The organism is Lentibacillus juripiscarius (assembly GCF_042685205.1).
In the GTDB taxonomy this organism is placed as follows: Bacteria; Bacillota; Bacilli; order Bacillales; family Amphibacillaceae; genus Lentibacillus; species Lentibacillus juripiscarius.
This window is the reverse complement of the sequence record NZ_JBHUNA010000033.1, coordinates 1-56,342: the sequence shown is the minus strand read 5'-3', so window position 1 is coordinate 56,342 and position 56,342 is coordinate 1. Positions and strand designations below refer to the sequence as shown.

Genomic DNA, 56,342 nt, shown 5'->3' with positions numbered 1-56,342 from the left:
TCTAATCCTTTAAAAGTTAGTTCAGTGTAGTAATCTACACTAGGTGCGACTGCCCGTCGCACAAAAAAGCTTCGGTCATGCCATTGGGCAATAGACCGAAGCTTTTCTTATTTCCCTATTGATTTGTATTTAACCGGTCATTGACCATCTGACAGACTTCTTGGGCATTCTGACCATCAGCATTAATGACGGGACCGGCGATGCTTGCCGTTGACATACCCATGACATCTTTATCCTGTCCTGAAATAACACAGCAGTCACAATAGCCGGTATCCTCTTCCGAATGCAGATCAATGACCTGGTGCCCCATTTCTGCCAAGGCTTCCTTGACATCTGTCAGCGTTTCTTCCACACCAATTCGTGCCATTGTATATACCTCCTCCAGTCAGCAAAATGTTCGACCCTAGTTTTGTCCATTCTGGAGAAAGTATACGACGCATTATTGGGCAGAAATGGCGTTTATCTTAGCCAAAGCAGCGCGGACACCTGTTTCAAGTGACGGTTCATCGGGCTTTAGCTGCGAACTGTGCAGGCCAGACGGCGAATCCACTCCAAGCAAAAACATGATGCCTGGAATTTCTTTTCTTTTTTATGTATTAACAGCCTAACTAATCAAACGAATCCGGCACTCGCAACAGGCAGCCCTCACTGAAGATAGCTTATGGCAAACACCTTATAGCAATTGCCGGCAGCTTGTTTAGTCATGCCAATCAAGCATCACTTTGTATAGTAATCCCTTTTGAACTGTTTCAGAATGACACGCCTTGTCAGAATCCCGTCAAAATGATTTTCTTCATCCGCGACACATACAAATGGATAGTTAGTTACTGCCTTTAACCCGTCCATAAAAGAGTCCGACCTCGATAAACACGGGATATCAGTATTCATTGCTTCGTGTACGCGCATATCCGATAATTTTTCCGTTTCAAACCGTTCCAGACCCAATACTGCATTTAAAATTCGCGTTTTGCCTATCGTTCCGGCAAGTTTATAAGATGAGTCCAAAACCGGAACAGCTGAATACCCTGACTTCACTAAGATCAATAAAGCATGCTCCAGCGGATTATTCAGCTGTACATGTGCCACCTTCTCTGAGGAAATCATCAAATCATCAACAACAATATCCGTTAACTTTTTGTCTTGTGTTGCACTCATATGAAAACGCTCCTTCTCCATTACTTAAAGTGCTCTATACTATTTTACGCTAATAAAAGGAGTTGGTTCATTTTATCCATATGTACAGTTTACCATATGAAAGCGAAGGAAACATCTTTTCATGTTGAATAGCTTTGTACCTTTTCCATATCCTATTTCCAAGAAGTTCGGTTGTCACCGGACAAATTGACTTTGTATACACTGAAGATATATCAAATAAAAAAGAGGCAAGAGGGAAATGCAACTGTACACATATACAAAGAAAGAAGAGGTTATTCATGCAACCACTCATGGGGCAGGTGCATTGTTAAGCATCGCTGGGCTTGTTTTACTCGCTGGTGATGCATCATGGAGCGGGGACTGGCGCCGGTTCATTTCCGTTTTTGTTTTTGGCGGTACCATGTTCCTAATGTATTTGACTTCTACCATTGTACACAGTCTGCCAAAAGGAAAGTGGAAAGAATTCTTCAAAATTGCTGATCACGCTTCTATATATCTGTTTATCGCCGGAACCTATACACCGTTCCTGCTGCTGCAAATGCCGGGCAATCTAGGATGGAAAATGCTAGCAATTGTATGGGGAATTGCTGTGACAGGCGTCCTGTTTAAAATTTTTTTCATCAGCCGGTTCCTTATTTTGTCAACGTTCTTCTATATTTTGATGGGCTGGCTCATAGTGTTTATATGGAATCCGCTGACAGCAGCCATGCATGAAAATGGCGTTGTTCTGTTAATTGCCGGTGGCCTGTTTTATACATTTGGAACTGTCTTTTATTTGTGGCGGGGATTTTACTTTCACCATGCAATCTGGCACATTTTCGTAATGGCGGGGTCAGCATTTCATTTCTTCTGCATCTTTTATTATGTTATCTGAACATATCCACTTCCCTTGTGCCTGTGAATAAACAGACACAGGCACCCTGGCCCGCGGCTGTTCAGAAAGGGTACTGGTTGAGCCATTGCCCTCCATCCATGGTGACAACTTCCCCGTTGATATAGGCAGCTTTATCAGACAGCAGAAAATGAGCAAGTTCCGCAATTTCTTCCGGGGTTCCAAGTCGTTTTAATGGCACAGAATTGACCGTGCGTTCTGCCGCTTTTTTCGACTGGAACAATTTTTCTGACCCGCCTGTCCGTTCAATCGGACCTGGTGCTATCGCATTCACCCGGATTCCGTATTTCGATCCCCATTCGACGGCCAATGTACGTGTCAGGTTGAGCACTCCGGCCTTAGCAGCGGATGAGTGGGCAACACCAGCCCCCGCATTCCATGCATAAGTAGCAGTCATATTCAGTATTGCGCCCGGTATCCCGTTATCCATCCAGTATTTCCCTGCTGCACGGCTGCAGTAGAACGTTCCATTCAGTACAATATCAATGACAGCATTCCAGCCATTGACGGATAATTCCTCTGCCGGGGCAACAAAATTTCCAGCTGCATTGTTAACAAGATAATCCAAACCTCCGAATGTTTCTACCGTCTCCTCGATCATTCGCTCAACATCTGCAGGCTTACGGACGTCCATCACGACAGTAGAAAGGTCACCTTTTGCGATTGTTGTCAACTCTTCCTTGGCCTCGTTAAGCCGTTCTTCATTTCGGCCAGTCAGGACGACATTCGCCCCTTCAGCACTAAATTTTTTTGCCATCTGCTTCCCCATGCCACTGGATGCACCAGTAACTATGACTGTTTTATTTTCCACGATATCCCCCACTTTTCAGTATCTCTAGCTTCAGCATAACCCCAAGTATCTAAAAAGTCAAAATAATAGTCACTTGTAAAAAGCCCGTATTTTTTGCTCCGGCATATTTCCTGTCCACGAAAAATAGGTTATGATTATACCAGGCTAAATGCTAATACCTGAAAGGCAGATAACAATGAACAGACGCACATTTCTAAAACGAGCAATTGGAAGCCTGGCAGCAATATTTGGTGTAGGTGGTGGGACATATTATTATGCGCGCGATGTGGAACCCCGGATGCTCTCCATTCATGAAGAAGAACTTGCATCAGCCAAAATCCCCGTTGCTTTCGACGGTTTTAAAATCATCCAATTTTCGGATACACATATTGGATTTCACTATTCCCTTGATCAGTTTTCGAAGCTGGTTGATAAAATAAATGATGAACATCCTGACTTGATTGTTTTTACTGGTGACCTGGTTGATGAACCACACACCTATCACTGGAATAATGAACTAATCCAGATTTTGGAAAAGCTTCAAGCAAACTACGGTAAGTACTGGATTTACGGGAATCATGATCATGGAGGCTATGGTACCGATATTGTTAAAAATGTCATGGATAAGGCTGGGTTCCAATTATTGAAAAACTCGCATACATCCATCGAGCACAACAGCGGACAAGTTGTGCTGGCAGGAATTGATGATGTTATGCTGGGCAGGCCAGATCTTGAGTCAGCCTTAAAAGATGCAGACGCCGAGGCTTTCACGATACTGCTTGCACATGAACCGGATTATGCAGATAACACGATTCAATTCCCAGTTGATGTACAGCTTTCGGGACATAGCCATGGTGGGCAAGTGCGTTTTCCATTCATTGGCCACCTGTATACCCCGCTTTATGCACAAAAATATGTGCAGGGGAAACACACCTTTCAAGAGAACAACCTGACATTGTATGTAAACCGTGGCATTGGCACTACCCGTCTGCCGTATCGATTCCTGTGCAAACCGGAGATCCATGTGTTCCAGCTAAAATCCTAAGGGAGCACTCTCACAACCGGGCGATTCTTAATATACTTGCGAAATTTCCCCAAAACAATGCATGCATATTGAAATAAGACAGGCTATGCGGTAGGCTATTAGTAAGTGCAAACCATTTCATATAAATAAGAAAGGAGGAATTATAAATGAGTCAGAAAACTTTCATTCCACTCAATGAACTGGCAAAGGCATTGTTTACCATCAACCGCCATGCCAAAACAGCTCCAGAACCCCGGCATCTCTATTATATCAAGAAGGAATCCATTAACCGGCTTCTGAAAGAGAACCGCGCCGAAAAAATAGGACTGCACTTTTCGAACCACCCTAAATTAAGCAATCAGCATTCGACCCTTTTAGTTAAGGTGGGAGACTATTTCTTCCATATTCCCCCAGCGAAAGAAGACTTCAAACAGCTGAGTCATTTAGGTGAGCTGGACAAGCACTACCGGAATCCCCCGGCAAAGATGTCCCTGTCACAAGCCAAAAAAATCATCTACCGTTATATTGACTGGAAGCCGCCGAAACAGCGTCATTCTACCGGAAGAAACTATAAATCTGCCTGTTTCACCCCATCATCCCTCGGTAAGATAGACTGGCCAGCAAAGAAGACACGGAGAAACTCCAGGTCACGTTATTAAAATAGAGCGCGTTCTACGATCAGACGCGCTTCTTTTTATTCCGTAAGATTTGTTGAAGGACATGTGCGATAGCCAAGATCACACCGAAAAAAGCTAGACAGTGCATTACGGCCGACAGCAGTACTTTGTCGAAAACGGTCGTCAGCACAATCCCGGACAATATCAGCACGAGCATCACCAGGCTGCTCACCATGTAATTCAGGAATTTCGTTGTTTTTGTTGTAACAGCCCATCTGGTAACTGGGCGGATAATGAGATAAACAGCAATAATAGCGATAAAAATATAAACGTAGGCAGCATTAATTTCTGCCAGGAACCCCCCCAGTTTCTCCATCATTGTAACCATCTCCTTTTTCAATCCTTAATACCCAACATAGACGAACTGATTCCGTATTATACTTGAACATGTCTGCTATAATAGCAAAAACAATAATTTTGGCTGGGGGGGTTTTACATTGAATAAAGCATTCACCTATATTCTGCTGGGAGCATCCCTGTGGGGAACGATTGGCTGGTATGTAAAAAATTTATATTCGTATGGCTTCACACCGATGGAAGTAGTAACATTGCGTGTGACATCCGCGGCATTGCTGCTAGTAATCTACCAGGCTGTGAGGGCACCGAATAAATTAAAACTGACTTCCTTCCGTGATATTGGCTATTTTATCGGTACAGGTATTTTTAGCATTGTTTTCTTTAACTTCTGTATGTTCACGGCCATTAATCTGTCTACCATACCGACAGCGACGGCATTGCTTTATACAGGACCTGCCTTTGTCACTGTATTATCATTTTTACTGTTTAAGGAACCGCTGACAAAACCAAAAATCGTATCACTGATTGTCACGCTTGCTGGCGTTGCACTGGTCGTCGGCCTGATTCCGCTCAACCTGGAGACTTTCCAGCTCGCTAGTGTTCTATTCGGACTCGGTTCAGGCTTTGGGTATGCGCTTTACAGCATCTTCAGTAAATTTGCGCTCAAGAAATATTCAAGTCTTTCAATTACTCAATTCACCTTTATCGTTGCCGCTGTTTTTCTGTTGCCGTTTTTTCCCTATGAGGAAAAAATGCACCTGCTAACGGACCCGACTATCCTGTTTTATGCGGCCGGGTTAGGCTTTTTACCAACAGCATTCGCATATATTATTTATACATATGGCCTCAACCAGACCGAAGCATCCAAGGCTTCCATCCTGACAACCGTTGAGCCAGTGGTTGCGGCATTGATCGGCATATTCCTGTTTCAGGAGCCATTTACTGTCAACCAGATGGCCGGAATGGCCTGCATTATTGGCGCCGTCATCTTCATACAAGTTTTCCCGGAAATGCCCCGAAAAAGATTGCCATAAGTGATATCCATCACGACATACATGAAAGAAACCCGATATAGTGAATGTAAGCTTAATCATTAGGAGGGATTGACAATGATTGAATTTACCATTGATCATAAACCGGCCGAAATCGTGAAAGTGTTTCCAAAAGCGAGTGATCTGTTCAAACGCAACCGGATCGACTTTTGCTGCGGTGGTGACCGGCCTTTGGGCGACGTGTGTAAAGAGCGAAATTTGGATGAAGCGGCTGTTATGAATGCGTTGAACGATGCCTACAAAGACTGGCAGAAAGAAGATCATAAAACCGTTGACTGGGATGCTGTATCGGCAAGTGACATTATGGACCATATCGTCCATACACACCATGCCTATTTACAGGAGGAGCTTCCGGCATTAGGAAAATTTGTTTCAAAAATTTTCCGTGTACACGGCCAAAACCATCCGCATTTAAAAGAGCTGCACCGTCTCTACAACGATTTTAAAGTGGACATGGAAGAGCATACAATGAAAGAAGAGGAAGAAGTTTTTCCACTGATTAAGCAATATGAAGAAAATCCAAACGATGAATTGCTGCAAAAGATTCACGAAGCTAATGGCGGACTGGAAGATGAGCATGATGCATCAGGAAACATTCTGAAGCGGATGCGCGAAATCACGAACGGATTTGAACCACCGGCAGATGCATGCAACTCCTACCGCATCACTTATGCACGCCTGGCAGATCTCGAGGCAGACACATTCCAGCACATCCACCTCGAAAACCACGTACTGTTTAAAAATTTGGGGTGATTACAATCCGAATTTCCGGATATGCGGCGGGTGCACCGCCGGTTTCATCACAGAAAAAAGCAGGGAGCAATCCTAGTGCATCCCTGCTTTTTTATTATTCCGAAAATGGTTCATCCAGTGGACTTTATGTTATGATGAATGAAAGATTTAACGTTCCATTGTATCGGCGTTTTGTTTAACGACTCTTTCATCAAGACGATACTCAATTTGTCTTATTTTTTTATCGTCTTCCAAGAGCTCCTGCTTATTTTGTTTTACTAAGTCTTCAAAATTCTGATATTTCGGACGCATGATTATGCACTCCTTTATTTGTGTTCCATTATAGTATACCCTAAATCTTACCTTGCAAATCAAAATTGTTTGAACATTTTATAACATTTTATCAACGGAGGTACCTGTATGCGGCCGACTGCGAATAGCAATTATACAGTGAGCTAGTATATGATCAGGAAGGGCCGGGCGGTCCCGGCTGTCATGCGTGATACTTACAGGCAAAAGCATCCCGTTTAAAAACATGGGGCTTGCGGTCAATAAACCGGACGGAGCATTTTCACCTTTCCGGCATTTCCCGCTGGCAATTAATCATCTTTTCAGCTAGGGATAGATTTAGTACGGAAAGAAAAAGTTGCATTGGTTTCAGGGAGTTCGTTTTCTTCCATTGGGGGAAGGATATATGAGGCTCTCCTATGCTTACAGCATGAATAGAATTAAGGAAGGGCTTCATCGTCTTGAATCCTATTTGAAGAAAGAAGCCATAATTTAACAAGCATCCGGCTGTGCTACTTTACTTTTTCAGCTGCGTTCTGACTTTTCATTGACTCGTAAAAGTTCAATAGCTTGTCCAATTCCTGGCTTAGCATAATAGACTCGTCGCTTGTAAAACCTTTTTCCATAGCAACTGCAGTCATTTCATTACGCAAACATTCGATACGTTTTAAAAGCTTTTCTGCACACATGGTGAATGCTCTTGCACCTCCTTCTACAACCTATTTTACTGTAGCATATCACAACAAAAAATGACAAGTTTCAACTGGCAGAGGGGGGATCCAAATGTACTTTAAACGAAATGAGTCCTATCGTTTTGTATTCAGGCAGCCGATTGACGGAAAGTTGTCCAAAACAGAAATAGGCAATACCGTGACCGCAAATGTACAAATACATGATGTGAGCAGCTACGGTGCCAAGGTATCCTGCCCAGATGCTATGAGCCTGCAGGAACATACCAGAATCTCGCTTTTATTTCATCTGAATTCATCCTACTTCCACTCACCTGGCACCATTGCATGGGTCAAAAGGTTCCACCAGTCATTGGAGCTTGGGCTGCATCTGGATACAGGTGACGAATACAGAGAGAGAATGACTTCAGAGCTGAAGCGCATTGCCAAACAGGAGAGGTACAACAAATAGGCTTATTCATCACAGCAGCAGGAAAGGATGTTTTCAAGTGGAAAAAGAAAAAAAGAAAAACGAGTGGCTGGAATGGGGTAAAGCCATCCTGATTGCGGTCATACTGGCGTTATTTCTCCGGACATTCGTATTTGCAACATCGGTTGTTGACGGTGAAAGTATGGAACCCACCCTTGAAGACGGAGAAACAGTTCTCTTTAACAAATTCACCTACCTGTTCAATGAACCTGAACGTGGGGACATCGTGATCATAAAAAAACCATTAAAAAATTATGTCAAACGGGTTATAGGCATGCCGGAAGAAACCATAGCAGTGAAAAACGGCGCGTTATATATTGACGGTAAAGCATATGAACAGGCATTCACCAGCAATGAGCGGCTTCAAAGCACTGGCCGTTTTGGTCCTATCAAGATCCCAGAAAACAGTTATTTCGTGATGGGTGACAACCGGGCAATAAGCAAGGACAGCAGAAATGGACTGGGCTTCATACGAGAGAGTGAGATTATTGGAAAATCGGAGTTTGTCATTTTCCCTTTTAACGAATGGTCTTTGACGAAGTAAGTGATAATGTGAAACTTCAATTGATGGGAATTTTTTATCTCCCACTGATTGTTAGTTGAACGAATCAGGAATTTACGGGCTGTTTATCCCCCACCTCACGTTTCCGGCTTCCCCACGTTTAGAGGTGGGTTTTACAGCCTATTAATGCGTGAAAAAGTGTAAGGGGCAGACATCCAGAAGCAAAAATCAGCATCAGTTGACTTTTCCCGATTGCGGATAATTGGCCACGTCTGCTTGTCTGGCCCTTATCATGCTGTCTGCAGTAATATACTGCATTATTCATTATCAAAGATGCAATAGCCAATATTAAGCACAAGCAATCCAAAGCAAACGACGCCAAAAACGGTTTCCCACACTTCCATGTACGTATACCTCCTTTACGCAATACCTATATAAGCTTACACAACATATTCTCTTCATTTCTATCATACCAATTCCCCCATCCAAAATAAAGCGAAAATGTGGTAAAATAAAAAAACAAATAACTTGCTGGCAACAGACAGCGCCATCAATAAGAAGACAGACGAAAGCAGGTATAACCATGCATCATTGCCCATATTGCGGTACAAAAGTTCTGGATGATGAAGAATATTGTCTGAATTGCGGCAAAAAGCTGCCTGCAGACAGACAAGAACGTCTTAAAACGAAAAAGTCATTCAACAATTACTGGTATATCCCGATAGCCATTTTCGCTCTCTTCCTTTTGGTTTCGGGCCTCTATTATATCTTTTTACAGAATCAATCAGCAAAGGCTGCCGAAATGTACCAAAAAGCAGAGGCTCATGCCATGGAAGGTAACTATACGGAGGCAGTCGACTCATTGGAGCAGTCAATTAGCCATGATCAGAGCTTCCAGCAGGCAAAAGATGCACTTGAATTCGCACAAAAAGCTGCAAGCATTAAAAACGACATGGAGAAAGCAACAGGCCTGCTGGAAAAAAAGGAATTTCAGAACGCATTGTCGCTCATTAACGAAGCGGAAAGCAGCATCACGAATTACAACGGTGAGGCCGTTACACAACTGATTGACAAACTTACAGCCAAGCGTGGCAGCATTAAACTTGCCCAATTAGAACAAAAACTGAGCCAGGACCCTGGCATCGATGATTTAAAAGTTCTGTTATGGGAGGCTGATGCAATCCAATCTGATGAGGCTGATGAGATGATGACTTCCATCCGCGAACAGATTGTAGACTATATTTTTTCAAAAGCAAGCGAACAGTTAAATAATAACCAATTTTCGGATGCCCTGCTGCTTGTAGAAGATGGCTTGAAGTATGCACCCGATTCCGAGAAACTCCTTAGTCTCAAAACGACGATTGATAAGGAAAAAACAGCCTTTGAAACAGCACAGCGGCAGCGGATTGAACAAGCCATCAATTCTGCAGAAAAGGAAAAGAAGTTAAACAAGAATGAGGCCATCGAACTTGTTTCCGTTAGTACTGAACGTGGTGACAAAGCAAAATTGGCCGTGACAGGCAAAGTGAAAAGTGGTGCAACAATACCGGTAAATTCGATACTGGTTGAATACTCCCTGGAAGCAAACGGTGAAGCTCTTTTAACGAACGAGGTTTACGTCTATCCTGACACCCTTTATCCGGATGAAACTGGTGAATTTGAATTTACACATTATGATATTGACCGTAAGAAAAAAGACATTAGCATTAATGTGGACCGGATTAAATGGTACACGGATCCAGACCAATCACAATAGGGATAAGTTGAGGTGAACATATGAACAAAAAACAGCTTGGTCCGATCATCGTCTCGATTTTTCTTGTTGCAGCCGGCTCCTTTGTCCTGGTGCTTATACATGATAAATGGCAATTTAATAATATCAAAGTCAGTAACCCGGCTATCAGCAAAGTGGAAACAGCCACCCAGGAACTTGACTTAAAATCCATCATTCATACGGCTGAAAAAAGTGTTGTACAAATTGAGGGGCAGAGCGAGCAGACGACCGTGACTGGATCTGGATTTCTATTCAACGAAAAAGGGGACATTATTACAAACGCGCACGTTGTCAATGATGCCGACGTCATTTATGTCCGGACTGCCAATGGTCGTATTTACCCAGCGGCGGTAGTTGGGACGGGTGAAAGCACAGATATAGCTGTTATCCGAGTGCCACAGCTGGCCGGACAGAAATCACTGAATATCGAAACAAAGAAAAAAGCGGAGACAGGTGATGAAGTCATTTCCCTAGGAAGTCCGCATGGCTTTCAGAACACCGTCACACTTGGAATAATATCAGGAACAGAACGTAATTTTACCGTTGACGGCTTTGAATACCAGAACGCCTATCAGATTTCGGCCCAAATAACGGAGGGCAACAGCGGCGGACCACTGATCAGCCGAGAGAGCGGCAATGTAATTGGGATAAATGCTGTAGGCACAAATGATGGCACCCTTGGATTCAGTATACCTATCGATGACGTTCACAAGCAGCTATCGACCTGGTCCAATGAAGCAAAAAACGAAAACCTGGAATTCGGAAAAACAGAGGATATCGACAGCACAGAAAACACCGAGCAGCTCGTGGAGGATGCGGAATATGTTGCTGACTACTTTCTGGAAAGCATCAGCATGCGGGATTATGTCGGGGCTTATACCCTGCTCGGAAGCAAGATGCAGGCAGGCGTATCCTACTCTGACTTCCGGGAGCGATTTATCCATTATGTTAACCTGGAGTACTCGGACTTAGAAAGTAAAGCCACAGATGACGGCAGAGTGGAAACGTCCTTGTCTGTAACAGCTGAAAAAAACATGCCAAATGAAAAGGAAACGAAACAGGAAACGTTCACCTACGTGTTCACCATCGGACACGAAAACGATCAGCTCAAAATACTGAAGATCAGCAAGTCATCAGACGATGGCGAATGAATTAGCACGATAACAGACAAACCAGCTTGTACATAGATTCGTGCAAGCTGGTTTTAGCATTGATAGGCCTCTTATCCGCCATCATCAATAGGCACGAACTTCCCCCTTAAACCATCGTTTATCCAATAATGATTTTCTCTTTTGGATAATGGTATTTCCCTTCTTTTTTATTACTTTTGAAGATGAATAAAAACGTAAGGATTCCTATTCTTCCGATGAACATTAATATCATAATAATAATCTTGCTGAAGGACGACAGGTCGCCCGTTATTCCAAGTGACAGACCTACTGTACCAAAAGCAGAAGCCACCTCGAAAAGTATCTGTGCCAGGTCAAAAGGTTCTACAATGCTTAAAATGATGGTCGCTGTCAGAACAAAAATAATCGCCATTAATGTTACGGTCACAGCTTTCATCAGATCCTCTTCATGCACTTCACGGTTAAATATCCGGATATTTCCCTTTCCTCTCGCGTATGTAATAATAAAAATGACAACGAGGGCAAAGGTAGTTGTCCGAATCCCTCCTCCTGCACTGCTTGGGGAAGCACCAATAATCATCAAGATTGACATAAACAAATGATTCGGTTCACTTAGCTGGCTCACGTCCATTGTTGTCAGCCCTGCACTTCTCGTTGTAATGGACTGGAACAAAGAGTAGAACAGTGCCTCATGCCAGGATTTACCCGCAAAGAACCCGCTAATATCCAAAAGCATAATAAATAATGTGCCAACAACAATTAATGCGAGAAACGTCAGGGTAGTTATTTTGGTGAACAGCGAGAAGCGGAGCGTTTCCCGTTGTTTTTCCCCTGCAAATAAATGTTCTTTCACTTCAATCAGGACAGGATAGCCAATCGCCCCGAAAATGATCAGCAGCATATTGATGAACTGGACAAAATAATCATCTTTAAACAGCTTCAGTGATTCACCGGTTATATCAAATCCGCCGTTTGTTGTTGCACTGATCACACCAAAAAAGCCTTGAAAATAGGCTTCCTTTGCTGTCGGAAAGTACTGGAGGTAATATGTCCCCAAAATGATGAATCCGATGAACTCAATCGTTAAAATGACGAGCAGTATTTCCCTGACGAGCCGGACAATTCCAGAGAAAGAGGTCTGATTCTGGTCGGCCATGATCAGCTGCCGTTCTTTGATACGGATTTTCTTTCCGACAATCATCCAAATGAACGTTCCAATTGCCATGACACCCACACCGCCCAGCTGCAGGACAATCGCAAGCAGAACAACCCCTGTCGTACTGAAGGTGTCAGCAATGGTCAGCGTGGACAGACCCGTCACACTAAGTGCACTGACAGCGGTGAACAGAATGTCAATGAACGGCGGATTCACCCCATCCTGGTGCGCTGCCGGCAGCGCCAATAGAGCAGTGGCCACGATAACCGCTATAAAATAGAATAAAAAAATCATTTGTACCGGGGATAGTTGTTTTACCCAGCTGAAAATGGAATGCTTGAACATATTGTACTCCTTGGTGCCTATATTAATTATGTCGGCTCACCGCCGAAAAACTTAATAACATTATAGCAGGCAAAACCATAGATTGCCTCTATTTCAGGAAATTTTAACAGACTTTTTACTAACCCAGTGAATTGGTTAGAAAAACTCGGCATTCACCTATCTTTAGCGAATACCGAGTTTTTTTATAAGACCAGCCATAGTTTAATGCTTTCTGACGTAATAAAGAAAGGTTAGGCATCATGGCTAACCTTTTTCAGATCTTTTCTTTAAATTTTTGCATCAATAACTGACCCTGATATCCCTCATCAATCAACGCTTGCAGTTTCTTTTCAATAATTTCTTTATGTTGATCAACGATAGTTCCCATGAAAAGCACATTGATTTGATTGCCAATGTCATTTATCCCAATAATAGACGTGATGAATGTGGCCGGCTCATTGCTTTCTTTCGTTATTTTCACCTGCAGCAGCACTTCTTCTTCGCTGTGGCGCAGATCCTGAAAGAATCCATTATGGGATTGTTCAAGATAGGCCTCAACAACCCATCTGTTCTGTTCATCTTCACGGTTAATGATCAGACCGTCAAGCAAGGGGATATCCTTCTGCAGCATATCTGCATGATCATTATCAATAACTTTCAGCGATCGGAGCTTGAACGTTTTCATTGCGCATCCCCCCTGTCAGCCACCGATATAGGACATTTCAATTTTTTTCCGGTTTTTGCGCGTTTCTTCCGAGCGCTCTTCAGAGTAGCGGTCTTTCCGTCTCCCCCACAAGTTGGTTAGTTCCTCCTGCAGTTGATCATCGGTCAGTTCATCGCGCAGTTTTCCCCGTATATCAAAGCCATCTGAAGCAAAGAGACAGGTATAAAGTTTCCCGTCAGCAGACAATCTGATTCGTGTGCATGTTCCGCAGAAAGAATCGGTAACAGAGGAGATGACCCCTATTTCGCCTTCCCCATCTTTATAGCGGTATCTTGACGCAACTTCCCCGTAATAATTCTCTTCTGCAGGCTCCATTGGCATTTCCTGATCAATCCTGTTAATGATATCTTTTTTGGAAATGACGTGTTTGAAATCCCAGCCATTATGGTTTCCGACATCCATAAACTCTATAAAACGAAGGATAATGTCTTTTCCTTTGAAATACCGCGCCATTGGCAAAATTTGACTGTCATTCATTCCTTTTTTGACGACCATATTGATTTTTACCTGGAGTCCAGCTTCTCTGGCAGCCTCAATCCCTTTTAAAACAGGGCGGGTCACTACTCCTTTGCCGTTGATTTGCTTGAAGACCTCATCATCGATCGCATCCAGACTCAGATTCACACGCTCCAGTCCAGCAGCTTTCAGTTTTTTAGCCATCTTGGGCAGAAAAACGCCATTGGTTGTCAATGCTATATCGTTAATGCCGGGAATTCGGGCCAGTTCTGCAATCAATTTATCAAGGTCCCGGCGCATAAGTGGCTCACCGCCTGTAATACGGATTTTCTCCACACCAAGCTCGGCAAACACTTTTGCCAGCCGGATGATTTCATCAAAACTGAGCAATTCCTCTTCAGACAGAAAGACGTAATCCTCACCAAATATTTCTTTTGGCATACAGTATGTACACCGGAAATTGCACTGATCAATTACCGATATGCGGAGATCTTTGAGCACTCTTCCAAAATGATCTTTAATTGGTGCTGGTTTTTGTTCCACAGAACCACTCCTTTTAGAGGTTGCTTATCCTCTTTTTGAACCGCACTTTGAGGTTTAAAATTCACCCTGGCCTTCCTGGTCTTCCAACAAAAGCACTTCTACTTCATCACCGGCTCTAAATCCGCGTGTGCCCCCTGGCAATACCATCAGGGCATTTGCATACGCCAGCGACGTCACCACATTGGATTTATCGATTCCCGACGGCTGCACATGAATCCGCCCATTTTCATATGTGACAGAGCTGCGGACAAACCGTGTAAATGGATTTGCCTTTGGAAACTCCTCCAGTAACTCCGCCTTCACCCGCCTCAAAAAAGGGTTCTGGTTGCTGAGGCTATGCTGCAAGAGAGGCCGGACAAACAGTTCAAACCCGACGTAGCAGGCAGAAGGGTTTCCGGAAAGGCCGTATAATAATTTATCACCAAACACCGCTGCGGTAGTTACACTTCCCGGACGCATGGCCACTTTATTGAACAGCACTTCCGCACCAAGTTTGTCGTAGATAGCCGGCATAAAGTCGAAGTCACCGACCGAAACACCGCCAGTCGTAATCAGAATATCAACTTCGTCCATTGCTTTAAATACCGTTTCATAGCTCGCCTCGAATTCATCCTTAAGCTTGCCGAAATAACGATAATCAGCACCGGAACGAGTTATCTGTGATGCTATCATGTACGCATTGGAATTGCGTATTTTGCCAGGCTGCAGCTCCTCATCCACATCAAGCAGCTCCGTACCTGTAGCAATGATTCCAACTACCGGTTTCTTGCTCACTTTTACTTCACTATATCCAAATGTCGCTAGAACAGCTTTTACACCAGGGTTAATAATTGTCCCCTTTGGTATCAGCAATTCTCCTTTGGCTACTTCAGAGCCTTCCTCGATAATATTCTGTCCCGAATCCATTTTGCGTTTAATAGACATATATGGCTGTTCATCGTTTTCATATGTCTGACAAATTTCAAACATTGTAATACAGTCCGCCCCAGCAGGGATTTGCGCACCGGTCATAATCCGTGTCGCCTCCCCTTTATGAAGCTGTTTTTCCGGTACCTGACCTGCCCCGATGTGCTCAATGACCTTAAACGATACAGGCTGATTCCGTCCAGCCCCCTGTGTATCTTCCGAGCGTATAGCAAACCCGTCATAAGGCGATTTAGGGAATGACGGGACAGGATGGGATGCAACAACATCTTCAGCGAGTCTTCTATTGTCACAATCCGTAATAGCGATATATTCTGTATACCCGTCCCGCCTTTGTTCCCAAACACGGTCGATTGCCTCTTTAACTGGAATAGGCTTTCGCAATTCTGCCATAAAACATCAGACCTTCCATAACAAGTCGTTATCCTCAGTTTAACAAAAACAGGCATAAATTGATATCATCATTGCCCCCGGTATAGCTGATAATCGTTGTGAATTGAACATATTGTGAACATGGATCGGAAAATCAGGATTACATTTTTCATGAATCTTTAGTAAAATGAAAGCAATTACATAAAAGGGGGCTGCCGAATGAAAAGATTTAGCTGGCTTCTGGTGCTGGTCCTGTTGGCTGCCTGTAATGATGAACCAGCCATTGTAAAAAAGGACGACAAACCGGAGAACCCGGCAAAAGATCCAAAAATCGTCGAACAGGAAAGTGATGAGCAGGAAAGCAAAGAATTCATCGAGTTTACGCTGCCGGACGAGGAAGTGCTTATCAACCTGGAGATGGTGCCGATTCTGGATGCATATTTGCAAGGGGTGGAAAACCGGGATCAAACAATCGAGGACATGGACATGCAGCACATTAATGCCGATAACAGGAACCTTTATCTGTTGGAATTTTCCTGTACCGATGGTTTGTGCTCGTATTTACTGCTGGACCGGACAAATAAAAATCAGACCTATCTTGTTGCAGACCTTGCTAAATCTGTATCAATAAAGTTATCACCCGACAGTTCCAAAATCCTCTTCCACTTCAATCGGGAACAATCAGAGCTGCCAGCTTCCAACATTGTTGTTTTCCACTTGGACAAATGGAAATCAATGCCGCTTGCCAACGTAACCGGTGAGGAAGATGTTCTCGACTATACCTGGACGGTCTTAACAGCTAAGTGGGCGGATAATGACAGGATTAAGGCCACTATCCCGGATATGGATAGCCGGTCAGACGAGGCGATCCAGCAATGGGAGAACAACGGCCGGCTAACAAAGGAAGTCGAGTTCACATTGGACACCGATAATTAAAAAACAGCACCGCCATTTGGTCGGGTGCTGTTTTTATTCGAATACCAATTTTTCCTCATGCTGAATCGTTACTTCTTTTTTCCCTGCTTTGAATACTGATTCACAAAACAGCATATGTTCTCCTTCATTGGGTGCTTTAAATGTTTTTGGATCCTGCGGGTGGTAAGTGCTTCCTTTCTTTAGAGTTTTTGCCACTGTGCTTCCCGTATAGTCATGGTTACGGCGTTTGAAAGAGAGGGAAATTAGTGGTGTCTGGTGCTTTACGGTAACCGGGTCTTCCCCAGTATATTGGACCGACCGGTATACCCGAAAACCTTCATCCATTCTTTCCACCTGAATATGCATGACAAAGTCACCTTTATGTATTTCTCTTGTTTTCCCGCTGGCAAGCTCTGCATCTTCAAGTTCGTAATATAAGTACAGCAACAGAAGAAGAAAAACACAAATAATAATTATGGCTTTAGCTGTTCTCTTCATTGGTATCCCCCATTTCCTACTATATAGGACGAATGAACCCCTCCAAAAGTTTCCAAAAATTTTTTAATGAAAAGGGAAAAAATAGAAAGCATAAATAAAGATATTCTTTGAAAAATAAATGGTGAAGCACAACGGAAAAAAACATTTCCGTATGCTTTACGTTACCCTAAGGAAGCCTACCACTGAAGGAGGATACCGATGACCGTTTCAAGCCAGGTTAAACAAACGTTAGCAGGTTTAAAAAGCGCACAAGCAAGCTTTGAGCAATTCGCTCTGCAAACAGAAAATAAGCAAGCAAAGCAGCTTTATGAAAATGCCGCTCAGCAGACACAAGGTGTATTGCAATCGGTAGAAACACGCGTACAACAGATTGAGCAGGAAGAACCACAGTACAAAGGATTTTAAATGACGAGGCTGGCTGTCCAGCCAGCCTCGTCCAAATCTTGGAGGTAACCAATGAAAAAGGCATTTCGACTTGTACTGACACTCGGAATTATCTTCATCCTGATAAGCTGTTCAGCACAGGACGACACGTCAAAGGGAAATTCGGATAATACCGATTTCAAAAAAATTACATCGACAAACACCAGCAGTCAAACTGTTGCCAATCAGGCTAAAGAAAAGCTGCAAAAACGAGAAGGAGTTACATCGATTCATGCCGTAAATACGGACAAACAACTTATCATTGCATTTGAAATCGAACATCATAAACGTTTTCAATTAGCATCCATAAGAAAAAAAGTGCACAAACAAATGGAAAAGACATTCCCTGAACACGAGGCAGAAGTGTCGACGGACAAACGGATCATTCTTGATCTTCAGGAGCTGGAAAAGAAAGTCGACAAAGGGAAACTGTCAAAAAAGCAACTGAAAAAAGAAGTCAAACAACTGGTTAAACGAATGAAAGATAAAACTTAAAGTGAGCGTGATGGACCATGGCAAATAAGAAAAAGAAAAATTTACCGCCGGCTGCACAGCGATATCAGGAATTTCAAAAACATAGGGAAACGAAACGCCCCCTGTTAAAAAACTGTGTAAAAGCATTCTTTGTGGGTGGTTTTATTTGTTTCATCGGCCAAATCATCTCCACCATTTACGTCTATTTCTTTGATTTCACGGAACAGACGGCCGGCAACCCGACAGTAGCAACACTTATTTTCATCACGATGTTTTTAACCGGGTTTGGCGTCTATGACCATATTGGACAATTTGCCGGGGCTGGGTCCACCATACCTGTTACTGGTTTTGGGAACTCAGTTATCTCAGCAGCGATTGAACACCGCTCCGAAGGCTTCATATTAGGTGTTGGCGGGAACATGTTCAAACTGGCTGGGCCTGTTATTGTATACGGCGTTTTTTCGGCATTTGTCATCGCTCTCATCAAAACAATCATCATACAATGGGGTGGCTTATAATGTTGAAGGGACACCGGACATGGGTTTTTGAAAATCAGCCAGTCATTATTTCAACCGGAACCGTTGGCGGTCCATTTGAAGCAAACGGCAGAATTCCGGAAGCTTTTGATATTTTGCATGACGATATGTGGCTGAAACAAACATCATTTGAGAAAGCACAACGGACCATGATGGAAGAAGCATGCCAGGTCGCTGTCAAAAACAGCCTTATTCAGAAAGAGCAGGTGCAGTTTTTCATAAGTGGTGATTTGATCAACCAAATAACACCGAGCAGTTTTGCAGCCAAGACACTGGATCTTCCTTATTTCGGCTTATTCAGTGCTTGTGCTACATCAATGGAAAGTCTTGCACTCGCCGCATTCCTAATAAATGGAAATGGGGCAGATTATATTTTGAGTGGCACAGCCAGTCATAATGCCGCAACGGAAAAACAATTCCGGTATCCGACAGAATATGGCGGACAAAAACCGCCAACCGCCCAATGGACTGTAACCGGTGCCGGTTGTGCACTCGTTGCGAAAGATGGCATCGGGCCTAAAGTAACCTCCGCTACCATCGGTAAGGTGGTGGATATGGGGGTGACGGATCCATTCAACATGGGTGGTGCAATGGCTCCTGCCGCTGTGGATACGATTGAAGCACACTTACAGGAACTTGGTGTGGATGCTTCACACTATGATTTGATTATTACAGGTGATCTTGGTCAGGTTGGTCAGGAGGTTTCTTTGGACATGCTGCAGAAGAAAAATATTAATGTCACCAAGGAAAACTACAAAGACTGTGGACTGACGATTTATCGTGAAGATCAGCCAGTATTTTCCGGCGCGAGTGGTACAGCAAGTTCTGCAGTTGGGGTTTATGGCCATTATTTGCAGATGCTGAAAGAAAAGCAGCTAAACCGTATTCTTATGGTAGCAACCGGAGCACTGCATTCTCCGCTGAGTGTGCAGCAGAATGATTCTATTCCTTGTATTGCACATGCAGTATCAATTGAAGCAGGAAGTGATACATCATGATTTTTTTCTGGGCATTTGTTGTAGGCGGCATTTTTTGTGTTATCGGGCAAATTATGTTTGATGTATTCAAACTTAATCCAGGAGTCGCATTAACCATTTTTGTCATAACTGGCGCTGTTTTGGACGGGCTTGGACTATATGATCCGCTAATCGACTTCGCAGGTGCCGGTGCGACTGTCCCAATAACCAACTTCGGCAACCAGCTTGTCCACGGTGCCATGCAGGAAGCAGAGCAGCATGGCATCATCGGTGTAGTGACAGGCATATTTGAAGTCACCAGCGCCGGTATTTCGGCAGCTATCATTTTCGGCGTCATCGGTGCCTTCCTTTTCAAACCTAAAGGATAGGAGGATTAGTCATGACCGTCAGCTCGCAAGTGAAAGGATGTTACGCTTCGCTGAAGAGTGCTGATGCTACACTTGAAACACTAGCAGCTAAAACAAGCAGTCAGGAAGCGGAGGAAGCGTTCCGACAAGCAAGAAATACAGTCCGAACCGTTAAACAGGACCTGGAACAGCAAGTCATCTTTCTTACCAAAGAAGAACCGCAATATAAAAGCTAAAAAGGTTCATTTACGCGACAAGGAATGTCGGGGCTGTCCTGCCGCTACGCCTGCGTCGAAACAACATGGAAAAGGATGGATACCATGCCAGAGTGGATTGAAATTATTGTTCGTTCAACAATTTTATTACTCGTATTATTCATGCTAAGTAAAGGCTTCGGCAAGAAGAAGCTGTCTCAGCTTACAGTCTTCCAATTTATGCTCATGATTGTCATTGGCGGCATCGTTGCCATGAGTGTGATCAATCCGAATATCCCTATTGCCTACGGGTTTATCGCACTGGCCGTCTGGTTCATCATTCCATTTGCTGCAGAATTTATTGCGCTTAAAAGCAAACGGTTCCGTGACGTAACAAAAGGTAAAGGTACAGTATTGATTCAAAACGGCAAAATCATGGAAGATAACCTGAAAAAAGAGCGTGTCACAACAGACGATTTGCTCAGCAGGCTGCGCAGCAACAATGTTTTCACAGCCGCTGATGTCGAATTTGCAGTAATGGAACCAACCGGGGATGTGAATGTACTTCCTAAAAAAGAAAACCAGCCTGTCACTCCTAAGATGCTAGGAACAAAAGTGTCCCCATCAAAAGAACCCCAAACAGTCATTATGGATGGAAAAATGCTATTAGAGCCATTAGCAAATGCTTCCTTGAACCCTAATTGGCTGGAAACTGAACTCGAAAAGATGAATGTCAGCATTGAAAATGTTTTTCTCGGTCAGGTTGACAGTGATGGACAGCTAACAGTCGATTTATTCGATGATCAACTTTCTGTACCAACCCCAACGGAAAAACCACTTCTTCTGGCTACCCTGAAAAAATGCCAGGCGGATTTGGAGATGTTTGCGTTGGAAACAGAAAACAAAGAAACCAAAGTGCTGTACCAAAAAAACAGTGAACGGCTTCAGCAGGCTATTAACAAAATAACGCCGTACTTAAACTGAGAAGACCGTGTTACAATCCCGGTGGTATCCATCTGCATCCCAAAAAACAAACAGGCACCCATTATACCGGGTGCCTGTTTGTTTTACTCGTCTATATGAAGGGCAACTTTACCAAATTGTTTTGATTCTTTTACATAATTCATCGCGTCAGATGCTTCACTGAGCGAAAATGTACGATCCACTACTGGATGCATCTGGTGACTTTCCATGAAATCCAGCATGGCATGTAGCTCCTCCCTGCTGCCCATGGTCGAGCCAATCAGCTGATACTGTCCATAGAAAAACGAGCGCAAATTAAGCTCAATCGTATCTTCTGTCGTTGCACCAAACGTAACGATCCTGCCGCCTTTTTTCAGCACTTCCAAAGAACGGTTGAATGTCGCTTTTCCTACACTTTCAATAACCAAATCAATCGTTTCATCCGCCAATTCTTCCGGCCAGCTGCTGTTCGTATCAATGGCACGATCGGCACCAAGTTCTTTTGCCTGTTCCCGTTTTGCTGTACTGCGGGAGCTGACGATGACACGGGCACCTGCTTTTTTAGCGAATTGAATAAGAAACGTCGCTACACCGCTTCCTGCTCCTGGAATGAATACTGTTTCACCCTTAGCAGCTTTTCCCCTTGTAAATAATGCTCGATACCCAGTTAAGCCTGACAATGCAAGCACTCCTGCTTCATCCCATGACAAGTGTTCCGGTTTCTTTTCAAGTTGCTCTGCAGACAGCACAATGTATTCAGCGAACGTCCCATTGTCAGGCATCCCTAAAATCTCAAATTGTTCCGGTGGTGCATCACTATTTTCATACCAGCCAAGGGACGGATTAATAATTACTTCATCTCCGACAGAAAATTCGGTTACACCCTCGCCGACCGAGTCAACCACACCGGCACCGTCCGAACCAAGAATAAGTGCTCCCGGTTCTTCCCCTCTGCGGCCAGGGATAGAACAATCTCGCCGGTTCAATCCTGCCGCTTTTATTGCGACCGTAACTTGTGCATGGTCAGCAAACGGTTTGTCCATTTCTTTCTGTTTTAATTCCCCATGTTCGTGTACAAATGCTTTCATAGCCATTGGCCCTCCTCATAATATTTACTAAATGTATGGAGATGCTGTTTTTCGGTTATATCATGTGAAAAAAGTGGGATATAAATTTTCTCTTGTTCCGCAAATGTCTCTTTGATGAGGTCCAGATACTGGTGTTCATGAGTTTTTCGTTTCTGCAAAAATTCGCCATCGGCATCTTTCGGCAGTATTTTGTTGACGATCAGCGTTTTTACGTGCAAATGATAATTGGCCAGTAAGTCAATTGCTTTTTCGGTTTCCACAATGGACAAACGCTCCGGGTTAATAACAAATGCAAAACCGGTCACCCCGTCATCCAGAAGAATCTCCCGTGCCCTTGCAAAGCGTTCCTGGCGTTTTTTCAGCACATCATAGATCGGGTCCTCGACAGGCTCACCATCGTTCAGCAGCTGGCTGTAGTTTTCATTCGTTTTATTCCGTTTTTGCAGCATTCCTTCAATCCAGACTCCCATCAATTCAGGCAAGGACAAAAGACGGATGGTATGGCCTGTTGGTGCTGTATCAAATATAAGCTTATCATAATGTTGCCTTTCTTCTAAAATAATTGATATTAATTTATCGAATAACGCCGCTTCATCGGCACCAGGGGATGCTTTTGCTGTATCCAGCTGGCGGTGGACTTCTTCCATCATGCCGGAATGCACGACATTGCTGATATTCGATTTCACTTCTTTTATATAGGTGTCCGTCTCTTTCTGCGGATCGATTTCAATGGCATCAAGACTGTCGGCTACTTTGGTGACCGTGCCGCCGATCTGCCGGTTAAAAATATCACCCAGATTGTGGGCAGGGTCCGTGGAAATAAGCAATGTATGAAAGCCATTCAGCGCTGATTTCCAGGCAATTGCTGCCGCAGATGTGGATTTGCCTGTCCCGCCTTTGCCGCCTGCAAATATAATTTTCTTCTCTAATACTTTCATCATGCTAACTCCTTTTTCATCATCTTTGTCGGGTTTCTGGTCACTAGCAGCAGCGGATGCCTGTCAGTGGTGATTTATCCATTCCCATCCGCAAGTGCCAGTCATGAAACTGTTCAATCATGTATGGATACAATTCCAGTGTATAGTAATAAACCGGATTCGGGATGCCGAGCATTTCTGAATATAAGAGCAGGAGGAATAAGTCATCCTGATCCCGGAGTTCCCTGGCTATTTCCTGGCGATGCGGCATACGGAGTACTTCTTCATAAAATGCCGCGAGTCTCTTCAGCTGGTCCAGCATATGATCACCCCTTTACAAAACTGTCCCAGTAGTTAATAAAGCGAAAGAGTGCCAACATCTGTAACATTGGCACCTTCGCAACTTCACTATTTCGCATGTTTATCCAAATCATCCGGTGTTTTCAGGTTCTGCGTTAATGAGCTGAACGCTGTCAGCACAATCCAGACGGCAAACACAAAGATAATTGCGCCCAGCACGAACAGCAAAAGTTTCGGGTCACTGCCGAACCATGACCATTCAAACAGCACTTGTTGGAACATGGCCCATAATGTCATAAACATCACAAAGATCATTGGTATCAGTGTCACCAAATAGTTGCTGCCCCGTCTCTTCAGCCAAATAGAAATCAAAAGCAAACTGATGCCAGCAAGCAGCTGATTGGATGTACCAAACAGCGGCCAGAGCAAGTAACCGCCTGACCCAAACCCTTTGGATCCTTCCGGCAAGAGTACCAACACTGTGCTGGAGATAACCGCTACCGATGTGGCCACATGCATTTTGGAAAGCGCCGGCACTTTGTATTCCGCACCAAGTTCTGCGATGATATAGCGCATCATACGGACTGATGTATCCAGCGTCGTTGCTGCAAAGCTAACAATAATTATCGATACAATCGTCCCAGCAATGTCTGGCGGGATCATTAATCCTGTCGCCAAAGCACTCGCACCTTCAACAAAGACATTCAGCCCAGCTTCGTTAGCCGCTGGAAAACTGCTGTAGGTCGCCAGAAATTCATCGGTACTTCCAAAGAACGTGACAACAGCCAAAATCGATACGAGAGCAAGTGTACCTTCACCGACAGCACCAAAATATCCGACAAAACGTGCGTCTGTTTCTTTGTTAAGCTGCTTGGAAGATGTTCCGCTTGAAACGAGACCGTGGAACCCGGATATCGCACCACAAGCAATGGTGATGAATAACAGCGGGAACCAGGACGTATCTGCACCAGGATTCGTGATTGGTGCTGTAATTTCCGGATTCGTAAACAACAGACCAAGGTATAAAATGGCCAGACCGACGACAAGCTGGTGCGAATTAATAAAATCACGCGGCTGTAAGAGCTTCCAGACCGGAATGGTGGAAGCGATATAGACGTAAGCCATTAAAATAATAATCCAAATCAAAAACGCGCTATTAACTGCACCCATGCCGAATAAACCAGCACTACCCTCACCGCCAAAATACCGAACCAGATCAATTTGCAACACTTCCGCTCTGCTCGCAACAATCGCCGCCAAGTACATAACGGCGAGTGCTATCACCGAGGGACCCAGCATTTTTGCATTCCGCTTATAAACGGCATAACCAATCCAAATAGCCAGCGGGATCTGGATGAATACCGGAATAACACTTGCCGGGTATGAAACAAACAGATTAGCAATTACCCAGGCAAAAACAGCATTCACCATCAATACGAGAATCAAAATAATAAATAAGAACAGCATTTTTGCCCGCTGGCCGACCAGCTTGTCTGCAAGGGTCCCGATGGATTGTCCTTTATTGCGTACGGACAGGACGAGCGTGCCAAAGTCATGGACACCAGCTGCTAAAACAGTGCCCAGCACCACCCATATCAATGCTGGTAGCCAGCCCCAATAAACGGCAATTGCCGGTCCGAGAATTGGTGCCGCACCAGCGACAGAAGTAAAGTGATGTCCCCATAAGACAAATTTGTTTGTCGGCACAAAGTCCACATCATCCTTGTACTTGTGCGCCGGCGTCACATAGTTTGGATCAAGCCGGAAGATCTTCTCGGCTACCAGCTTGGAATAATACCGGTAGCCAAGCGCAAAGACCACCAACCCGATCACTGCTGCCAAAATACCACTCATTCGCCTCTCCTCCTTTTAATTGGCAGAAACATCAGAAAATTGTAGGTATCCCATTAGAATATATGCGGAAACGCTTTCTAGTACAACTTCATTTTACTATAAATACAGATAAATTTAAATATTTAAAACCCTAATTGAAAGATAATTCTTAGAATAGTGTTTCTAATTGCTTAGTGCGAGTGAAAGAAGGAAGATTTTGCTTATAAGGAGCTTATTCACAGATTATACTCCCGAACGTCATAAAAATCCTGACAGCGTCACGCACTGTCAGGATTGAATTTATGCCTTTCCCATCCCGCGCAAAAACTGCAGCAGCATGGTAATACTCCGGTTGATTTCCGGGTCTTTCAAAGCTTTCAAAAGATCCATGTAAGATGTTTTCCCCGACGCTTCTGATGCCGCAGCCTCTTTAACTGCATGATTCATGCGGTCCGCAAAATACTGCAGTTCATCCACATCGAGCCTCCCTGCAAGCTGAAACAGTTTTGTGAGGTTTTCCACTGGTGCTGCATACTCCGGCTTATTCAGCTCACGCATCACATTCACCAGTGCATCTTCCCGATGTTTGACAAGGGCGTTCATCATATCAAGTGTTTCACTCTGATTGAGTGCCTCCAGCAAGTCAATTCCTTTCAAAATCGCTTCCTTATTGTCACTGACCGCTGCTGCCACTTCCTCCAGATTACGCTGGCGAATGGTTTCTTTAGGTACTTCCATTCGCTTTATTTTCGAAAGTTTCTCAGCCATTCTGCTTCACCTGACTTCCTGGAAAAATATAGTCATCGCGTTCCCATTTACCCTCCACACGGACACCAATTTGTGGCTGCGGATTGCCGCGCCGGTAGTTGTTTGGCGGAAGCGGACTTTTACCTTTTTTCTTGATGACTTCCATCCTGACCGCTATTTCTTTATAGGCCGGTGTATCCGTATCCTTATCCACACGATTGTCAGTCAGATAATTGACAGCGGTTTTGCCATTGTCATTCAGAGGCAGGTACAGTTCGTTGCCGCTGACCCGATCCGTCACATGCACCGTCCCGGTCACCTCACCGGTTCTCGATACCAGTTTCACTTCGGCGCCTTCGTTAATTCCGCGTTCTTTTGCCAATTCAGGCGAAATTTCAATAAACGCTGTCGGCATTTTGCTGGTGATGGCCGGTGACTTATACGTCATATTCCCTTCATGGAAGTGCTCCAGCACCCGGCCATTGTTTACATGCAAATCATATTCGTCATCCGTGTCATAGCGCAGTTTAAATTCAAGCGGGTAAAATGTCGCCTTGTTATCATCAAACGGAAATCCGTCCGTAAACAGCAGTGGTGTATCCGTACCATCAGCCGCAACCGGCCACTGCAGACTGTCGTACCCGGTTAGTCTGTCGTAACGGACGCCGGCAAATAACGGTGCCAGTGACGCCGCTTCATCCATAATGTCCGATGGGCTGGCATAATTCCAGTCATACCCGAGCCGCCTGGCAATATCCATGATAATTTGCCAATCCGGGCGGGAATCTCCGACAGGATCAAGCGCCTGATAAAGCCGCTGAATGCGTCGCTCCGTATTGGTGAAGGTCCCTTCTTTTTCCAGGCTCGGAACCGCCGGTAAAATAACATCCGCATATTTTGCCGTCTCGGTTAAAAATAAATCCTGCACAACAAAGAATTCCAATTTTTCAAATGCCGCTGTCACGTAATTGATATTGGCATCCACAATACCGGTATCCTCGCCAAGGACGTACAAAGAGGCCAGCTCCCCTTCATGGATGGCACCAATCATTTCATGGTTATCTTTGCCGGGCTGTGCGGGTATCTCTACCCCCCACGCTTCTTCATAACGGCTCCGAACGTCATCAGCGGCAACTTCTTCATATCCCGGGAAGAAGTTCGGCATGCTGCCAAAATCACTGCAGCCCTGGACGTTGTTGTGCCCTCTTAATGGATAGGCACCTGTCCCTTCCCGCATATAGTTGCCGGTCACAAGCAGCAGATTGGAAATGGCGGTACTTGTGTCACTGCCAAGCTGGTGCTGGGTCACCCCCATCGCCCAGCATACCGCGAGTTTCCCGACGCTTGCAGCCTGTTCGGCAATAGCCATCAAATCTTGTTTTGCAATGCCGGTCATTTCTTCCGCGTAATCGAGTGTAAATGGCTCCAAGGATTGTTTGAAATCCTCAAACTTGTTCACCCATTTGTCGATAAAAGCGCTGTCTTCCAAACCATTGTCAATAATATATTTCGTCACAGCTGAGAGCCAGACGAGATCGGTTCCGCTTTTCGGCTGGAAGAACCGGTCCGCGCGCTGTCCCATCTCATGTTTCCGCAAATCAAACACGTATAGCTTCTGTCCAAACAACTTTTGCGACCGTTTAATCCGTGAAGCGAGCACAGGGTGTGACTCAGCTGTGTTGGATCCAATCGTTATCACCATATCTGCCTTGGCGATGTCATCGATGGAACCGGAGTCACCACCATGCCCCACCGTACGGAATAGCCCTTTTGTTGCCGGTGACTGGCAATAGCGGGAGCAGTTATCGATATTATTAGTGCCGATTGCCTGCCGGGCCAATTTCTGCATGGCGTACGATTCTTCATTGGTTGCTTTCGACGAAGCGATGAATCCCAGTGCATCTGCACCCTTGGCAGCTTTGATTTCCTGAAAGCGCCTGGCGGTGTAATCCAGTGCCTCCTCCCACTCCACTTCAACAAACGACTCCCCATCACGAATGAGCGGCTTTGTAAGACGTTCTTCTGAATTTACGTAATCCCAGCCAAACTTCCCTTTCACACACGTGGAGATACCATTGGCCGGTGAATCGTGCTGCGGCTCCACTTTCAGTACTTTCCGGTCTTTTGTCCATACGTCAAATGTACAGCCAACACCACAATATGTACAGACCGTTTTCGTTTTTTCGATGCGCTCCTCACGCATGGCAGCTTCCGTATCAGAAACGGCAAACAATGGTCCATATCCGGGCTCCACAGTCTTCGTTGCATCAATCATCGACCGGAGCAGACCTGGTTCGTGGTCGGTCATATAGCCTGCCTCGCCAACCATCGACGTCTCCATCAGGGCATTACACGGACAGACCGTTACACACTGCCCGCAGCTGACACATGAAGACTCATCAATTGGCGCGTCTTCATCCCAGACTACTCGCGGCTGCTTGCGATCCCAGTCAATCAGAAGTGTTTCATTCACCTGAACATCCTGGCACACTTCCACACATCGTCCGCACAAAATGCACTGATCCGGGTCATACCGGTAAAACGGACTGGAATTGTCAATTTCATAAGGTTTCGGTTCGAACGGACGAGACTGATGTTCAAGCCCAAACTCCTGAACCGTATTATGAATCTCACATGAGCCATTATTGTAATCACAGACGGTACAATACAGCTCATGATTCTCCAGAATTCTGTCCAGCGCCTCCTTCTGTGCTTCATTCACATGCCCGGGATCCGTTTTAACACTCATGCCTGCCTTCACCGTTGTCCCGCACGCACGTACAACATCACCATCCACCTCCACCATACAAGTGTCACATGTCTGGACAGGTCCTAATGCCTCGTTATAGCAGATCTGCGGAACAAACGTACCAGTCGTGTTAATCAGATCCAATAAATTCTGCTCCGGTGCTGCCAAATACTCTTCCCCATTAATGGTCACAATGACATGGTCCTGATTTGCCACCTTTTCCCCTCCCTAAAGCAAAATCACTTGCACATCCCTTTTTAAAAGTTTGTATTTTAAAAATATTATAACATAAACAGAGAAAATATTAACATATCAGCTATAGTTAAGATATATATTCCTGTCCCTCCATCATTTGAAACATACTAGTAGGCGCTATTTCCTTTTTCCTCTTTCATTTGCCGCATAACCACTCTTATCCAGATGGAAATCAATAGAGAAATAATGTGCATAGCCCCAAATATAACTAAAACCAGCTGATAGCTATTGGTCGAATCATAGATTAGCGACAGCACCATAGGCCCAACAACACCGGCTACTGCCCAGGCGGTTAAAATATAGCCATGAATCGCGCCCAGCTGTTTTGTTCCAAACAAATCCCCAATGTAAGCTGGAACGGATGAAAAACCCCCTCCGTAACAGGAAACGATAGCATACACAAGAATTTGAAATAAAATCACCGAAGTTATAACTGGTAGCAAAAAGTAGGAAACAATGCCTGTAATAAAAAATATCGTATACACATTCGGTCGGCCAATATAGTCGGAGATAGCAGCCCATCCAAGTCTGCCAGCGCCATTGAAAAGTCCCATGATCCCTACCATCGCAGCTGCCGCAACGGCTGACATACCGGTAATTTCCTGACCAATTGGAGATGCAACAGAGATGATAGCAATACCTGTGGTAACGTTAAGAAACAGCATCGTCCATAACATCCAGAACGGTTTCGTCTTAATAGCCTCATTGGCTGTCATTTGGGAAAGGTCTTCTTTTTCTTTCTTCGGTTTATCAGCTTTGTCAACCCGCATTCCTTTTGGTTTCCACCCCTCTGGAGGCGGTGCAAGATACTGCGATGCAGCCATCATGATGATCAAATAACTTGCTCCCAAAATATAAAATGCGTTGGAAATACCAACTGAACTGACCAGAGCCTCACCGGCCGGCCCGCTGATAAGCGACGCAAAGCCAAAGCCCATGATCGCAAGCCCCGTTGCCAGCCCCCGGTGATCCGGAAACCATTTTACAAGCGTTGACACTGGTGCTATATAACCGATCCCGAGTCCAATGCCACCAATAACCCCGTAAAAGAAATACATTAAAATCAATGATTCAAAAGCAGTTGCCAAGCCAGTTCCCATCACACCCACCCCAAAAAACAGAGCGGATAACATTCCGGAAATGCGCGGACCCCTTTTCTCCACAAACTTCCCCATGAAAGCCGCCGAAAATCCTAAAAGAAAGATTGCAATACTGAAAGCAAGGGAAATCTGACTTGTGCTCCAGCCATACGCATCAGCCATCGGGTTTGTAAAGACACTCCAAGCGTACGCCGATCCTATACAAATATGAATACCTACCCCGGACAAAGCAATGAACCAACGATTTTTAACTTTCTCCATGTTTCCCCTCCCGCTGAATCAATCCATTGATGACATGCGTGATCACATTTTATGTTTATTTAAAAATGCTGGAGAGTATGTAGTATTTTCATGAAAGAATAAATAATTAACTATTGATGTAACAATGAGCGACTGCTACGGGAGAAATCCTCCACTTCGGGCGTTCATCACGCCAATGAGCGACCGTAGCGGGAGAATTCCTCCACTTTCGGGCGTTCATCACGCCAATGAGCGACCTCTGCGGGAGAATTCCTCCACTTTCGGGCGTTCATCACGCCGATGAGCGACCGCAGTGAGCTTCTTACTCCACTTTCGGGCGTTCATCACGCCGATGAGCGACCACAGTGAACTTCTTACTCTGCTTTCGGGCGTTCATCACCTATATCCATTTATTAAAAGATTCAGTGCTTAAACGACCACATATTTTGATATTAAAAAACGCTTGGATAAATAAGGTCTATCCAAGCGTTTTTGTCAGTTCATTTAATTGTTAAAATCCTGCTAAGCGATAGGTGATTTGATATTTTTCACAGTAAGGGAAATGCTCAATGAATAAATGCCTTTTTTCTGATGGACGTTCAGTACAGTTTCCCTTGCCTGAACAGGATTGTGGAAATCTTCATTACAGCATGAATATAACAGTTTTGCCGCAATGGGAATGGATCCCCGTAAAATTGCGGGTATATCGTATCAAATGTTGCTTTCATCTGATCAGTCAGCCGGGTATACACTTCCTTTTCACTCAGGAACTGCGTTTCTCTTCCCTGCAGCCACTCCAGATACGACACAATGGCACCACCGGCATTGGCCAAAATATCCGGAATGATAATGACACCATTGTCACTTAAATACGTATCCGCTTCACTTGTCATGGGTGCATTGGCTGCTTCCACGATGATCTTTGCTTTTATATCCTCCATATTATTCCGTGTCACCTGTGATTCCAGCGCTGCCAGCATCAGAACATCGGTATCCATTGTCAGCAAATCATCTCTGTCCCTGATTTCTGCTTTGACTTCTGCTTCTTCCAGTTGTTCCTGGTCCACCGGCAGATCCCCGCCATTCTTTTTCACAAATTTCACCAGGCCGGGGATATCGAGGCCATCAGAATTATAAAGCGTCACGTTCCGGTCGCTGACGGCCACAATGTTATTATTTAAATAATCACACTGGTATGCCTCTAAAGCTGCGACAGACCCAACATTCCCGAAGCCTTGCACGGCAATCGATAGTTTTTTGTCAGCGTGATCGAGTGCGGTTTGGGCAAATTTATTATCGCGTTCAGCCAGCCACTTCTCCTGCTCCTTGACGAAATCGTGCAGCATGTAGCGAAGGGAGAAATACACGCCTTTCCCGGTTGCAGCACTTCGGCCAAGGGATCCACCATTCATGACACTTTTTCCGGTGAAGCTTCCCCTGTACGGTTTTCCCGGCTGGATGCTTTTATATTCGCCCATCATCCAATCCATCTCTCTACTGCCTGTTCCAACATCCGGTGCCGGTATATCTTTATCAGGTCCGATGATTTCACTGAAGTACTGGACATACTTTTTGCAAACCAAGTTCAGTTCTTTGACTGAGTATTCCCTTGGGTTGATGATTACACCGCCTTTTCCGCCGCCAAACGGGACTTCGTGCAGTGCATTTTTCAGTGTCATCAGGGCTGCCAAATTTTCCACTTCCTCCTCTTTGACAGACTCATGAAACCGGATGCCACCCTTATACGGACCCAAAATGTTATTGTGCTGGACACGGAATGCCGGGACCCGCTCCACTTTCCCGTTGTCACGGGTGATGCGCAGATACGATTTATTAATATGGTTCGGTGTTGACAGAATTGATGCCAGTGAGGAAAAGGCCTTTTCTCGTGATTTCCCTGTTAGTTCCGGCAGAAATCCATCATCATCCATGAGCGCATCCAATGATTCCTGAATAATAGTTCCTGTATTATTTCCCATAAAAAACAGCCTCCATATTAAAATAGTGGTACGTCTACTATTCCATACCCGTTTTTCCTTTAATTTCAACATGATAGCTGTGACCGGCTAGAACAAGAACAACGCTAATGCTGTCGATAACAGCAAGCCGAAAATGACCGGTACAAAGTTTTTACGGACCAGATCCATAACGGATACACCGCAAAAACCGGCAATTGCAATCAGCGATGACCAGGCAACAATCGTTCCGCCACCGGTCCAGATGGAGCCCATTTGTCCGATTGCCGCAAGCGTCCCGGTATCAATGGCTCCGTTTTGAAGAGATGCCGCAAGTGCGCCAGTTAGCGGCAAACCGGAAAATCCAGAACCATCAAGCCCGGTGATGATGCCAATAATCAGCACGCTGAATGCAGAAAGGAATGCACTTTGCGGCAGGAATTCCTGCGACGATTTGACAAGATCAAACAGCAGGCCTGGTGCGTTTTCATCCATTCCGAGTATGCTTCCGGAAAAATCAGAGCTGCCAAGGAAAAAGAAACCTGCAATGGGGATGACCGGGCCCATTGCCTTAAAGGCAAACACGAAACCTTCTGTTATGTGATTAGTGATATAGTCCAAAGCATTCTGGCGGCCAAACGCCACTGTTGACAAGAGCAGCAGAATAACCGCAACACCACCGACAAATGCCGCGCCATCGCCACCTTCAAACCCGGACATCCGCCCGGAATAAAGCTTCGTGTACATCATGTAGGCGACAACAGTGGTCAGGGCAACTGGAACAAGAACGGCGAATAGTTTGCTCCATGCCTTCAGATGCGTTGCTTTTGACTTATTTTCGGATTCTTTAGCAGTTTGCATTTGATTCATTTCAATTTCATTCATTTGGTCATCTTTGGAGCGGATCGTCTTGCGGTAGAGAAAGTAGGCCAGCCCAATCGCTGCTATCCCTGCTATTAGCGAAAGTACAAGCGCCCTATCCGCGACAAGCGCCGTATCAATCCCCGCCGATGTGGCTGACAGATTCGGAGCCACCTGCACAATGTAGTCCGAAGACAGTGCCATTCCCTGCCCAGCCAGCGCAACTGCAACCGCCGCCGTCATAGCAGGAAGGCCGGATCGGATAGCTGCAGGAACCAGCAGTGCACAAATGAGCGGAACAGCCGGCGTCGGCCAAAAAAATAGAGAAATAACGTACGTTACAGCAATCAGTACAAAGAAGGAAACATGCCCGTTGATCATCAGCTTCTGAATCGGCTTAATCATTCGCCGATCAGCGCCAAGGTCTCTGAGCGAATGCAGCAACGCCATCATAAAGGTGATAATGAGGAAAATATTGAAGAGTTCTTTGGCTGCGACAAGGTTTGCGTTAAATATGGCGGTAAATCCGTCGATAAGACTCCCTTTGTAGACCCAGGCAATGACAAACGTGCCAAGCAACGTTGGCAGAACAACACCTTTGCGAAAAATCATGGTCAAAATGATGATCAGTGTAAAAATACCATATAGCGCATGGGATATGGTCAGTTCCACATCAACCACTTCCTTCCTTTCTCGACTGTGCTATAGCCTATGCACAGGTGAAAGAAGCGGTGCAACCCTTGTCAAAAATACACACCTATTTACGAATCTTAAGAACGCTCAGGAAAGAATTCGAGGTCTCAACTCATTTCGATCCATTCTCATCGGCGCAATCATTGCACATCAGTTTTCCGTCCTCATGAACGCCGTCAAAAAACCCATTCTCGCAATAGACATTTTCACCACATATCTGGCACTGGCCAACCAGTTCGCGCATGAAATCACCCCTTTAAAAAGTATATCGAAAAAAACGACCCTTTGTATACCAAAGAGTCGCATGTTTGCAGAATATTCTTCATTACGATGGTGATGTGAGCGGTCCGAACGTTATGCTGCCTGCACTAATGTCCTCGGCTGTTTGTGGAACAGCAGGAAGACAGCAATCGAGCAGATGATAAAGGACGGGATAATATAGGATACATTATACAGGAATGAATATAACCAGACCGATTGTCCCTCCACTGCCGATTCAAAGAACACAACACCGGCCGCGAAATGGGCTGCAAACCGAAGCATGCTGCCAAGGAATGCCCCAAGTGTAATATAAGTCAGGTACGTTTTCACATGACCGGATTGAACCGCTTCCTGTATCTGCTTTGCAAAAACACCGGCAAAACCAATCACCGTAAAGGCCAGCATATAATCGATAAGACCCTGGACCGGATGCAGTACATATCCTGTACCAACGGCAACCTGCAGAATTCCCCACAAAAAGCCCGATAGCAAACCACCTTTAAGCCCCCACCGGAAAGCAACGATGAAGACAGGGATCATCGCCAGTGATACAGAACCACCCTGTGCCCAGAGCTTAATAGATAAAAACGGAATAATGTCCAGCAGTAATGCCAGTGCTGTAAAAACAGCCACTTCAATTAAAAACAGCGTGCGATTGGAACGCATCAACATTCCTCCCCTTTGCAGACGGAACCATTCCGCCTATCATTTTTTGAACACAAAAAAAGCAATGCCAAGGGGAAGCTTCCTGATGGGAAATTCCGCTCACACTGCTCTCTATTCCATCAAAAAAGCCGCCATCCCTACGCTAGCACTAACTAACAGGTTCGAAGGGTCTGAACAGCAAACTGTTCACTCTCAGCCATCCGGCTCCCCTTGAAGGCTTCTAACCTATGCTTTTTTTGCTGGTTTCAGAGGTTGTTCAAAAAGTCCGGTAAAAATGACACTTCGAATTTCTTCGTTGGCTTGCTTTTCCGTCGCTCATGTATTCATTTACATACACTCCGCTACTCAAAGCAGCACCGCCTTGAACTTCTTGGTCCTTTTTATCCTCCTTTTTGAAGCCACATTTTCAGTATAACGCATTATTTGCAAAATAACAAACACTTTCTGAGACAGGTTTCGGGCGGATCCCATCGGACGGGAACCACACGGAATCATGCTTCTGTCAGCGAAAGAAATTCCTCTACATCCTGAACACATAGCTTTATCGCATTTTCCCAAAAATCTGGCTTCGTCAAGTCAACGTTCAGATGTTTGGCCGCCAGTTCCTCCACGGTCATCCGGCCGGTGTCACGAAGTAAGGCGATGTAGTCATCCTCAAAGTCCCCGTCCGATTCCTGGGCGTGTGCATAAATCCCCAGGCTGAACAAATAGCCAAATGTATACGGGAAGTTATAGAATGGCACACCGGTAATGTGGAAGTGCAGTTTGGACGCCCAGAAATTCGGATCGTACTCAGAAAGTGTTTCACAATACGCTTCTTTCTGTGCGTCGACCATCAGTTCCTGTAGCCGATCCACAGACACCATCCCTTGCTTGCGCTCCTCATAAAAGCGCTGTTCAAAAATAAATCTGGCATGGATATTCATGAAAAATGCAACACTGCGCTTCACTTTGTCTTCCAGCAATGCGCTTTTTTCTTCTTTTGTCTCTGCACTTTTCACCGATGCGTCAGCAACAATCATTTCAGCAAACGTTGATGCCGTCTCTGCCACATTCATGGCGTATCCCTGGTTCAGCCCATGCAAATCATCCATAACGTGCTGATGGTACGCATGCCCCAACTCGTGTGCCAATGTCGCTATATTGGCGGCCGACCCGGAATACGTCATGAAAATACGTGTTTCTTTACTGTCAGGAAAACTGGTACAAAACCCTCCCGGTTGCTTACCAGGACGATCCTCCGCTTCAATCCAGCGATTTTCAAACGCCATTTCGGCAAAATCAGCCATTTTCGGGCTGAATTTCCGGAATTGATCAATAATAAAGCTAGCACCTTCTGTATACGATGATGTTTTCACCGAATGGGAAATGGGTGCATTCACATCATAGAAGCTTAATTGATCCAACCCTAATATATCCGCTTTTTTCTCCAGAAACGTTACAAAATGGGTTTTATAGCGATTAATTGCACCCCACATTGCATCAAGTGTTTCCTGTTTCATCCGGTTAATGGCTAATGGCTCCTTCAGCACATGCTTCCAGTCCCGGTGTTTATATTTTTGCAGGCGAAACCCAGCGAGGTGATTCAATGTCTGGCCAAAAAAGTCCGCATTCGCCCCCCACGCCTTATCCAGCTGTTCAAACACATGCTTGCGCACCGAACGGTCAGGATCATTTAGTTTATTTGCCGCCTGACCGACTGAATAGGAATGAATTTCGCCATCTTCTTCTATATCCACATTCATATTGCCGACAACCGTGTCATACATCTGGCTCCAGCCTTCATACCCGTCAACTTCCAAATCGCTGATCAGCGCCTCCTGCTCCGGTGATAGCAATTCTTTCGCACGATTTCTCCGTTCATCCAAAACAAAACGAATTTCCTGCAAATCCGGATCTTGCAGCACATTTTCCCACTTCCCGTCATCAATCAGGGTCCATTTTTGCTCCAGTTCTGTTTTCACCCGGTCCATTTCTGCCTTGAGGGCGCTGCGTTCTGCCACTAGCATGCCAGATTCCTTATCATGCATGTCCTGTGCGTGCAGACAGCTGATAAACGCGAAAGCCTCCCGCATTTTGCGCTGCGCGTCCTCAAGCTTGCCGGTAATATCCCGGAGGCTTTGCACAATGGACTTCTCATCCCCCGGCTCAAAGTGGCTGACGCTTTCTTCAAGCTGCCGGATAGTTTCCTGTACGTCTGTTAAATACGTACGAAATTCCTTTGATCTGCTTCCCCCGGGAAAAATACTGTCAAGATCCCATGCTGGATTGTACGTTAGCCCTTTCATCCAATCGCTCCTTTTGTCACTTAAAATCCTTCATTATATACCTGTCTAATTATAACAAATAATAAGAAAATTATCACGAGGTATTTTTGTTCGGTTCCTAGTTGAATCGTAAAGTGTCACTACTGGGGAGAAAGGGTTTACACATCGATGAACGTCACCTGTACCCGCTCAATAATGCGAACCCGATTCTTGGTTTTGAGCTTTTTCGCCTGCCAACAAACCGTTTTTTCTAAGAACCTCTTTTTGTTTCATACCTCTGCCAGTGATATAGTTATTTTTAAACCATGCCCACATAGAGCTGACGACCGTAAACAATAATGAAACTAACTGCTCCATTGTTTCACCATCAATTGGCAGTGGTGATTTGCCAAGTATGACAAGAAATTGGTTCACAAGTGCCAAAAGAAGCACAGATGACCTTACTATGGTCCCTTTATCCATTCGTTCGTCCCCCATATCATTCCTTTTACCTCCCATTATGTTCAATAGCAGGTGTTCCGGAACGGCAGCTATACTAACAACGTCCTCTATTGGGGTAAAAAAACCCCCTTGCATCAACTGATACAAGGGGGATAATTAGTTGCGCTTTCGTTCGATCGGCAAGATACCATTTGTTATGTTGCGTACAATTGCCGTAAAAAGAAGCACGCCTACCATAATAACGACAACTGCAGAAAAAAACTGAATTACAAATCGTATTATCTCATTTCCGGTAAATGAAATAAGGTATCGCACACCATAAAAAAGAATTGCCGCACCGGTTCCGGTAACACCGATGAAGCTAAGAAGAACGCCAACAAGCTGAATAGGCGCTAACTTCCTCCATGTTTCTTTATGTTTAAAAGCTACATATACGATGTAGCCCGCTAATATGATTGCTATTATAACTGCTCTATTCATATTGGAATATCTCCTAACTTACATGAATGGGGGTGCCAGTTTCTACCGACTGCTTCAGTGCCTGCAGCATATACCCGATTCCACCGCAGTCTTGGAGCGGATACACTCGCGGCAAGCTGTCATGAAAGCAGCTGTTTATGACGGGCCGATATTTTTTTCCGGTGAGAATGATCAGTCGGTCATATTGGTCAAGCCCTTTCTCCCTTACCTGCTGCTGCAGCCTGTCAGCGGTTATGATTTCGGCCTTTTTTTGGCCAAAAGTTACATCATATTGCCCGTCCACCACATCATCTGGAAAAAGGAACCCATGCTTAGCCGATAGAACAACCCACCCGTCAGTGAATGTTTCCGCGTATTGCTGACAGCGTTTATGCAAAGTGCCAACGTAGGCATCCTTGGCAGGAGCTGGACCGTGTCCTGGATAGTTATCCCAGATTTTTTTCCTGCCACACGGAATAATACTCAACTCTCTCATTCTTAACGCCTCTTTTCTATCAGTCTTTCTAGTATAGCATGCCGCGGCGTATCGCGAAACTACCACACAGGTGAAATAGTCGTAATTCAAAATAATTGGCCGTAATTACTTGACACCATTAATTTATTAATCTATACTCAGTTACATAAAGTAACTTATGGAGGGATATACATGGCAAAAACAACTTGGAATGTAGATACCGTACACAGCGAAATAGGCTTCACCGTCAAACATATGATGATTTCTAAAGCGAAGGGAACCTTCAATGATTTTGATGCTGTTGTCGAAGCAGATCCGGACAACTTGGCAGATGCAACGATTGAAGTAAACATCGATGCAGCGAGCATTGACACACGCAACAATGATCGTGATGATCATTTGCGTTCTGCCGACTTCCTTGACGTCGAAAGTCATCCAAAAATTACATTTAAAGCAACAGATATCCAAAAGAAATCAGACAGCAGCTACGATGTGACAGGTGACCTTACCATCAGTGGCACGACGAACCCCGTAACATTGGATACAACGTTTGAAGGGCAGAGCAAAGACCCGATGAGCGGGAATATGGTGGCCGGATTCAGCGGAGAAACAAAAATTAACCGCAAAGACTTCGGTCTCACCTGGAACGCAGCACTGGAAACAGGCGGCGTGCTGATTGCCGACGAGGTCAAAATCACCTTCGAAATCGAAGCGCATAAAGCAGAATAATAGACTTAGAGAAAGACCGGTTCATTTTCGGGATGCTATATTCCGAAAACGAACCGGTCTTTTAAGGTAAAATCTACTGAGCTTCCCGGGGACACAAGTGCTTGTTGCGCTTTTGTTTACTATATCAACTGTTGGAAAATTGTTCCGCTTCAGTTGAGCCCGCTAATGCTACAGTAGAGGATGTGTCTCCAGATATAACCTGTGCTACTTCATCAAAATATCCCGTACCAACTTCACGCTGGTGCCGTGTTGCACTGTACCCATCCTTTTCACTGGAAAACTCGGCCTGCTGCAATTCCGAATAGGCTGCCATGCCATCATTCTTATATTTTTTGGCAAGATCAAACATACTGTGATTCAGTGCATGAAACCCTGCAAGCGTAACAAACTGGAATTTGTACCCCATTTCACTCAGCTCGCTTTGAAATTCTGCAATTTCATGTTCTGACAATTTCCCACGCCAATTAAAGGAAGGTGAGCAATTATATGCAAGCAATTGATCGGGATATTTTTCGTGAATGGCATCAGCAAATCTTTGTGCTTCCTCCAGATTTGGCTCTGATGTTTCACACCAAACCATATCTGCATAAGGAGCATAGGCCAAACCTCGTGCGATAGCCTGATCCAAGCCAGGTCTCGTTTTGAAAAACCCTTCAGAAGTCCGTTCCCCAGTAATAAATTCTGTATCATACGGATCGACATCACTCGTTATCATATCAGCCGCATTGGCATCTGTTCTGGCAATAATAACGGTCGATGTCCCCATCACATCGGAGGCAAGCCTGGCAGCAATCAGATTCCGCACCGCCGTTTGTGTTGGCAGCAGCACTTTCCCGCCTAAGTGGCCACACTTTTTTTCCGATGAAAGCTGATCTTCGAAATGGACGGCCGATGCTCCGGCTTCAATCATCGCTTTCATCAGTTCAAAGACATTTAATTGGCCACCAAACCCTGCTTCCGCATCGGCAACAATCGGTGCGAACCAGTCGATGGAGTCATCCCCTTCCGCATGATGAATCTGGTCAGCCCGCTGGAGTGCCTGATTAATCCGCTGCACCACATTTGGGACACTGTTTACCGGATACAGACTTTGATCCGGATACATTTGGCCAGCCATGTTTGCATCCGCAGCAACCTGCCAGCCGCTTAAATATATAGCCTTCAGCCCGGCCTTCACTTGTTGCACGGCCTGGTTGCCAGTTAGTGCGCCAAGTGCATTCACATATTCCGGGCCATTGATAAGATTCCACAGTTTTTCTGAACCTTTTCTAGCCAATGTATGGTCGATATCAATGGAACCTTTCAGGCGGTCCACCTCTTCAGCTGAATAGGGCCGTTCCACGTTCATCCAACGAGGATTATTATCCCAGTCCTTTTGCATCTCCCGTACACGGTCATTAAACATATTATTGTCCCCCTTCAATCATTCGGTCATAAGCAGGCAGTGTTAAAAACTCCGCAAATTCATCCTGTTCGACAAGTGTCTGAAACAGGCTGGATGCACTCGGGTATTTCTTCTCCAGTTCTTCCTGCAAAATGTCCTTCACCAATTCTTTTGTTATATTCCGCCCATCTTCAAGAACTCCATAGGGATGGCGTATCCATTGCCAAATCTGTGCCCGTGAAATTTCCGCAGTTGCCGCATCTTCCATCAGATGATTGATCGGAACAGCTCCCTGTCCAGCAAGCCATGCGGCAATATATTGAACGCCCACGGTTATATTTGTCCGCAATCCTTGTTCCGTCATGTTGCCGGCTGGGACTTCCAGCAAATCTTCCCGGGACACGCTGACATCTTCACGTTTTCTGTCAATCTGGTTGGCCGTTTTCATATTTTCATTAAAAATATCCGTCACAAGCTGTACCATTCCTGGATGTGCCACCCATGTTCCGTCATGCCCGTCGCTCACTTCCCGTTCCTTGTCAGCACGCACTTTGGAAAATGCAGATGCATTTGCTTTTTCATCCCCTTTCACCGGAATTTGTGCCGCCATCCCGCCGATTGCCGGGGCATTCCGCTTATGACAGGTCTGAATAGCTAATTGCGTGTATGCCCGCATGAATGGAACCGTCATCGTAACTTCGGCTCTGTCGGGAAAAATAACGTTTGGATCTCGCTGATATTGCTTAATAAAACTAAAGATATAGTCCCACCGGCCACAATTAAGCCCTGCAGAGTGCTCACGTAGTTCATACAATATCTCATCCATTTCAAATGCCGCTGTTATCGTTTCGATTAGTACAGTTGCTTTAACGGTTCCTTGCGGTATTCCCAGCTCCTCCTGGGCAAAAATGAATACATCGTTCCAAAGTCTGGCTTCCAGATGGTTTTCCAGTTTCGGTAGATAGAAGTATGGTCCCGTTCCGCGCTCGATTAGATCTTTTGCATTGTGATAGAAATATAATCCAAAATCAATGAAACTTGCGGAAACCGGTTCGCCTGTGATGGATACGTGTTTCTCATCCAGATGCCACCCTCGCGGCCGAACCATTAATACAGCAGGATCGCCAGACAGTATATATTCCTTTCCGTTTTCCGCCTGAAAGTCAATTTGTCTCCGAATGGCATTTTTTAAATTAATCTGTCCGTTCATCACGTTTTCCCATGAAGGTGAAGTAGCATCTTCAAAGTCAGCCATAAAGGTTTTCGCCCCGGAGTTGAGTGCATTTATCACCATTTTGCGGTCGACAGGACCCGTAATTTCCACCCGCCGATCCTGTAAATCTTCTGGCAATGGGGAAATCATCCAATCCTTTTCACGAACATCCTTCGTTTCAGAAAGAAAATCGAGTTTTTTCCCAATGTTTAATTCTTCCTGAAACTGTTTGCGCTGTTCGAGTAACTGTTTTCTGCGCTCATCAAACTTCTGGTGAAGATGGATGATAAATTTCCTGGCTCCTTCCGTTAAAACGTCAGGAAACGGATCCGCTCCACCTTCCACTTTTAACGCTTCACTTTTTGTTAGCATGAATTTCCCTCCCCCTCATTGTTGAACAATTATTCTTCTTTTTTGGACAAGCAGTATTCGCATTCCAGCACCATGCTTCTTTCATCAATCGCATTGCCACATTCCGGGCAAGTCGGTCTGTTCATGAAACACCCTCCCTTCTTATGTATAACAGTTTTTTATTTATCTTGTTGTTGTATAACAGTTTATGTGATGATTTTAAAAAATGCAACCCCTTTTTTGAAAAATTTCAAATTAAATTATTGAATGCCTATTAGGACCAGGCACAACCGGACTTAGTCAACAATAGTGAACCTTCCATCAGTGGGGAGTTTCGACGCACAGGACAAGGAAAGCTTCGGCAGCAATACATCTTCGTGAGAAAAAAAGTGGGTTTTTTCGGGGACGTCGTGTTATTATCGGCCGGGCTGAGGACCTTTTTCAAGGGGTCTCCGACTTGTTCGGGCGCTCATCGGCTTTATGAGTGACCGTCCTCGATGCAATCGACGTTGTTCGGGCGCTCATCGGCTTTATGAGTGACCGTCCTCGATGCAGTCGACGTTGTTCGGGCGCTCATCAGCTTCATGAGTGACCGTCCCTGATTCAATTGACGTTGTTCGGGCGCTCATCGGCTTTATGAGTGACCGTCCTCGATTCAATTGACCTTGTTCGGGCGCTCATCAGCTTTATGAGTGACCGTCCTCGATGCAATCGACGTTGTTCGGGCACTCATCAGCTTTATGAGTGACCGTTCCCGATTCAATCGACGTTGTTCGGGCACTCATCGGCTTTATGAGTGACCGTCCTCGATTCAATCGACCTTGTTCGGGCGCTCATCAGCTTTATGAGTGACCGTCCTCGATGCAATCGACGTTGTTCGGGCGCTCATCAGCTTTATGAGTGACCGTCCTCGATGCAATCGACGTTGTTCGGGCGCTCATCGGCTTTATGAGTGACCGTCCTCAAAAAAATCGACCTTGTTCGGTTGCTCATCAGCTTTGTTCAAGCGTTTCAACAGCTACCCAGAAAATAATACAATAAAAAAATAGCATACCAAATCGAAATTTGATTGGTATGCTACCTTTTTATTTATTCTCTTTTCCATCAACGTTATGCCCGCTTTCGCATCAGCCAGAGGAAATAGGGTGCACCGATGATGGCAACTAGTATGCCAGATGGGATCTCACTTGGAGCAAGCAATGTACGGCTTAATGCATCGGCAACCACTAGGAACGCGCCGCCTACGAGCATCGTTACGGGCAGCAGCCGCTGATTGGCAGGCCCGACTAATAGGCGTGATAAGTGTGGTGCGATCAGTCCGATAAACCCGATGGAACCGACTGCCGCTACACTGAATGCGGCGAGCAGTGTTGCTATAAGTGCCAGCTGAAATCGAGCAGACATCACCTTTAACCCAAGTCCTTTTGCCGTATCATCACCGAGTGACAGTGTATCAAGCACATGAATCCGCATCATGAGAATCGGAAATAAAATGAGTACAGGTGCAAACAGGAATTGAATCAGCTCCGGCCACCCTCTGGCATATGTTGTCCCTGACAGCCAGGTTAAGGCGGAGGCAACACCCATATCGGCCTGAACAACAAGAATCTGGATGATGGCGGACCCAAAGGCCGAAACACCGATACCAAGCAAGGCGAGAATGGTCGGCTGAAACTGTGCTCGAACAGCCAGTACCATCACAGCGATGAAAAATACAATCGATCCGGCCATCGCACCAACTGGAATCCAAGCCGCCGATACGCTAAATACGTACATGGTCAGCAGAGCACCAACTCCCGCACCGGACGTGATACCGATAACGGAAGGGTCAGCTAGCGGATTACGCAACACGCCCTGAAAAACCAACCCGCTGACAGCAAGCACCATGCCACTAACCAATGCGACAAGCGCCCGTGGTAAACGCAAATCAACGACCAGGCCAAGCATAAAGTCATCTGTTTCCCCGAACAATGCATTCCACAGCATGACAGGTTCAAACCCGTAATTTCCAGATGCCAGACTGACAACCATCGTCAGCACAATCAAGGCTACGAGAACCGGAATAACGGCTTTCATTGGCAGCTTTACAGAAGCATTCCCAGCAATGACAGAGGTGTTTTCATCCCCGTACTTGGACCGCTTCATGCGCAGCACTAGATAAATCAGCCATGGTGCACCGATAAGCGCCGTGATGGCACCAACGGGCAGTTCGGAAAAAGACGGGTCAATCACTCGTGCCAGCACGTCAGCCAGAAGCAGCACATTCCCGCCCCAGATGAACGATGCAATCAGAAGCGGCAAATGTTTCCGGTAGCCAATCAGCTTAATGATATGTGGCGCAACAAGCCCGATAAAACCAATCGGACCGGCGACACTGACCGTAACGGACGTGAGCAGCACTGCAGCTATTATTGAGATGAATTTTACGATTTTTACATTTTGCCCGAGTGCAGTGGCCATATCATCACCAAGGCTTAGTGTATCCATCTTGAACACCATGGCTAGAATAATGACAAACGCTACCGCTACAATGGGAAGGGAAAATTTGACACCATCCCAGTCATTTTGGACAAGCGTGCCCGACCCCCACAAAAATAGTCCGGCTGTTTCATTCTCATAGAAAATCTGCAGCACACTTGTCAGAGAGGAAAACAGAAATGTCACAATCATACCGGCAAGAACCATCCGGACTGGAGATGCTTTACTGCTGCCCGACAACACAAACACGATTAAAAATGTCAGAATCCCACCCATAAAAGCGGCAATGATTCCATTCCCGACCAGTACCGCCGGAAAGAAAACCGTGCTCAGCACCACGGCAAAATAGGTCCCGGAATGAATACCGAGCGTACTAGCCGAGGAAAGCGGGTTTTTCGTCACAGTTTGCAGCACCGCACCGGATACAGCCAGCGCACCGCCGGCGATAATTCCCATAACCGCTCTTGGAAGACGAAGCATACGGACAGTATGATGTTCCAAATTATCTTCAGGAGCGACAATCGCATCAATGATCGTACCAACGGAGATGGAAACGCTGCCCTGATTAATATGTATAAATGCAAGGATGCATAAAAGCGCGGTTCCACCCCCAAAGGTGAGAACCGCAGTGATGATATTGCGAAGTCGGCTATTCATCCAATCACTCTTTTACCATAGCATCTACCAGCTGTTTTGCCAGTACTTTATTGGAAAGCACACCACCAAATGTCCATGTGTCACCAGGCATCCGGTGTGTATTGCCATTCTCGACAAAACTCAAATTCTCCCAGGCTGGGTTACCTTTATAGTCCGTTTCAAAAATATTGTCATCCTCCTGAACAATATACAGGAATTGCAAGTCTTCTTGATCTTGGAAGTTCTGCAGCGCCTCAATCGTCACCTCTGAATACCCGTAAACTTCTGGCTCTTCTGTTGAGTACGCATTGTCAAAGCCAAGTTTTTTCATCACTTTGCCTACCATGGAATTATCGGTAAACATGCGGATTGTCGGTGTATTCTGTCCTGAGAATGCTTGTGTGGCAAGGAAAGTTTCCCCTTCCAGTCCAGCATCAGCTACACGCTGCTTCTGCTCATCAATATAGGCATTCAAATTCTCGATCGCCTGTTCTGCTTCATCTTTCTTATCCACTATTTTAGCCAGTTTTTTCATTTCGCCGATCATGTTTTGGTAGTGATCCTGAATCGCCTCATCACCATAAGGAGCAAACATAACAACCGGTGCAATCTCCTTCAGCTGGTCCAAATATTGTTCATGACGGAATTTAACCGCAATGATTAAATCGGGATCCTGGCGTTTGATTGCTTCCAGGTTTGGTTCTTGCCGTGTACCGACATCCGCCACGCTTTCATCGAACTCTTTATCAATGTTTACCCATTGGTGGAAACCATCCAAATCAGCTACGCCGGCAGGCTGAACGCCAAGGGCAAGCAGGTTTTCTGCATACGACCATTCCAGGGCAACAATATTTTCCGGTGTCCCTTCAATCGTCTGTTCCCCCCTTGCATCTTCAATCGTCACGGTACGCTGGTCATTATTGCCCGCATCATCCGAGTTGCCCTCATCCTTATCCTGACTGCTGTCATTTCCGCCGCATGCAGCAAGAAAAGCTAGCATCATCAAAAGAACTAGTATCGCTAATTTTTTCATTGCTCTCGCCCCTCCGTCTCGTTTGTAATCCATTCAATTGCTTCTTCAGCAGGTGTACGACTTTGCTGCTCGCATCAGCAATATCAATAAATCTCACCCACTTCAGACAGCTATGTAATTGATAAAGATTCTCATTTTCAACTATCATATTACGTTGAAAGACGATAGCCGTCAAGAAAAACCGTCACGCATTCACCATTTTTACAAACCTGTTCTCATATTGTCGTTTTTTCTTGTCGTTGCCGGTGCGGTCGAAGAAGGCAATCACATCACCAATGGCATTTTCCAGAAGTTCGCGGTCATTTGCCTTTTCCATTCGGTCAACTGCTTTTTCATAAATGTTCCCTGCCTGACGGTTATCGTTTTCATCCATATGCTCCAGGCAGTAGGCGTATTGCATATAAATCATACCCAATTTACGAGGGGATGTCTGCGGCAATTTCTCATAAATGGCCACAGCTTCTTTATAATACGGCACCGCTTGAGTGTATGCCGATTTGTTAAAGTGGTAGAACGCCATCTCTGTCAACGCCTCAGCGTGGGTCAATGTTTGCTCTTGGTCAGATCCTTGCACAAGATTAAGCGCTTCTTCTAAATACGGGTATGCTTTTTCATTTTCATCTTTGCTTCCGTATGTTTTGGCAATGGTCACCAGACTGCTGATCTTCAGCCCGGTATTTCCTTCCCCGGCCATGTCAATAACCTTGCTGTGATAAGCAAGCGATTCCTCTGTATCATTTTTCATCGAGTACATCATGCCGATTTTGAAATGAAGGTATAGAATCATATACTGATCTTTACTATCATCTTCCTGGAAATAGCTTAGTCCTCTTTTGAAATATTTAATGGCCCTGACATATTTATCCAGATTTTCTTCTGCTTCCGCCAACACCAAATAGCCGCGAGCAAGCTTGAGACGGTCAGTTTGTCCATCTTCCTCCATTTGTTTGACCGCAGTACTTAAAATCCGGCGGGCAAGTTTGAAATCACACATGAAAGCCAGCTCACCCAGCAGCATCTGATCGATTCCCGATTCATTAAATAATTCCGAGATGATGGCTGTCGCGGATTTTACTTCGCCTATTTCCGAATGGCATATCGCATCCACCATCCGCAGTTTCTCGGCAAGTTCCTTATCAAGATCCGGCTCTGCACGCAGTTCGGCTGATTTCGATAGTACATTGGGGTAATGGCCACGTTTAAACTCTTCCAACAGCTCTTCAAGCCGGTTTCGGTATGTTGTTTCCATATTATGTTTGAAATGCTCATCAAGGTTTAGAATGTCCATGCCTAACACCTTCCTTCCCACTTAAAGTTTAACCAAAATACATGGTAAAATAAAAGCGAAAGGTGATAGAGATGATCATTTATTTTGACAGTTACTGCAAATTGTGCACAAAATCGTCACTGTTTTGGAAGAAAGCGGACTGGTTCCACCATCTGAAATTTTCCTCGTTCCGCGATTTGGACAATTATCCGGAAGCGATGGCGGAAACCCTGCATGTGTATGACAGGGGCCAGTGGTTTCAAGGATTTCAGGCCATCATTTCTGTAACAAAGAAGCTGCCGGCCTTATGGGTGCTTGTACCGTTTTTATATGGTGTGAAATGGATTGGACTCGGGGATTATTTATATAAAAAAATTGCCAGAAACAGGAAACTTATCCCCGTCCGGCAATGTGATCAAGGTACATGCGGCATCACTTATGACGGTTCAGATGACAAAATCTGAATCGTCATCATTCCGTTCTCTGCCCAAGCACGAATTAAAATCGGCCTTTTGTATGTGTTTTTAAAGACAAAATCAGGCCCATGCCAGCTGACAGTCGCATCCCGTCCGGACGGAACATAAGGAACACTTCGGCTGTGCGAGTACCGCTCCACAATTTCCATTCCATCTATGTCAACGGCATTGTACAATGTGGAGGAAACCTGACAGATCCCGCCACCGATATCTTCGGCCAATTCACCTTCGATAATAACCGGGGCGCGCTGATAGCCTTTTTCTTTCGTTCGCTCGCCCACTGTTTCATTAAATGAAAACGACTCACCCGGAAACACAACATGATTATCGATTGCTTCGGCCGCCAATTCGATATTCCGCGTTCGTTCTTCGTTATTCGGGCTGAAGCTTGTCTGATAACTGCCGATTGTCTTCTCGCTTATCTGAGCAAGCAGCTCACTGTCGACACGCGGGTAAACCCTCTGTTCGGGGAGCGTCAGTTGCGTAGGGCTTCCATCGTAAAAATAATCCCGGAACAGCTTCCGGAATTTCACCCTGTCCAGTGCAGTCCCTGGCTTTTCACTTATGATGTCGCCGTCATCATCCAACTTGGCATTCACCGGCTCCTGATAGATTTTTTCATTCAAAACATCCATCTGGAGCTTAAGCTTGACATCGTCGATAAGCAGCCTGTCCACATAAGAAAGCTCAAAATCTTCTTTCATCAGCTTGTCAACGGTTTCTCCATCATCCATAACCGATAACGGGGCCGATGCCAATAAAAAAGACAAGAAAACGGTCAGCATGTAACCACCTCCTGTCTTTTAGTATCCGGCATAGCCACAAAAGTATGAATGCTATTCTGTTGTACCTTAAAAAACATAAAACGCAAAAACAATGAGTGAAATGGTTATGGTGACACCATAAATCACCAGCTGCAACGGCACGTTTGATTTCAAAGACGATGACTCGTACTCATGCGAACGCCGCAGCTGATCTTCCACCGTATCCCCTTCCTCTTCATACTTCTTTATTTTATTCTCTTCTTGTTTAAACGCATAAAACGTACCACCAAGTGCCGCAATAAATAGAACCGTCAGCAAAATAATAAGTTCAATCGTCATAGAAACCCCTCCCTATAAACCCACTATAACTGGTTTACCCTATATAAACAGTGATAAGCATCACATTTTACAGTGAAAAAACCACCCTGCCACGCGGACAGGATGGTTTGTCTTGTCTAGCTTCAGCCCCCAGCGGCTAATGCGGCTTCCCTCAGCCTATCTCACTGTTAGACCCACAGGAAGCTTAGCCTAAGGGTTGCTTTCCATTTTAATCTTTAACGGAAGTCTCGTGTGTCCTCAAGGGTGCGTGTCGCTGCAGTATATCCGACAATGCCCGCAAGTACAAGCAGGAACACATACAATGTACCGTTTTTCATAAACATGACCCTCCTCAATTAATTAAAGCATGCGCAGTTTGCCTTTTTTCAGAATAAGTTTCGGTCCGCCAAGCAGGAACAGATAACGGTTGTCAATGACCTTTTTCATCGAAACAGCTGGCTTACCGTACAGTTTATTGTCATTGAATACCGTTCCCATTGCATCTGTTTCACCAAGAGAAGCAACAGTACCTTTGTCATCGAAAACAAACTTATTCATTGGCTCCCGATGCAACAGTGCCTGCAAGTTGTTGGCGCAAGTGTCCGCATGCTGCATAGCTGCCTGTGCTGTTGGCGGGAATGGCTTGCCTTCCGCTTCATTCATGACCCATGCACAGTCACCAAGGATGAAGATGTTCTCTTCGCCCGGTGCGCGCATGTCTCCGTTGACGGTTACTTTGCCTTTGGTGATTTCGAATCCGGCTTTGGAAAGAATAGAGTTTCCTGTCACACCGCCAGTCCAGACAATCGTGCCTGCCTTAATCTCTTCATTGTCATCACCGATAACAAAACTGTTTTTCTTGCACTCGTTGATCTTGGCACCTTCCATGAACTCAACGCCGCGCTCTTCAAGTGAACGCTTCGCATAAGAAACAAGTTCGTCATCGAAACCAGGCAAGACGCGCGGTGCTGCCTCTACGTTGATGATGCGCACTTTGTTCCGGTCAATATCATATTTCTTACAGAGTTCCGGCACTTTCTCAGCAAGCTCACCGACAAATTCAATACCAGTGAAACCGCCGCCTCCGACAAGAATGGCCAAATCTTCGTCTTTCGGATTCTTATCCGTGCTATATTTAGCGAACTGATACTCGATGTGTTCGCGAATCATACGGCTTGATTCGATATCCGTAATGGAGAACGCATTTTTCTCCATGCCTTTGATACCAAATGTGTTTGTTTCAAATCCTAGCGAAATCACCAGGTAATCGTATGTAATTTCACTGTTTTTCAGAAGGACACGGTTTTCATCCTTTTTCACATCAACAACTTCATCATAAATCAAGTTGACACGATTTGGATTAATGACATCACTGATCATCATGCGTGCCTGGTTCTGATTAACAGTGCCTGCTGCCACCTGATGAAGCCATGTTGTCTGATAATGATAGTTATGCTTATTAACAAGCACTAACTCTGCTTCTTCGGGGCGTAACTTTTGCATTAGCCGCTTGGTTGTCATCATTCCGGCATAACCAGCGCCAAGAACGACTATCTTCGGTTTACTCATACAATATCCACCTCTCTTATAATGATAAATAGCGCTTGCATGCAGATTGTATAAAATGCATTTGATTGATATCATGTATATCATACCAAAGAATTACGTTTTAGGCTAACAAATTTCCACGTGTTTTCATCATTTATCCAGGTTGTCTGGAAACTTTTATGGTGGTGTTGAGGTGTGTTTATGGAAAAATTAATGATAAAACAAAATGACCCATCCGTTATAGAACTGGGGAAAGCTGACCCGCAAATGAACAAACTAATCCATGCTGTTGGAGATATAGAGGTTGCAATGCGGCCCGACTTGTTTAAATCATTGGTGCGCTCGATTATTGGACAACAAATTTCGGTAGCAGCAGCGAGTGCCATTTTTAAGCGTCTGGAAACAATGCTCGAAAATCATATCACGGCAGAGGCTATTTCAGTTGTTTCAGATGAACAACTGAGAACAATCGGCCTGTCCGGAAGAAAAGTAATTTATTTGCGTGACCTGGCTGAAAAAATTCTCCGCAGTGAAATCGTACTGGATGCCTTGCATGAACTTGACAATGATACCGTTGTGAAGCAGCTGACAAGCATCAAAGGAATAGGCAAATGGACTGCAGAGATGTTTCTTGTTTTTTCACTCGGCAGAATGAACGTGCTCGCCGTTGACGATATTGGCATCCAGCGCGGCGCAAAATGGCTGTACGAAGTCGATAAATCTGAACGCCGGAAGATACTATTGGATAGAAAGACCGTCTGGAGCCCACATCTGACCATCGCCTCCTTTTATTTATGGGAGATTGAGCATCTTGATTTTGAAAGGAAATATGAGTCGATTGATGACCTTCAGTGACAGCCCGCATGAATCTTTGTTATAGTGAAATTCCCTTAATATGCGCCGCTCCATTTGGGTGATGTCCGTCAGCGTCTGGCTCCGGATTCCGTCAGTGAAACGTCAACGTTGATATGGACGGGAAGTTCCGGATAGGCTTTTTCAAATTGTTTCTTACTATAACCCCGGACCTGGCCTTTCACATAGCCTTCTATGTTAAGCGGGTCAATGTTAAGCTCTTGAAGGCGCTTCACCATTTTTCTGGCGTTTTTTTGGAAGTCACTTTTCACCTTTTTTTCAATTGCCGGCAACCGGCTTACTGCTTTATCCTTGGAAAATTCCCTGATAACGCCCTTCATCTGTACGTTTATCGTTACTTCCACTTGACCATCCTTCTTTACAGCTTTTATGCTTCTGGAAGATTCAATATTCTGGATGGATACTTCAAAGTCTGAGGAAGAAACATTATATTGTCCATCTGAAACTCTTTCATATAGCATTTTAAACACACCGGTTTCCTGAATCGGTATCGTGTCAACCAGCTTATCCTCATCAAATAAAGCCAATGCTTTCAGATACGGCTTACCATCCTTGAGGCCAAGCATCGGCAGAAACGGATCGCGACTCTTGCTTTCCAAATGGGAACTGAATTCCTTCAGATCGGCTAACGGTAAGTGACCGTGCTGTACATTATGTTCCAGTAAATCCTCTAAATACATACCGGTTCCCTTTCCAGTTTCAAACGATTTCAGAATATCCTTGCTCGACCCTTCGGTAACAGCCAAATGTAAATTAGCCCCAATTGACGGATCCCGTAAAAGATAACGAATATAGTCTTCCATCCCTTTTTCAGCTAGTTCTTTACTGTATAAAATCACTTCCATTTTGGCATTAAGCAACTGTTCAGATGCCTGAGCATTCAGTTTAATTTTATTTTTATAAATCGTGGAGGCTGTATTGGTGTAATACAAGTCCTGCAGTTCGCCCTCTTTCGCAAAGAAAGGCGCAACGACAGTTGTCCGGACTTTGTCATCCTCCGCAAGGTCATGTCCCGCTATCGTAACGGTCTGAATCTGATCAATCACTTTTTTTGGCATGTCGATATTTGCTGCCATACTGATAATGACAAAGAGGATAAAAATGACGTAGTTACGACCCATTCTGCTTCACCTTCCTGCGAATGAAGTTTAGAAAGAACAAGAGCGGTACATACACAAATAATAAAATGAGCCCAATTTTCCCAGCCACATCATTCAATACATTAACACCCAGCCTGTCCGTCATCACAACACATGCAAGAAATAGCAAAACAAGCAGCATGACTGCCATTTTTTTATGCCCGGCGCCGAACACCCTGTCTAACGACCGCGCCGATGCCCACGTAAACAGTGCAACGTTTGGCAGAATTGAAAAAAACAGTGTTGCAATGCCAAAGTATTCGAAGCGTGCCATGAAAGGTAACTCGATAACCTTCCAGAGCTCGAGCGTTGCCCAGATGATATTCTCTAGTTCCATCTGATTATAGTACAGGTAAGACACGAGGCAGATTGCCAAATAGACTAGCATCGTGGATCCGTTTGCGAGATGGGCAAATTTTTGTGATTTCACAGCATCCCGGATAAACGGGTAAAACACAAGCAGTGCCGATATACCCATAAAACTTAAAGATGCCAATGACGACGATTGCATAATCTCTACAACTGAATGGTCCATAACTGGCATTATATTTGCCGGTTCCGCATATTTTATCGGGAAAAATAACGTTAGCACCAAAAATGAAGGATAGACCACACCAAGAAAACAGACCCCTACAACCGTCCGGAATTCAACTGCTATCGTATAATAGACAAGTGGTATGATTAGCAATAACAGTGCCCACACGTCAATATGCGGAAACATCCATACTTGAATCACCTCCACATATGTACGCAGTACCACTGTCGCCATTAATACTAAATACAATGCAAACAGCACCGTAAAAAAACCGCCCAGCCACTTGCCAAAAGTGAACTGGTGGATAGCGATAATGTCCCCCTCATCATGGTGACGGAGCATTCTGTACATGATCCAGATGACGCCACTAAACGCAATTGCCGCAACAATGAGGGATATCCATGCGTCATGGCCTGCATATTTATTGATGATACTTTGGAATCCGAGAACCCCGACACCAATCTGTGATGTCGTAATCAAGAAAAACACAAAAAAAGCGGAAACTTTATCTTTTAACGTTATCATTGTGCATCCCTCTACCTGTCTTTGTCTTTTGCTGTGGGGCGCATTACCTTACTTGGCCGGACTTGATACGGCCGTTTATTCTGCTTGTCAAATGGCAAACGGATTAGTGCATCCTTGAAATCTTTAATCCGGAATGGAAAGATTGGTTCCATGAATGGCCGGCCCAGCGAGGTGAGCCGTAATAAATGCACCATGATATAAGCAATAAAAATCGTCAATCCGAGCAGACCGTAAACATGAGCAATCAGCAATAGCGGAAACCGAATGAGACGGATCGTGTTGCTCATTTTATATACTGGTGTTGTAAATGACCCCAGTGCCGCTATTCCCACAACGATCAATAGAACATTACTTGTCAGCCCTGCTTCTACCGATGCCGTTCCAATTACGATACCACCCACAATACCGATTGTCTGGCCAACCTTTGTCGGCAGTCTGGCTCCTGCCTCACGAAGAAGTTCAATCGCCAGTTCAAGGATGATTGCCTCCATAATGGGAGGAAATGGCACTTGTGACCTGGAATTGACCAGCGTCCCCAGCATGGTGTTCGGTATTACTTCAAAGTGGTGGGTCAAAACGGCGACATACAACGGTGTCACCAAGATCGAGAAAAATACCGCAATAAGTCGGATCAGCCGGAATGCCGAAGCCACCATCCAATTTAAAAAATAGTCCTCAAATGCCGAGAAGAACTCAATCAATGTCGTCGGCCCCAGCAGCACATGTGGGGACCCATCGACGATTATAGCCACTTTCCCTTCCACAAGGATGGACGCAATTCTGTCCGGCCGTTCCGTATCCAGCAATTGTGGAAACGGTGAATTTTTGTTATCAGCGATGGACTGCTGCACAAATGAACTATCTACAACCTGGTCCAGATCAACATCCTTAATTCGCTGAACAGCTGTGTTGACGTTCTCTTCATCAGCTATCCCTTTAATGGAGACGACAGCAACTGCCGTTTTTGTCACAGTGCCAACCTGAAGTTTTTCGATATGCAATTCGGGGATAGCCAGACGTTTGCGGATAAGGTTTAAATTCGTGTCAATGTCTTCCACAAATGCTTCCTTAGGCCCCACAACGCTGAATTCCACTTCAGGTGTGCTCACTTGCCGTTTCTGATCCAAAGGGACAGGAATCAGCAAATAGGCAGGAATCGAACCCTCCATATGTATGAATAAATAGCCCTCTACAAGCTTTTCCTGCACCTTGCTTGCATCATCCAGGAGCTCTGTTTTGGCTATTGGCATATGATTCTCCAGCTGAGCCAAATCATTGTACACATAATCCTGCACACGCGGCAGGATAAACTTTTGCAGCTTTTCCGGATCGACGGATGTTTTTAAGTAGCCGACATGCATCGTACTGTCATTATGCTTGACCTGCTGATGAATGAATCCGTCCTTCTTTTTTAATTCTGTTATTAGTTTTTCAAAATCCCGCTTAATCTTCTTTTGTTCCATATTCCTATTCATGCGGACAACCTCTCAGGAAGAAAGATATATTCATGATTTTTAGTATGAAAGGATTACCGTTTTATTATGCATGAGGGGAAGTTTGCATTCGGGTTGATGTCTGCTGCGGACGTGTTGATTTTTGCCTGCAACCGGTTGATATCTATTGCTCTCCGGTTGATTCTTGCTGCTCTCCGGTTGATTCCTTGCTGCTCCCGGTTGATTCTTACCTCCGACCGGTTGATTCTCGCCCCCGATCGGTCGATTCTCGCCTTCAACCGGTTGATTCTTGCTGCTCTCCGGTCGATTCCTGCCGCTTCCGGTTGATTCTCGCCTCCGACCGGTTGATTCTTGTCCCCGATCGGTTGATTCTTGCCTTCAACCGGTTGATAACTGCGCTTGCCGGTCGATTCTTACCTCCGACCGGTTGATTCCTGCCACCTCTTAACAGTCATTTTCCCTTCTTAGAAAGATCGATCTTTAATATATGGAAAAAAGTATCAAAAAGTATACATATTTTCACAGACATGCGTAACAACTAGGAAAGGAGCGTGAAGGAGCTCTTACACACAAAATTTTTAACTGGAGGTTATCTATTATGGCACAACAAAACCAACAGCAGCTGCAACAAGCTGTACAACAAGCACAACAGGCTCAGCAGGCTGTTCAACAGGCTCAGGCAAGCGCAGATCCACAACAGTTGCAGCAAGCTCAGCAGCAAGTACAACAGGCACAGCAGCAACTGCAAAATGCACAGACTCAAGCTGGTGCCCAAGCACAGCAAGACCCTCAGGTTCAGCAAGCACAACAGCAGCTGCAGCAAGCTCAGCAGCAAGCTACACAAGCACAAAGTCAACAAAACAATCAGTAATGCTAAAGTTGCATTTAAAAAGGGAGTCCTCCACGGGCTCCCTTTTTTCATTGATTCGCAAGTATATTAATAAGTTTAGGTTCATTGTAAAATGAAATGCAACAGCTAAATAAATAGAAAGCCATCGTGAAACCACGTATAATT

General features: G+C 45.0%; 59 protein-coding genes and 1 riboswitch. Of the genes, 21 read left to right on the top strand and 38 right to left on the bottom strand.

Annotation, left to right across the window (positions count from 1 at the left end; all coding sequences use genetic code 11):
- Positions 1–115 precede the first annotated feature (115 nt).
- Positions 116–367 (bottom strand): YkuS family protein, encoded by a 252-nt coding sequence (locus ACFSUO_RS13830; protein ID WP_382395087.1) that lies wholly within the window; start codon positions 365–367, stop codon positions 116–118.
- A 350-nt stretch (positions 368–717) separates the two neighbouring features.
- Positions 718–1,155: a cyclic-di-AMP-binding protein CbpB gene (gene cbpB, locus ACFSUO_RS13825; protein ID WP_382395085.1), complete on the bottom strand. Its 438-nt coding sequence runs from the start codon at positions 1,153–1,155 to the stop codon at positions 718–720.
- Between the two features lie 238 nt (positions 1,156–1,393).
- Between cbpB and trhA the strand changes: the two genes are divergently transcribed.
- Positions 1,394–2,029, top strand: a complete 636-nt coding sequence (gene trhA / locus ACFSUO_RS13820) for a PAQR family membrane homeostasis protein TrhA (protein WP_382395083.1) — start codon at positions 1,394–1,396, stop codon at positions 2,027–2,029.
- A gap of 61 nt (positions 2,030–2,090) precedes the next feature.
- On the opposite strand, the gene fadH is transcribed toward trhA, so the two are convergent.
- Positions 2,091–2,858, bottom strand: coding sequence for a 2,4-dienoyl-CoA reductase (gene fadH / locus ACFSUO_RS13815; protein ID WP_382395081.1), 768 nt, complete (start codon positions 2,856–2,858; stop codon positions 2,091–2,093).
- Positions 2,859–3,033: 175 nt separating this feature from the next.
- Here fadH and ACFSUO_RS13810 point away from each other — a divergent pair, with 175 nt between their 5' ends.
- Entirely contained in the window at positions 3,034–3,882 is an 849-nt protein-coding gene (locus ACFSUO_RS13810) for a metallophosphoesterase (RefSeq protein WP_382395079.1), read from the top strand.
- 146 nt (positions 3,883–4,028) lie between these two features.
- Complete coding sequence (locus tag ACFSUO_RS13805) at positions 4,029–4,520, top strand: YkyB family protein (protein ID WP_382395077.1); 492 nt, start codon at positions 4,029–4,031, stop codon at positions 4,518–4,520.
- Between the two features lie 19 nt (positions 4,521–4,539).
- On the opposite strand, the gene ACFSUO_RS13800 is transcribed toward ACFSUO_RS13805, so the two are convergent.
- Positions 4,540–4,857, bottom strand: coding sequence for a hypothetical protein (locus tag ACFSUO_RS13800; RefSeq protein ID WP_382395075.1), 318 nt, complete (start codon positions 4,855–4,857; stop codon positions 4,540–4,542).
- A 118-nt stretch (positions 4,858–4,975) separates the two neighbouring features.
- Between ACFSUO_RS13800 and ACFSUO_RS13795 the strand changes: the two genes are divergently transcribed.
- Together ACFSUO_RS13795 and ric are read left to right on the top strand one after the other, a co-directional pair.
- Positions 4,976–5,869 (top strand): DMT family transporter, encoded by an 894-nt coding sequence (locus tag ACFSUO_RS13795; protein WP_382395073.1) that lies wholly within the window; start codon positions 4,976–4,978, stop codon positions 5,867–5,869.
- Between the two features lie 75 nt (positions 5,870–5,944).
- Entirely contained in the window at positions 5,945–6,640 is a 696-nt protein-coding gene (gene ric / locus ACFSUO_RS13790; RefSeq protein WP_382395071.1) for an iron-sulfur cluster repair di-iron protein, read from the top strand.
- A 147-nt stretch (positions 6,641–6,787) separates the two neighbouring features.
- Here the strand turns inward: ric and ACFSUO_RS13785 are convergent, their stop codons facing one another.
- Together ACFSUO_RS13785 and ACFSUO_RS13780 are read right to left on the bottom strand one after the other, a co-directional pair.
- Positions 6,788–6,931, bottom strand: a complete 144-nt coding sequence (locus tag ACFSUO_RS13785) for an FbpB family small basic protein (RefSeq protein WP_382395069.1) — start codon at positions 6,929–6,931, stop codon at positions 6,788–6,790.
- 488 nt (positions 6,932–7,419) lie between these two features.
- Positions 7,420–7,596 carry a Spo0E family sporulation regulatory protein-aspartic acid phosphatase gene (locus ACFSUO_RS13780; protein ID WP_382395067.1) on the bottom strand — a complete coding sequence of 59 codons (177 nt, stop codon included), beginning with the start codon at positions 7,594–7,596 and terminating at the stop codon, positions 7,420–7,422.
- 94 nt (positions 7,597–7,690) lie between these two features.
- Between ACFSUO_RS13780 and ACFSUO_RS13775 the strand changes: the two genes are divergently transcribed.
- The 4 genes from ACFSUO_RS13775 (at position 7,691) to ACFSUO_RS13760 (ending at position 11,492) form a co-directional block, all read left to right on the top strand.
- Positions 7,691–8,047 (top strand): PilZ domain-containing protein, encoded by a 357-nt coding sequence (locus ACFSUO_RS13775; protein ID WP_382395065.1) that lies wholly within the window; start codon positions 7,691–7,693, stop codon positions 8,045–8,047.
- Positions 8,048–8,084: 37 nt separating this feature from the next.
- Positions 8,085–8,609 carry a signal peptidase I gene (gene lepB, locus ACFSUO_RS13770; protein WP_382395063.1) on the top strand — a complete coding sequence of 175 codons (525 nt, stop codon included), beginning with the start codon at positions 8,085–8,087 and terminating at the stop codon, positions 8,607–8,609.
- Positions 8,610–9,150: 541 nt separating this feature from the next.
- Positions 9,151–10,323, top strand: a complete 1,173-nt coding sequence (locus ACFSUO_RS13765) for a zinc-ribbon domain-containing protein (protein WP_382395061.1) — start codon at positions 9,151–9,153, stop codon at positions 10,321–10,323.
- A gap of 20 nt (positions 10,324–10,343) precedes the next feature.
- Entirely contained in the window at positions 10,344–11,492 is a 1,149-nt protein-coding gene (locus tag ACFSUO_RS13760; protein WP_382395059.1) for a S1C family serine protease, read from the top strand.
- Positions 11,493–11,610: 118 nt separating this feature from the next.
- On the opposite strand, the gene ACFSUO_RS13755 is transcribed toward ACFSUO_RS13760, so the two are convergent.
- The 4 genes from ACFSUO_RS13755 to ACFSUO_RS13740 all read right to left on the bottom strand — a co-directional run bounded on the left by ACFSUO_RS13755 (position 11,611) and on the right by ACFSUO_RS13740 (position 15,991).
- Positions 11,611–12,972 (bottom strand): TrkH family potassium uptake protein, encoded by a 1,362-nt coding sequence (locus tag ACFSUO_RS13755; RefSeq protein ID WP_382395057.1) that lies wholly within the window; start codon positions 12,970–12,972, stop codon positions 11,611–11,613.
- A gap of 253 nt (positions 12,973–13,225) precedes the next feature.
- Complete coding sequence (locus ACFSUO_RS13750) at positions 13,226–13,636, bottom strand: YwpF-like family protein (RefSeq protein WP_382395055.1); 411 nt, start codon at positions 13,634–13,636, stop codon at positions 13,226–13,228.
- Positions 13,637–13,651: 15 nt separating this feature from the next.
- A complete protein-coding gene (gene moaA / locus ACFSUO_RS13745) occupies positions 13,652–14,674 on the bottom strand; it encodes a GTP 3',8-cyclase MoaA (RefSeq protein ID WP_382395053.1) in 1,023 nt (340 codons plus the stop codon).
- A 54-nt stretch (positions 14,675–14,728) separates the two neighbouring features.
- Entirely contained in the window at positions 14,729–15,991 is a 1,263-nt protein-coding gene (locus ACFSUO_RS13740) for a molybdopterin molybdotransferase MoeA (RefSeq protein ID WP_382395051.1), read from the bottom strand.
- Positions 15,992–16,189: 198 nt separating this feature from the next.
- Between ACFSUO_RS13740 and ACFSUO_RS13735 the strand changes: the two genes are divergently transcribed.
- Entirely contained in the window at positions 16,190–16,906 is a 717-nt protein-coding gene (locus ACFSUO_RS13735; protein ID WP_382395049.1) for a hypothetical protein, read from the top strand.
- A 33-nt stretch (positions 16,907–16,939) separates the two neighbouring features.
- On the opposite strand, the gene ACFSUO_RS13730 is transcribed toward ACFSUO_RS13735, so the two are convergent.
- Positions 16,940–17,383, bottom strand: coding sequence for a hypothetical protein (locus ACFSUO_RS13730; protein WP_382395047.1), 444 nt, complete (start codon positions 17,381–17,383; stop codon positions 16,940–16,942).
- Between the two features lie 198 nt (positions 17,384–17,581).
- Between ACFSUO_RS13730 and ACFSUO_RS13725 the strand changes: the two genes are divergently transcribed.
- From ACFSUO_RS13725 to ACFSUO_RS13695, 7 genes are all read left to right on the top strand, one after another.
- Positions 17,582–17,788 (top strand): DUF1657 domain-containing protein, encoded by a 207-nt coding sequence (locus ACFSUO_RS13725; RefSeq protein WP_129673800.1) that lies wholly within the window; start codon positions 17,582–17,584, stop codon positions 17,786–17,788.
- Between the two features lie 51 nt (positions 17,789–17,839).
- The gene (locus ACFSUO_RS13720; RefSeq protein ID WP_382395044.1) at positions 17,840–18,301 is read left to right on the top strand and encodes a YhcN/YlaJ family sporulation lipoprotein; all 462 of its coding nucleotides are present in this window, start codon (positions 17,840–17,842) and stop codon (positions 18,299–18,301) included.
- Between the two features lie 17 nt (positions 18,302–18,318).
- Entirely contained in the window at positions 18,319–18,798 is a 480-nt protein-coding gene (spoVAC, locus tag ACFSUO_RS13715) for a stage V sporulation protein AC (protein WP_382395042.1), read from the top strand.
- Positions 18,798–19,814, top strand: coding sequence for a stage V sporulation protein AD (spoVAD, locus tag ACFSUO_RS13710; RefSeq protein ID WP_382395040.1), 1,017 nt, complete (start codon positions 18,798–18,800; stop codon positions 19,812–19,814). The genes spoVAC and spoVAD overlap by 1 nt, the downstream gene beginning before the upstream one ends.
- The gene (spoVAE, locus tag ACFSUO_RS13705) at positions 19,811–20,161 is read left to right on the top strand and encodes a stage V sporulation protein AE (RefSeq protein ID WP_382395038.1); all 351 of its coding nucleotides are present in this window, start codon (positions 19,811–19,813) and stop codon (positions 20,159–20,161) included. Before spoVAD ends, spoVAE begins: the two co-directional genes overlap by 4 nt.
- Positions 20,162–20,172: 11 nt before the next feature.
- The gene (locus ACFSUO_RS13700; protein ID WP_382395036.1) at positions 20,173–20,376 is read left to right on the top strand and encodes a DUF1657 domain-containing protein; all 204 of its coding nucleotides are present in this window, start codon (positions 20,173–20,175) and stop codon (positions 20,374–20,376) included.
- An 84-nt stretch (positions 20,377–20,460) separates the two neighbouring features.
- Positions 20,461–21,318: a DUF421 domain-containing protein gene (locus tag ACFSUO_RS13695; protein WP_382395034.1), complete on the top strand. Its 858-nt coding sequence runs from the start codon at positions 20,461–20,463 to the stop codon at positions 21,316–21,318.
- Between the two features lie 83 nt (positions 21,319–21,401).
- Here ACFSUO_RS13695 and ACFSUO_RS13690 read toward each other — a convergent pair whose 3' ends face one another.
- The 15 genes from ACFSUO_RS13690 to ACFSUO_RS13620 form a co-directional block, all read right to left on the bottom strand.
- Positions 21,402–22,385 (bottom strand): zinc-binding dehydrogenase, encoded by a 984-nt coding sequence (locus tag ACFSUO_RS13690; RefSeq protein WP_382395032.1) that lies wholly within the window; start codon positions 22,383–22,385, stop codon positions 21,402–21,404.
- Complete coding sequence (locus ACFSUO_RS13685) at positions 22,382–23,323, bottom strand: ArsA family ATPase (protein WP_382395030.1); 942 nt, start codon at positions 23,321–23,323, stop codon at positions 22,382–22,384. The genes ACFSUO_RS13690 and ACFSUO_RS13685 overlap by 4 nt, the downstream gene beginning before the upstream one ends.
- Positions 23,324–23,366: 43 nt before the next feature.
- Positions 23,367–23,624 carry a cory-CC-star protein gene (locus ACFSUO_RS13680; protein ID WP_382395028.1) on the bottom strand — a complete coding sequence of 86 codons (258 nt, stop codon included), beginning with the start codon at positions 23,622–23,624 and terminating at the stop codon, positions 23,367–23,369.
- Positions 23,625–23,710: 86 nt separating this feature from the next.
- On the bottom strand, positions 23,711–25,456 hold the full coding sequence (locus ACFSUO_RS13675; protein WP_382395026.1) for a carbon starvation CstA family protein: 1,746 nt from the start codon (positions 25,454–25,456) through the stop codon (positions 23,711–23,713).
- Positions 25,457–25,735: 279 nt separating this feature from the next.
- A complete protein-coding gene (locus tag ACFSUO_RS13670; protein ID WP_382395024.1) occupies positions 25,736–26,203 on the bottom strand; it encodes a DUF1641 domain-containing protein in 468 nt (155 codons plus the stop codon).
- Positions 26,196–29,147 (bottom strand): formate dehydrogenase subunit alpha, encoded by a 2,952-nt coding sequence (gene fdhF / locus ACFSUO_RS13665; RefSeq protein WP_382395022.1) that lies wholly within the window; start codon positions 29,145–29,147, stop codon positions 26,196–26,198. Before fdhF ends, ACFSUO_RS13670 begins: the two co-directional genes overlap by 8 nt.
- Positions 29,148–29,293: 146 nt before the next feature.
- Positions 29,294–30,547, bottom strand: coding sequence for an L-lactate MFS transporter (locus ACFSUO_RS13660; RefSeq protein ID WP_382395020.1), 1,254 nt, complete (start codon positions 30,545–30,547; stop codon positions 29,294–29,296).
- Between the two features lie 578 nt (positions 30,548–31,125).
- Positions 31,126–32,505: a Glu/Leu/Phe/Val family dehydrogenase gene (locus tag ACFSUO_RS13655; protein WP_382395018.1), complete on the bottom strand. Its 1,380-nt coding sequence runs from the start codon at positions 32,503–32,505 to the stop codon at positions 31,126–31,128.
- An 87-nt stretch (positions 32,506–32,592) separates the two neighbouring features.
- On the bottom strand, positions 32,593–34,014 hold the full coding sequence (locus tag ACFSUO_RS13650) for a hypothetical protein (RefSeq protein ID WP_382395016.1): 1,422 nt from the start codon (positions 34,012–34,014) through the stop codon (positions 32,593–32,595).
- A gap of 133 nt (positions 34,015–34,147) precedes the next feature.
- A complete protein-coding gene (locus tag ACFSUO_RS13645) occupies positions 34,148–34,279 on the bottom strand; it encodes a hypothetical protein (RefSeq protein WP_382395014.1) in 132 nt (43 codons plus the stop codon).
- Between the two features lie 110 nt (positions 34,280–34,389).
- Positions 34,390–34,962, bottom strand: coding sequence for an energy-coupled thiamine transporter ThiT (gene thiT, locus ACFSUO_RS13640; protein ID WP_382395012.1), 573 nt, complete (start codon positions 34,960–34,962; stop codon positions 34,390–34,392).
- Positions 34,963–35,079: 117 nt separating this feature from the next.
- A riboswitch (TPP riboswitch) is annotated at positions 35,080–35,183 on the bottom strand.
- A gap of 270 nt (positions 35,184–35,453) precedes the next feature.
- Positions 35,454–37,250 (bottom strand): M3 family oligoendopeptidase, encoded by a 1,797-nt coding sequence (locus ACFSUO_RS13635; RefSeq protein WP_382395010.1) that lies wholly within the window; start codon positions 37,248–37,250, stop codon positions 35,454–35,456.
- Between the two features lie 168 nt (positions 37,251–37,418).
- Positions 37,419–37,691, bottom strand: coding sequence for a phage holin (locus tag ACFSUO_RS13630; protein ID WP_382395008.1), 273 nt, complete (start codon positions 37,689–37,691; stop codon positions 37,419–37,421).
- 135 nt (positions 37,692–37,826) lie between these two features.
- Entirely contained in the window at positions 37,827–38,150 is a 324-nt protein-coding gene (locus ACFSUO_RS13625; RefSeq protein WP_382395006.1) for a hypothetical protein, read from the bottom strand.
- Between the two features lie 13 nt (positions 38,151–38,163).
- Entirely contained in the window at positions 38,164–38,625 is a 462-nt protein-coding gene (locus ACFSUO_RS13620) for a DUF6884 domain-containing protein (RefSeq protein ID WP_382395004.1), read from the bottom strand.
- A gap of 171 nt (positions 38,626–38,796) precedes the next feature.
- Here ACFSUO_RS13620 and ACFSUO_RS13615 point away from each other — a divergent pair, with 171 nt between their 5' ends.
- Complete coding sequence (locus ACFSUO_RS13615; protein ID WP_382395002.1) at positions 38,797–39,333, top strand: YceI family protein; 537 nt, start codon at positions 38,797–38,799, stop codon at positions 39,331–39,333.
- A gap of 124 nt (positions 39,334–39,457) precedes the next feature.
- Here ACFSUO_RS13615 and aceA read toward each other — a convergent pair whose 3' ends face one another.
- The 5 genes from aceA to ACFSUO_RS13590 all read right to left on the bottom strand — a co-directional run bounded on the left by aceA (position 39,458) and on the right by ACFSUO_RS13590 (position 47,716).
- The gene (gene aceA, locus ACFSUO_RS13610) at positions 39,458–40,738 is read right to left on the bottom strand and encodes an isocitrate lyase (RefSeq protein ID WP_382395000.1); all 1,281 of its coding nucleotides are present in this window, start codon (positions 40,736–40,738) and stop codon (positions 39,458–39,460) included.
- Position 40,739: 1 nt separating this feature from the next.
- Entirely contained in the window at positions 40,740–42,302 is a 1,563-nt protein-coding gene (gene aceB / locus ACFSUO_RS13605; protein WP_382394998.1) for a malate synthase A, read from the bottom strand.
- Positions 42,303–43,391: 1,089 nt separating this feature from the next.
- Complete coding sequence (locus tag ACFSUO_RS13600; protein WP_382394996.1) at positions 43,392–45,416, bottom strand: iron ABC transporter permease; 2,025 nt, start codon at positions 45,414–45,416, stop codon at positions 43,392–43,394.
- 4 nt (positions 45,417–45,420) lie between these two features.
- Entirely contained in the window at positions 45,421–46,428 is a 1,008-nt protein-coding gene (locus tag ACFSUO_RS13595; protein WP_382394994.1) for an ABC transporter substrate-binding protein, read from the bottom strand.
- A 184-nt stretch (positions 46,429–46,612) separates the two neighbouring features.
- Positions 46,613–47,716 carry a tetratricopeptide repeat protein gene (locus ACFSUO_RS13590; protein WP_382394992.1) on the bottom strand — a complete coding sequence of 368 codons (1,104 nt, stop codon included), beginning with the start codon at positions 47,714–47,716 and terminating at the stop codon, positions 46,613–46,615.
- 71 nt (positions 47,717–47,787) lie between these two features.
- Here ACFSUO_RS13590 and ACFSUO_RS13585 point away from each other — a divergent pair, with 71 nt between their 5' ends.
- Entirely contained in the window at positions 47,788–48,159 is a 372-nt protein-coding gene (locus ACFSUO_RS13585) for a thiol-disulfide oxidoreductase DCC family protein (RefSeq protein WP_382394990.1), read from the top strand.
- On the opposite strand, the gene ACFSUO_RS13580 is transcribed toward ACFSUO_RS13585, so the two are convergent.
- The 3 genes from ACFSUO_RS13580 to ACFSUO_RS13570 form a co-directional block, all read right to left on the bottom strand.
- Complete coding sequence (locus ACFSUO_RS13580) at positions 48,132–48,956, bottom strand: VanW family protein (protein WP_382394988.1); 825 nt, start codon at positions 48,954–48,956, stop codon at positions 48,132–48,134. The genes ACFSUO_RS13585 and ACFSUO_RS13580 overlap by 28 nt on opposite strands.
- A 66-nt stretch (positions 48,957–49,022) precedes the next feature.
- Positions 49,023–49,274, bottom strand: coding sequence for a hypothetical protein (locus ACFSUO_RS13575; protein WP_382394986.1), 252 nt, complete (start codon positions 49,272–49,274; stop codon positions 49,023–49,025).
- 339 nt (positions 49,275–49,613) lie between these two features.
- Positions 49,614–50,822 carry an NAD(P)/FAD-dependent oxidoreductase gene (locus ACFSUO_RS13570; RefSeq protein ID WP_382394984.1) on the bottom strand — a complete coding sequence of 403 codons (1,209 nt, stop codon included), beginning with the start codon at positions 50,820–50,822 and terminating at the stop codon, positions 49,614–49,616.
- Positions 50,823–51,002: 180 nt separating this feature from the next.
- Here ACFSUO_RS13570 and ACFSUO_RS13565 point away from each other — a divergent pair, with 180 nt between their 5' ends.
- The gene (locus ACFSUO_RS13565) at positions 51,003–51,656 is read left to right on the top strand and encodes a DNA-3-methyladenine glycosylase family protein (protein ID WP_382394982.1); all 654 of its coding nucleotides are present in this window, start codon (positions 51,003–51,005) and stop codon (positions 51,654–51,656) included.
- Between the two features lie 68 nt (positions 51,657–51,724).
- Here ACFSUO_RS13565 and ACFSUO_RS13560 read toward each other — a convergent pair whose 3' ends face one another.
- The 4 genes from ACFSUO_RS13560 to ACFSUO_RS13545 are packed head-to-tail and all read right to left on the bottom strand — an operon-like array spanning position 51,725 to position 55,605.
- Positions 51,725–52,795 carry a Ger(x)C family spore germination protein gene (locus ACFSUO_RS13560; protein WP_382394980.1) on the bottom strand — a complete coding sequence of 357 codons (1,071 nt, stop codon included), beginning with the start codon at positions 52,793–52,795 and terminating at the stop codon, positions 51,725–51,727.
- On the bottom strand, positions 52,785–53,873 hold the full coding sequence (locus tag ACFSUO_RS13555; protein WP_382394978.1) for a GerAB/ArcD/ProY family transporter: 1,089 nt from the start codon (positions 53,871–53,873) through the stop codon (positions 52,785–52,787). The genes ACFSUO_RS13560 and ACFSUO_RS13555 overlap by 11 nt, the downstream gene beginning before the upstream one ends.
- Positions 53,874–53,884: 11 nt before the next feature.
- Positions 53,885–55,348: a spore germination protein gene (locus ACFSUO_RS13550; protein WP_382394976.1), complete on the bottom strand. Its 1,464-nt coding sequence runs from the start codon at positions 55,346–55,348 to the stop codon at positions 53,885–53,887.
- Between the two features lie 53 nt (positions 55,349–55,401).
- Positions 55,402–55,605, bottom strand: coding sequence for a hypothetical protein (locus ACFSUO_RS13545; protein WP_382394974.1), 204 nt, complete (start codon positions 55,603–55,605; stop codon positions 55,402–55,404).
- Between the two features lie 320 nt (positions 55,606–55,925).
- Between ACFSUO_RS13545 and ACFSUO_RS13540 the strand changes: the two genes are divergently transcribed.
- Positions 55,926–56,198, top strand: a complete 273-nt coding sequence (locus ACFSUO_RS13540) for a hypothetical protein (RefSeq protein ID WP_382394972.1) — start codon at positions 55,926–55,928, stop codon at positions 56,196–56,198.
- Positions 56,199–56,342: the final 144 nt, after the last annotated feature.

Bases quoted from the DNA above. Each gene is read 5' to 3' on its own strand.
- ACFSUO_RS13830 (WP_382395087.1), bottom strand. From the start codon at position 367: ATGGCACGAATTGGTGTGGAAGAAACGCTGACAGATGTCAAGGAAGCC.
- cbpB (WP_382395085.1), bottom strand. From the start codon at position 1,155: ATGAGTGCAACACAAGACAAAAAGTTAACGGATATTGTTGTTGATGAT.
- trhA (WP_382395083.1), top strand. From the start codon at position 1,394: ATGCAACTGTACACATATACAAAGAAAGAAGAGGTTATTCATGCAACC.
- ACFSUO_RS13810 (WP_382395079.1), top strand. From the start codon at position 3,034: ATGAACAGACGCACATTTCTAAAACGAGCAATTGGAAGCCTGGCAGCA.
- ACFSUO_RS13805 (WP_382395077.1), top strand. From the start codon at position 4,029: ATGAGTCAGAAAACTTTCATTCCACTCAATGAACTGGCAAAGGCATTG.
- ACFSUO_RS13800 (WP_382395075.1), bottom strand. From the start codon at position 4,857: ATGATGGAGAAACTGGGGGGGTTCCTGGCAGAAATTAATGCTGCCTAC.
- ric (WP_382395071.1), top strand. From the start codon at position 5,945: ATGATTGAATTTACCATTGATCATAAACCGGCCGAAATCGTGAAAGTG.
- ACFSUO_RS13785 (WP_382395069.1), bottom strand. From the start codon at position 6,931: ATGCGTCCGAAATATCAGAATTTTGAAGACTTAGTAAAACAAAATAAG.
- ACFSUO_RS13780 (WP_382395067.1), bottom strand. From the start codon at position 7,596: ATGTGTGCAGAAAAGCTTTTAAAACGTATCGAATGTTTGCGTAATGAA.
- ACFSUO_RS13775 (WP_382395065.1), top strand. From the start codon at position 7,691: ATGTACTTTAAACGAAATGAGTCCTATCGTTTTGTATTCAGGCAGCCG.
- ACFSUO_RS13765 (WP_382395061.1), top strand. From the start codon at position 9,151: ATGCATCATTGCCCATATTGCGGTACAAAAGTTCTGGATGATGAAGAA.
- ACFSUO_RS13760 (WP_382395059.1), top strand. From the start codon at position 10,344: ATGAACAAAAAACAGCTTGGTCCGATCATCGTCTCGATTTTTCTTGTT.
- ACFSUO_RS13755 (WP_382395057.1), bottom strand. From the start codon at position 12,972: ATGTTCAAGCATTCCATTTTCAGCTGGGTAAAACAACTATCCCCGGTA.
- ACFSUO_RS13750 (WP_382395055.1), bottom strand. From the start codon at position 13,636: ATGAAAACGTTCAAGCTCCGATCGCTGAAAGTTATTGATAATGATCAT.
- ACFSUO_RS13740 (WP_382395051.1), bottom strand. From the start codon at position 15,991: ATGGCAGAATTGCGAAAGCCTATTCCAGTTAAAGAGGCAATCGACCGT.
- ACFSUO_RS13735 (WP_382395049.1), top strand. From the start codon at position 16,190: ATGAAAAGATTTAGCTGGCTTCTGGTGCTGGTCCTGTTGGCTGCCTGT.
- ACFSUO_RS13730 (WP_382395047.1), bottom strand. From the start codon at position 17,383: ATGAAGAGAACAGCTAAAGCCATAATTATTATTTGTGTTTTTCTTCTT.
- ACFSUO_RS13725 (WP_129673800.1), top strand. From the start codon at position 17,582: ATGACCGTTTCAAGCCAGGTTAAACAAACGTTAGCAGGTTTAAAAAGC.
- ACFSUO_RS13720 (WP_382395044.1), top strand. From the start codon at position 17,840: ATGAAAAAGGCATTTCGACTTGTACTGACACTCGGAATTATCTTCATC.
- spoVAC (WP_382395042.1), top strand. From the start codon at position 18,319: ATGGCAAATAAGAAAAAGAAAAATTTACCGCCGGCTGCACAGCGATAT.
- spoVAD (WP_382395040.1), top strand. From the start codon at position 18,798: ATGTTGAAGGGACACCGGACATGGGTTTTTGAAAATCAGCCAGTCATT.
- spoVAE (WP_382395038.1), top strand. From the start codon at position 19,811: ATGATTTTTTTCTGGGCATTTGTTGTAGGCGGCATTTTTTGTGTTATC.
- ACFSUO_RS13700 (WP_382395036.1), top strand. From the start codon at position 20,173: ATGACCGTCAGCTCGCAAGTGAAAGGATGTTACGCTTCGCTGAAGAGT.
- ACFSUO_RS13695 (WP_382395034.1), top strand. From the start codon at position 20,461: ATGCCAGAGTGGATTGAAATTATTGTTCGTTCAACAATTTTATTACTC.
- ACFSUO_RS13690 (WP_382395032.1), bottom strand. From the start codon at position 22,385: ATGAAAGCATTTGTACACGAACATGGGGAATTAAAACAGAAAGAAATG.
- ACFSUO_RS13685 (WP_382395030.1), bottom strand. From the start codon at position 23,323: ATGAAAGTATTAGAGAAGAAAATTATATTTGCAGGCGGCAAAGGCGGG.
- ACFSUO_RS13680 (WP_382395028.1), bottom strand. From the start codon at position 23,624: ATGCTGGACCAGCTGAAGAGACTCGCGGCATTTTATGAAGAAGTACTC.
- ACFSUO_RS13675 (WP_382395026.1), bottom strand. From the start codon at position 25,456: ATGAGTGGTATTTTGGCAGCAGTGATCGGGTTGGTGGTCTTTGCGCTT.
- ACFSUO_RS13670 (WP_382395024.1), bottom strand. From the start codon at position 26,203: ATGGCTGAGAAACTTTCGAAAATAAAGCGAATGGAAGTACCTAAAGAA.
- ACFSUO_RS13660 (WP_382395020.1), bottom strand. From the start codon at position 30,547: ATGGAGAAAGTTAAAAATCGTTGGTTCATTGCTTTGTCCGGGGTAGGT.
- ACFSUO_RS13655 (WP_382395018.1), bottom strand. From the start codon at position 32,505: ATGGGAAATAATACAGGAACTATTATTCAGGAATCATTGGATGCGCTC.
- ACFSUO_RS13645 (WP_382395014.1), bottom strand. From the start codon at position 34,279: ATGCGCGAACTGGTTGGCCAGTGCCAGATATGTGGTGAAAATGTCTAT.
- thiT (WP_382395012.1), bottom strand. From the start codon at position 34,962: ATGCGTTCCAATCGCACGCTGTTTTTAATTGAAGTGGCTGTTTTTACA.
- ACFSUO_RS13635 (WP_382395010.1), bottom strand. From the start codon at position 37,250: ATGAAAGGGCTAACGTACAATCCAGCATGGGATCTTGACAGTATTTTT.
- ACFSUO_RS13630 (WP_382395008.1), bottom strand. From the start codon at position 37,691: ATGGATAAAGGGACCATAGTAAGGTCATCTGTGCTTCTTTTGGCACTT.
- ACFSUO_RS13625 (WP_382395006.1), bottom strand. From the start codon at position 38,150: ATGAATAGAGCAGTTATAATAGCAATCATATTAGCGGGCTACATCGTA.
- ACFSUO_RS13620 (WP_382395004.1), bottom strand. From the start codon at position 38,625: ATGAGAGAGTTGAGTATTATTCCGTGTGGCAGGAAAAAAATCTGGGAT.
- ACFSUO_RS13615 (WP_382395002.1), top strand. From the start codon at position 38,797: ATGGCAAAAACAACTTGGAATGTAGATACCGTACACAGCGAAATAGGC.
- aceA (WP_382395000.1), bottom strand. From the start codon at position 40,738: ATGTTTAATGACCGTGTACGGGAGATGCAAAAGGACTGGGATAATAAT.
- aceB (WP_382394998.1), bottom strand. From the start codon at position 42,302: ATGCTAACAAAAAGTGAAGCGTTAAAAGTGGAAGGTGGAGCGGATCCG.
- ACFSUO_RS13600 (WP_382394996.1), bottom strand. From the start codon at position 45,416: ATGAATAGCCGACTTCGCAATATCATCACTGCGGTTCTCACCTTTGGG.
- ACFSUO_RS13595 (WP_382394994.1), bottom strand. From the start codon at position 46,428: ATGAAAAAATTAGCGATACTAGTTCTTTTGATGATGCTAGCTTTTCTT.
- ACFSUO_RS13590 (WP_382394992.1), bottom strand. From the start codon at position 47,716: ATGGACATTCTAAACCTTGATGAGCATTTCAAACATAATATGGAAACA.
- ACFSUO_RS13585 (WP_382394990.1), top strand. From the start codon at position 47,788: ATGATCATTTATTTTGACAGTTACTGCAAATTGTGCACAAAATCGTCA.
- ACFSUO_RS13580 (WP_382394988.1), bottom strand. From the start codon at position 48,956: ATGCTGACCGTTTTCTTGTCTTTTTTATTGGCATCGGCCCCGTTATCG.
- ACFSUO_RS13575 (WP_382394986.1), bottom strand. From the start codon at position 49,274: ATGACGATTGAACTTATTATTTTGCTGACGGTTCTATTTATTGCGGCA.
- ACFSUO_RS13570 (WP_382394984.1), bottom strand. From the start codon at position 50,822: ATGAGTAAACCGAAGATAGTCGTTCTTGGCGCTGGTTATGCCGGAATG.
- ACFSUO_RS13565 (WP_382394982.1), top strand. From the start codon at position 51,003: ATGGAAAAATTAATGATAAAACAAAATGACCCATCCGTTATAGAACTG.
- ACFSUO_RS13560 (WP_382394980.1), bottom strand. From the start codon at position 52,795: ATGGGTCGTAACTACGTCATTTTTATCCTCTTTGTCATTATCAGTATG.
- ACFSUO_RS13555 (WP_382394978.1), bottom strand. From the start codon at position 53,873: ATGATAACGTTAAAAGATAAAGTTTCCGCTTTTTTTGTGTTTTTCTTG.
- ACFSUO_RS13550 (WP_382394976.1), bottom strand. From the start codon at position 55,348: ATGAATAGGAATATGGAACAAAAGAAGATTAAGCGGGATTTTGAAAAA.
- ACFSUO_RS13540 (WP_382394972.1), top strand. From the start codon at position 55,926: ATGGCACAACAAAACCAACAGCAGCTGCAACAAGCTGTACAACAAGCA.